This window comes from Streptomyces sp. NPDC002784, assembly GCF_053592135.1.
Map to the genome: position 1 here is coordinate 112480 of NZ_JBSFVD010000018.1, position 54921 is coordinate 167400.

At 70.2% G+C, this 54921-nt stretch carries 57 protein-coding genes and 3 pseudogenes (2 of these 60 cut by a window edge); 34 read left to right on the forward strand and 26 right to left on the reverse strand.

Annotated elements, in window-relative coordinates:
- The 8 genes from ACWD1Z_RS26990 to ACWD1Z_RS27025 all read right to left on the reverse strand — a co-directional run.
- Window positions 1-560, reverse strand: the 5' portion of a protein-coding gene (locus ACWD1Z_RS26990) for a YcaO-like family protein (RefSeq protein ID WP_451122178.1). It extends 820 nt beyond the left edge of the window; 560 of the gene's 1380 nt are visible here — the first part of the coding sequence; its start codon is at window positions 558-560; its stop codon lies off the left edge, out of view.
- A complete protein-coding gene (locus tag ACWD1Z_RS26995; RefSeq protein WP_451122179.1) occupies window positions 557-2038 on the reverse strand; it encodes a CocE/NonD family hydrolase in 1482 nt (493 codons plus the stop codon). Before ACWD1Z_RS26995 ends, ACWD1Z_RS26990 begins: the two co-directional genes overlap by 4 nt.
- Window positions 2035-2880, reverse strand: a complete 846-nt coding sequence (locus ACWD1Z_RS27000) for a hypothetical protein (RefSeq protein ID WP_451122180.1) — start codon at window positions 2878-2880, stop codon at window positions 2035-2037. Before ACWD1Z_RS27000 ends, ACWD1Z_RS26995 begins: the two co-directional genes overlap by 4 nt.
- A 90-nt stretch (window positions 2881-2970) precedes the next feature.
- On the reverse strand, window positions 2971-3084 hold the full coding sequence (gene amiA, locus ACWD1Z_RS27005; RefSeq protein ID WP_244889785.1) for a streptamidine family RiPP: 114 nt from the start codon (window positions 3082-3084) through the stop codon (window positions 2971-2973).
- A gap of 58 nt (window positions 3085-3142) precedes the next feature.
- Window positions 3143-3964: an ABC transporter ATP-binding protein gene (locus ACWD1Z_RS27010; protein ID WP_451122181.1), complete on the reverse strand. Its 822-nt coding sequence runs from the start codon at window positions 3962-3964 to the stop codon at window positions 3143-3145.
- 19 nt (window positions 3965-3983) lie between these two features.
- Window positions 3984-4991: a FecCD family ABC transporter permease gene (locus tag ACWD1Z_RS27015; RefSeq protein ID WP_451122182.1), complete on the reverse strand. Its 1008-nt coding sequence runs from the start codon at window positions 4989-4991 to the stop codon at window positions 3984-3986.
- Window positions 4988-6115, reverse strand: coding sequence for a FecCD family ABC transporter permease (locus ACWD1Z_RS27020; RefSeq protein ID WP_451122239.1), 1128 nt, complete (start codon window positions 6113-6115; stop codon window positions 4988-4990). The genes ACWD1Z_RS27015 and ACWD1Z_RS27020 overlap by 4 nt, the downstream gene beginning before the upstream one ends.
- Window positions 6116-6219: 104 nt before the next feature.
- The gene (locus ACWD1Z_RS27025) at window positions 6220-7197 is read right to left on the reverse strand and encodes an ABC transporter substrate-binding protein (protein ID WP_451122183.1); all 978 of its coding nucleotides are present in this window, start codon (window positions 7195-7197) and stop codon (window positions 6220-6222) included.
- A 46-nt stretch (window positions 7198-7243) separates the two neighbouring features.
- Here ACWD1Z_RS27025 and ACWD1Z_RS27030 point away from each other — a divergent pair, with 46 nt between their 5' ends.
- Window positions 7244-8488, forward strand: coding sequence for a hypothetical protein (locus ACWD1Z_RS27030; RefSeq protein WP_451122184.1), 1245 nt, complete (start codon window positions 7244-7246; stop codon window positions 8486-8488).
- 96 nt (window positions 8489-8584) lie between these two features.
- On the opposite strand, the gene ACWD1Z_RS27035 is transcribed toward ACWD1Z_RS27030, so the two are convergent.
- The gene (locus tag ACWD1Z_RS27035; RefSeq protein ID WP_451122185.1) at window positions 8585-9205 is read right to left on the reverse strand and encodes a sugar O-acetyltransferase; all 621 of its coding nucleotides are present in this window, start codon (window positions 9203-9205) and stop codon (window positions 8585-8587) included.
- Between the two features lie 259 nt (window positions 9206-9464).
- Here ACWD1Z_RS27035 and ACWD1Z_RS27040 point away from each other — a divergent pair, with 259 nt between their 5' ends.
- The 3 genes from ACWD1Z_RS27040 to ACWD1Z_RS27050 all read left to right on the forward strand — a co-directional run bounded on the left by ACWD1Z_RS27040 (window position 9465) and on the right by ACWD1Z_RS27050 (window position 11800).
- On the forward strand, window positions 9465-10130 hold the full coding sequence (locus ACWD1Z_RS27040) for a class I SAM-dependent methyltransferase (RefSeq protein ID WP_451122186.1): 666 nt from the start codon (window positions 9465-9467) through the stop codon (window positions 10128-10130).
- A gap of 132 nt (window positions 10131-10262) precedes the next feature.
- Complete coding sequence (locus ACWD1Z_RS27045) at window positions 10263-11261, forward strand: RNA polymerase subunit sigma-70 (RefSeq protein ID WP_451122187.1); 999 nt, start codon at window positions 10263-10265, stop codon at window positions 11259-11261.
- A 56-nt stretch (window positions 11262-11317) separates the two neighbouring features.
- Complete coding sequence (locus tag ACWD1Z_RS27050; protein ID WP_451122188.1) at window positions 11318-11800, forward strand: hypothetical protein; 483 nt, start codon at window positions 11318-11320, stop codon at window positions 11798-11800.
- Window positions 11801-11818: 18 nt separating this feature from the next.
- On the opposite strand, the gene ACWD1Z_RS27055 is transcribed toward ACWD1Z_RS27050, so the two are convergent.
- The gene (locus ACWD1Z_RS27055) at window positions 11819-13024 is read right to left on the reverse strand and encodes an MFS transporter (RefSeq protein ID WP_451122189.1); all 1206 of its coding nucleotides are present in this window, start codon (window positions 13022-13024) and stop codon (window positions 11819-11821) included.
- Between the two features lie 54 nt (window positions 13025-13078).
- On the opposite strand from ACWD1Z_RS27055, the gene ACWD1Z_RS27060 reads away from it, so the two are divergent.
- The gene (locus tag ACWD1Z_RS27060; RefSeq protein WP_451122190.1) at window positions 13079-13834 is read left to right on the forward strand and encodes an AraC family transcriptional regulator; all 756 of its coding nucleotides are present in this window, start codon (window positions 13079-13081) and stop codon (window positions 13832-13834) included.
- A gap of 15 nt (window positions 13835-13849) precedes the next feature.
- Here ACWD1Z_RS27060 and ACWD1Z_RS27065 read toward each other — a convergent pair whose 3' ends face one another.
- Window positions 13850-14218, reverse strand: coding sequence for a VOC family protein (locus ACWD1Z_RS27065; RefSeq protein ID WP_451122191.1), 369 nt, complete (start codon window positions 14216-14218; stop codon window positions 13850-13852).
- A 108-nt stretch (window positions 14219-14326) separates the two neighbouring features.
- Here ACWD1Z_RS27065 and ACWD1Z_RS27070 point away from each other — a divergent pair, with 108 nt between their 5' ends.
- A complete protein-coding gene (locus ACWD1Z_RS27070) occupies window positions 14327-14695 on the forward strand; it encodes a VOC family protein (RefSeq protein ID WP_451122192.1) in 369 nt (122 codons plus the stop codon).
- A gap of 91 nt (window positions 14696-14786) precedes the next feature.
- Window positions 14787-15134: a VOC family protein gene (locus tag ACWD1Z_RS27075; RefSeq protein ID WP_451122193.1), complete on the forward strand. Its 348-nt coding sequence runs from the start codon at window positions 14787-14789 to the stop codon at window positions 15132-15134.
- 54 nt (window positions 15135-15188) lie between these two features.
- On the opposite strand, the gene ACWD1Z_RS27080 is transcribed toward ACWD1Z_RS27075, so the two are convergent.
- Window positions 15189-15578, reverse strand: a complete 390-nt coding sequence (locus tag ACWD1Z_RS27080) for a luciferase domain-containing protein (RefSeq protein ID WP_451122194.1) — start codon at window positions 15576-15578, stop codon at window positions 15189-15191.
- Window positions 15579-15777: 199 nt separating this feature from the next.
- On the opposite strand from ACWD1Z_RS27080, the gene ACWD1Z_RS27085 reads away from it, so the two are divergent.
- Complete coding sequence (locus ACWD1Z_RS27085) at window positions 15778-16431, forward strand: hypothetical protein (protein WP_451122195.1); 654 nt, start codon at window positions 15778-15780, stop codon at window positions 16429-16431.
- Between the two features lie 62 nt (window positions 16432-16493).
- Window positions 16494-17219 carry a DUF1775 domain-containing protein gene (locus ACWD1Z_RS27090; RefSeq protein ID WP_451122196.1) on the forward strand — a complete coding sequence of 242 codons (726 nt, stop codon included), beginning with the start codon at window positions 16494-16496 and terminating at the stop codon, window positions 17217-17219.
- Between the two features lie 82 nt (window positions 17220-17301).
- Here the strand turns inward: ACWD1Z_RS27090 and ACWD1Z_RS27095 are convergent, their stop codons facing one another.
- Complete coding sequence (locus ACWD1Z_RS27095; protein ID WP_451122197.1) at window positions 17302-18723, reverse strand: sugar porter family MFS transporter; 1422 nt, start codon at window positions 18721-18723, stop codon at window positions 17302-17304.
- Window positions 18724-18869: 146 nt separating this feature from the next.
- Entirely contained in the window at window positions 18870-19973 is a 1104-nt protein-coding gene (locus ACWD1Z_RS27100; RefSeq protein WP_451122198.1) for a peptidoglycan-binding domain-containing protein, read from the reverse strand.
- Window positions 19974-20202: 229 nt separating this feature from the next.
- Between ACWD1Z_RS27100 and ACWD1Z_RS27105 the strand changes: the two genes are divergently transcribed.
- Window positions 20203-22983 carry a SpoIIE family protein phosphatase gene (locus tag ACWD1Z_RS27105; protein ID WP_451122199.1) on the forward strand — a complete coding sequence of 927 codons (2781 nt, stop codon included), beginning with the start codon at window positions 20203-20205 and terminating at the stop codon, window positions 22981-22983.
- A gap of 53 nt (window positions 22984-23036) precedes the next feature.
- Here the strand turns inward: ACWD1Z_RS27105 and ACWD1Z_RS27110 are convergent, their stop codons facing one another.
- A complete protein-coding gene (locus tag ACWD1Z_RS27110) occupies window positions 23037-23915 on the reverse strand; it encodes an ABC transporter substrate-binding protein (protein ID WP_451122200.1) in 879 nt (292 codons plus the stop codon).
- A 273-nt stretch (window positions 23916-24188) separates the two neighbouring features.
- On the opposite strand from ACWD1Z_RS27110, the pseudogene ACWD1Z_RS27115 reads away from it, so the two are divergent.
- The 3 genes and pseudogenes from ACWD1Z_RS27115 to ACWD1Z_RS27125 form a co-directional block, all read left to right on the forward strand.
- Window positions 24189-26302, forward strand: a pseudogene (locus ACWD1Z_RS27115) (beta-L-arabinofuranosidase domain-containing protein); the annotation flags it as partial.
- An 80-nt stretch (window positions 26303-26382) separates the two neighbouring features.
- Window positions 26383-26817 (forward strand): VOC family protein, encoded by a 435-nt coding sequence (locus ACWD1Z_RS27120; protein ID WP_451122201.1) that lies wholly within the window; start codon window positions 26383-26385, stop codon window positions 26815-26817.
- A complete protein-coding gene (locus ACWD1Z_RS27125) occupies window positions 26814-27722 on the forward strand; it encodes an aminoglycoside phosphotransferase family protein (protein WP_451122240.1) in 909 nt (302 codons plus the stop codon). Before ACWD1Z_RS27120 ends, ACWD1Z_RS27125 begins: the two co-directional genes overlap by 4 nt.
- A 24-nt stretch (window positions 27723-27746) precedes the next feature.
- Here the strand turns inward: ACWD1Z_RS27125 and ACWD1Z_RS27130 are convergent, their stop codons facing one another.
- Window positions 27747-28106 carry an STAS domain-containing protein gene (locus tag ACWD1Z_RS27130; RefSeq protein ID WP_451122202.1) on the reverse strand — a complete coding sequence of 120 codons (360 nt, stop codon included), beginning with the start codon at window positions 28104-28106 and terminating at the stop codon, window positions 27747-27749.
- Window positions 28107-28178: 72 nt separating this feature from the next.
- A complete protein-coding gene (locus ACWD1Z_RS27135) occupies window positions 28179-29069 on the reverse strand; it encodes an alpha/beta fold hydrolase (RefSeq protein WP_451122203.1) in 891 nt (296 codons plus the stop codon).
- A gap of 238 nt (window positions 29070-29307) precedes the next feature.
- Here ACWD1Z_RS27135 and ACWD1Z_RS27140 point away from each other — a divergent pair, with 238 nt between their 5' ends.
- Together ACWD1Z_RS27140 and ACWD1Z_RS27145 are read left to right on the forward strand one after the other, a co-directional pair.
- Window positions 29308-30123 carry a hypothetical protein gene (locus tag ACWD1Z_RS27140; protein WP_451122204.1) on the forward strand — a complete coding sequence of 272 codons (816 nt, stop codon included), beginning with the start codon at window positions 29308-29310 and terminating at the stop codon, window positions 30121-30123.
- 45 nt (window positions 30124-30168) lie between these two features.
- Complete coding sequence (locus ACWD1Z_RS27145; protein WP_451122205.1) at window positions 30169-30807, forward strand: class F sortase; 639 nt, start codon at window positions 30169-30171, stop codon at window positions 30805-30807.
- A 106-nt stretch (window positions 30808-30913) separates the two neighbouring features.
- Here the strand turns inward: ACWD1Z_RS27145 and ACWD1Z_RS27150 are convergent, their stop codons facing one another.
- Window positions 30914-31345, reverse strand: a complete 432-nt coding sequence (locus tag ACWD1Z_RS27150; protein ID WP_451122206.1) for an ATP-binding protein — start codon at window positions 31343-31345, stop codon at window positions 30914-30916.
- Window positions 31346-31568: 223 nt separating this feature from the next.
- On the opposite strand from ACWD1Z_RS27150, the gene ACWD1Z_RS27155 reads away from it, so the two are divergent.
- From ACWD1Z_RS27155 to ACWD1Z_RS27180, 6 genes and pseudogenes are all read left to right on the forward strand, one after another.
- Window positions 31569-32153, forward strand: a complete 585-nt coding sequence (locus tag ACWD1Z_RS27155; protein ID WP_451122207.1) for a sigma-70 family RNA polymerase sigma factor — start codon at window positions 31569-31571, stop codon at window positions 32151-32153.
- Window positions 32150-32893, forward strand: a complete 744-nt coding sequence (locus ACWD1Z_RS27160) for an anti-sigma factor (protein ID WP_451122208.1) — start codon at window positions 32150-32152, stop codon at window positions 32891-32893. The genes ACWD1Z_RS27155 and ACWD1Z_RS27160 overlap by 4 nt, the downstream gene beginning before the upstream one ends.
- Before the next feature lie 135 nt (window positions 32894-33028).
- A complete protein-coding gene (locus ACWD1Z_RS27165) occupies window positions 33029-33880 on the forward strand; it encodes a DUF4394 domain-containing protein (protein ID WP_451122209.1) in 852 nt (283 codons plus the stop codon).
- A 161-nt stretch (window positions 33881-34041) separates the two neighbouring features.
- Window positions 34042-35034, forward strand: a pseudogene (locus ACWD1Z_RS27170) (TerC family protein); the annotation flags it as partial.
- Between the two features lie 265 nt (window positions 35035-35299).
- Window positions 35300-35599 carry a type II toxin -antitoxin system TacA 1-like antitoxin gene (locus tag ACWD1Z_RS27175; RefSeq protein WP_451122210.1) on the forward strand — a complete coding sequence of 100 codons (300 nt, stop codon included), beginning with the start codon at window positions 35300-35302 and terminating at the stop codon, window positions 35597-35599.
- On the forward strand, window positions 35596-35985 hold the full coding sequence (locus ACWD1Z_RS27180) for a fic family toxin-antitoxin system, toxin component (protein ID WP_451122211.1): 390 nt from the start codon (window positions 35596-35598) through the stop codon (window positions 35983-35985). Before ACWD1Z_RS27175 ends, ACWD1Z_RS27180 begins: the two co-directional genes overlap by 4 nt.
- A 33-nt stretch (window positions 35986-36018) precedes the next feature.
- Here ACWD1Z_RS27180 and ACWD1Z_RS27185 read toward each other — a convergent pair whose 3' ends face one another.
- Window positions 36019-36567: a GNAT family N-acetyltransferase gene (locus ACWD1Z_RS27185; protein ID WP_451122212.1), complete on the reverse strand. Its 549-nt coding sequence runs from the start codon at window positions 36565-36567 to the stop codon at window positions 36019-36021.
- Between the two features lie 128 nt (window positions 36568-36695).
- On the opposite strand from ACWD1Z_RS27185, the gene ACWD1Z_RS27190 reads away from it, so the two are divergent.
- From ACWD1Z_RS27190 to ACWD1Z_RS27215, 6 genes are all read left to right on the forward strand, one after another.
- Window positions 36696-38204 (forward strand): DUF4246 domain-containing protein, encoded by a 1509-nt coding sequence (locus ACWD1Z_RS27190; RefSeq protein ID WP_451122213.1) that lies wholly within the window; start codon window positions 36696-36698, stop codon window positions 38202-38204.
- A gap of 144 nt (window positions 38205-38348) precedes the next feature.
- On the forward strand, window positions 38349-38786 hold the full coding sequence (locus ACWD1Z_RS27195; protein WP_451122214.1) for an NfeD family protein: 438 nt from the start codon (window positions 38349-38351) through the stop codon (window positions 38784-38786).
- A 33-nt stretch (window positions 38787-38819) separates the two neighbouring features.
- Window positions 38820-39932, forward strand: coding sequence for an SPFH domain-containing protein (locus ACWD1Z_RS27200; protein WP_451122215.1), 1113 nt, complete (start codon window positions 38820-38822; stop codon window positions 39930-39932).
- A gap of 126 nt (window positions 39933-40058) precedes the next feature.
- Entirely contained in the window at window positions 40059-41720 is a 1662-nt protein-coding gene (locus tag ACWD1Z_RS27205) for a RecQ family ATP-dependent DNA helicase (RefSeq protein WP_451122216.1), read from the forward strand.
- A gap of 66 nt (window positions 41721-41786) precedes the next feature.
- Window positions 41787-42278, forward strand: coding sequence for a DUF2243 domain-containing protein (locus ACWD1Z_RS27210; protein WP_451122217.1), 492 nt, complete (start codon window positions 41787-41789; stop codon window positions 42276-42278).
- The gene (locus ACWD1Z_RS27215) at window positions 42275-43204 is read left to right on the forward strand and encodes a cytochrome c oxidase assembly protein (protein ID WP_451122218.1); all 930 of its coding nucleotides are present in this window, start codon (window positions 42275-42277) and stop codon (window positions 43202-43204) included. Before ACWD1Z_RS27210 ends, ACWD1Z_RS27215 begins: the two co-directional genes overlap by 4 nt.
- A 122-nt stretch (window positions 43205-43326) precedes the next feature.
- Here the strand turns inward: ACWD1Z_RS27215 and ACWD1Z_RS27220 are convergent, their stop codons facing one another.
- The gene (locus tag ACWD1Z_RS27220; protein ID WP_451122219.1) at window positions 43327-43947 is read right to left on the reverse strand and encodes a TetR/AcrR family transcriptional regulator; all 621 of its coding nucleotides are present in this window, start codon (window positions 43945-43947) and stop codon (window positions 43327-43329) included.
- A gap of 51 nt (window positions 43948-43998) precedes the next feature.
- Here ACWD1Z_RS27220 and ACWD1Z_RS27225 point away from each other — a divergent pair, with 51 nt between their 5' ends.
- Window positions 43999-44550, forward strand: a complete 552-nt coding sequence (locus ACWD1Z_RS27225) for a GNAT family N-acetyltransferase (protein ID WP_451122220.1) — start codon at window positions 43999-44001, stop codon at window positions 44548-44550.
- A gap of 69 nt (window positions 44551-44619) precedes the next feature.
- Here the strand turns inward: ACWD1Z_RS27225 and ACWD1Z_RS27230 are convergent, their stop codons facing one another.
- Together ACWD1Z_RS27230 and ACWD1Z_RS27235 are read right to left on the reverse strand one after the other, a co-directional pair.
- The gene (locus ACWD1Z_RS27230; protein WP_451122221.1) at window positions 44620-45549 is read right to left on the reverse strand and encodes a GNAT family N-acetyltransferase; all 930 of its coding nucleotides are present in this window, start codon (window positions 45547-45549) and stop codon (window positions 44620-44622) included.
- A 155-nt stretch (window positions 45550-45704) separates the two neighbouring features.
- A pseudogene (locus ACWD1Z_RS27235) lies at window positions 45705-45989 on the reverse strand (hypothetical protein); the annotation flags it as partial.
- A gap of 283 nt (window positions 45990-46272) precedes the next feature.
- Between ACWD1Z_RS27235 and ACWD1Z_RS27240 the strand changes: the two are divergent.
- Genes ACWD1Z_RS27240 through ACWD1Z_RS27250 form a run of 3 tightly spaced genes read left to right on the forward strand, consistent with a single transcriptional unit; the run spans window position 46273 to window position 48703 of the window.
- A complete protein-coding gene (locus ACWD1Z_RS27240; RefSeq protein ID WP_451122222.1) occupies window positions 46273-47082 on the forward strand; it encodes an alpha/beta fold hydrolase in 810 nt (269 codons plus the stop codon).
- On the forward strand, window positions 47082-48347 hold the full coding sequence (locus tag ACWD1Z_RS27245) for a PP2C family protein-serine/threonine phosphatase (RefSeq protein WP_451122241.1): 1266 nt from the start codon (window positions 47082-47084) through the stop codon (window positions 48345-48347). The genes ACWD1Z_RS27240 and ACWD1Z_RS27245 overlap by 1 nt, the downstream gene beginning before the upstream one ends.
- On the forward strand, window positions 48344-48703 hold the full coding sequence (locus tag ACWD1Z_RS27250) for an STAS domain-containing protein (protein WP_451122223.1): 360 nt from the start codon (window positions 48344-48346) through the stop codon (window positions 48701-48703). The genes ACWD1Z_RS27245 and ACWD1Z_RS27250 overlap by 4 nt, the downstream gene beginning before the upstream one ends.
- Window positions 48704-48720: 17 nt before the next feature.
- On the opposite strand, the gene ACWD1Z_RS27255 is transcribed toward ACWD1Z_RS27250, so the two are convergent.
- From ACWD1Z_RS27255 to ACWD1Z_RS27265, 3 genes are all read right to left on the reverse strand, one after another.
- Window positions 48721-49212: an SRPBCC family protein gene (locus tag ACWD1Z_RS27255; protein WP_451122224.1), complete on the reverse strand. Its 492-nt coding sequence runs from the start codon at window positions 49210-49212 to the stop codon at window positions 48721-48723.
- Window positions 49209-49601, reverse strand: a complete 393-nt coding sequence (locus tag ACWD1Z_RS27260) for a metalloregulator ArsR/SmtB family transcription factor (RefSeq protein WP_451122225.1) — start codon at window positions 49599-49601, stop codon at window positions 49209-49211. The genes ACWD1Z_RS27255 and ACWD1Z_RS27260 overlap by 4 nt, the downstream gene beginning before the upstream one ends.
- Window positions 49602-49665: 64 nt before the next feature.
- Window positions 49666-50832 (reverse strand): serine hydrolase domain-containing protein, encoded by a 1167-nt coding sequence (locus ACWD1Z_RS27265; protein WP_451122226.1) that lies wholly within the window; start codon window positions 50830-50832, stop codon window positions 49666-49668.
- Window positions 50833-50953: 121 nt separating this feature from the next.
- On the opposite strand from ACWD1Z_RS27265, the gene ACWD1Z_RS27270 reads away from it, so the two are divergent.
- Entirely contained in the window at window positions 50954-51415 is a 462-nt protein-coding gene (locus ACWD1Z_RS27270) for a hypothetical protein (RefSeq protein ID WP_451122227.1), read from the forward strand.
- Window positions 51416-51652: 237 nt separating this feature from the next.
- Window positions 51653-52489 carry a class II glutamine amidotransferase gene (locus ACWD1Z_RS27275; protein ID WP_451122228.1) on the forward strand — a complete coding sequence of 279 codons (837 nt, stop codon included), beginning with the start codon at window positions 51653-51655 and terminating at the stop codon, window positions 52487-52489.
- A gap of 82 nt (window positions 52490-52571) precedes the next feature.
- Here the strand turns inward: ACWD1Z_RS27275 and ACWD1Z_RS27280 are convergent, their stop codons facing one another.
- Window positions 52572-54449, reverse strand: coding sequence for an RICIN domain-containing protein (locus ACWD1Z_RS27280; protein ID WP_451122229.1), 1878 nt, complete (start codon window positions 54447-54449; stop codon window positions 52572-52574).
- 198 nt (window positions 54450-54647) lie between these two features.
- Here ACWD1Z_RS27280 and ACWD1Z_RS27285 point away from each other — a divergent pair, with 198 nt between their 5' ends.
- On the forward strand, window positions 54648-54921 hold the start of the coding sequence (locus tag ACWD1Z_RS27285) for a TetR family transcriptional regulator (RefSeq protein ID WP_451122230.1). Its footprint extends 365 nt past the window's final position; the window shows 274 of its 639 coding nt (coding positions 1-274); the start codon lies at window positions 54648-54650; its stop codon lies off the right edge, out of view.

Sequence of the window (54921 nt, forward strand, 5' to 3'; positions counted from 1 at the left end):
CCGGTGGCTATTCCCGCGTAGTTGAGGTGGTGGGTGCGCGGCAGCGAACGCAGTTGGCCCTGGCGCCAGTTGAGGTGGGTGAGGGCGACGGGCGCCCACACCTCGGCGGTCCGTCCCCCGGGCAGCCGTTCGGTGCCACGCGTCCACAGGGCGGGCGTGTCGGCGGTGAGGCGGCGGTAGGGGAACTTCTCCCGTGTGTACTGCCAGTCGGCGTAGGCCGGCAGTTCGTCCGGCCCGTACAGCCGCACCCCCCGCTCGGCCAGGTCGGCGGCCGTGGCACGCACCGGGGCGTCCGGGTGGCCGGGCGGCGGCACCCGGTTGCCGCAGTATCTCTCGATCCCCTCGGCGATCGCGGCGATGCGAGCGGCCTCGGGGTCGCCGAAGGTGGTGCCGAGCGACACCCGGTCGGCGGGCCACAGGCCGAGCCGGCGGGCGTCGGCTATCTCGGCCGTCAGCGCGGTGTAGCGGGGCGGTGCGCCCTCGGGGTGCTCGACCGGCTTGACCGTGCGGACGATGCCGCAGACGGGGTCGACGAGAGCTTCCAGCGGCAGCGCCGTCATCGCAGGATCTCCTGTACGGGATCGGTGGGAGTGGGTCGGGATCCGAGGACGGGCAGCCGCAGTGCCACGCTCCCGGCGTCGACCTCACGCCGGGAGATGATCATTCGGGTGGCCGTGACCGGGTCGCCGCCGGTGTGGGGGTTACGGGCGTGGGCCGGGAAGTGGTGCCCGGCGATCTCCAGGCGAAGCCGGGCACCCGCGGGCAGTCGCCGGGCGAGACGGCCGAGCCCTACGCTGAACTCGGCCTGTCCGCCGGGTGGTTCCTCGCGGCGCACGATGCCGACGGCGAGCCGCTGAGCCACTCCTTCCGGTGTCAGGGCGATGAGCCGGAGGGCCCAGTCGGCGGACGGGGTGTCGGCGGTCGCCCGCAGACCGACCTCCACGCGTCCGACCACGTCCAGCGGACGGGGCAGTGGCGGGGTGACCAGCAGGCAGCGGTCGGGTGGGCCGTCCATGGGGACGGCCAAGTCGGCGGAGGACACGGGTCGTTCGGGGTCGGCTGTGAAGGAGGCGCCGTGCAGCAGTCGTAGGGCGTGCGTGCGCGGTTGTCCCTCTGTGTCGGCGGTCGTCCACAGGGTGCTGCCGCCCAGGCCGACCGCGCCTCGGCGCCCGGGGGTGAGGTCGCCGGCGAGGGCTCGGTGGGCCCAGCCCGTGTACAGCTCGCCGAGATTCACCCGGTGTGCCGGATCGGCGTCGGGTCCGGGTTCCGCGACGAGGCCGTGTCCCCAGGGCCCGAGCAGCAGCCGGGCCGACGGACCGCCCCAGCGCCGCCACAGCGCGACGGTGTCCTCGGCGAAGTGGTCGTGGTGACCGCCCACCGCGAGCAGGGGCATGCCGGCCTGCTCGGCCTGCGAGACCAGCCGGCCGTGCGCGTGGTGGCGCCACAGGCCCGGCCAGGAGGGCAGGCTCCGGCCGAGCCGTTCGTGCAGGCCGGTCAGCGGGAGATGGGCGAGCAGTCCGGGGTCCGCGGCGAGGGCTTTGTCCAGGGCGTCCTCGTCGGAGTCCGGGCGGTCACCGTGGGCCGCCCACCATCCGGCGCGGGTCAACAGCCGCTCCACGCCGGAGGGTTCGCGAGCCGTCTCGGCGGGACCCAGGGCGGGCACGGCCGCGATGACGGCGTCGGGGCGGGCGTCCGTGGGGGCGTCGAGGGCGAGAGTGAGGGCGCAGTGGGCGGCGTAGGAGGCCCCGGCGGCCACCAACCGCCCGTTGCTCCAGGGCTGTCGGCGGATCCAGCGGGCGGTCGCCGCTCCGTCGGCGGCCTCGTTGTCGTACGGGTGCCACTGACCCGGGGACGCGTGCCGGCCGCGCACGTCCTGGACCAGTGCGGCGAACCCGCGACGGGCCCAGCCGCGCAGTTCGGCCCGGTGCCGTCTGCGGTCGTAGGGCGTGCGGATGAGGACGGCGGGGAAGGGGCCGTCGCCGTCCGGGAGGTGGACGTCGGTGGCGAGCCCTTCGACGGGCACGGTGAGCGGCGTCATCCGGCCTGCTTCGGTATCGGGGCGACGGCGGGGACGGGCAGCACGGCGTGCTCGGTGACGGTCAGCGTGCGCAGGTCGACGCGCCGGAGCCTGCGCCGGGCGGGGAGGCCGTCCGTGTCGGCGGCGCCGGTGATCCACCGGCTGAGGTCGTCGGCGAGCAGAGCGGCCAGCAGGTGCGCGGCGGGGGCGGTGAGGTGAACGGGAGCGCCGGACGTACGCGGCCCGCTCCAGTAGGCGGCCAGTTCACGGTGCGCGGGCGTGGCGGCGAGGCGGCGGGCCCGGACGTGTGCCGAGGTGACGTCCCCGGCAGTGGCGGCGAGCGGCTCGACGTACGCCTGCCAGCCCTCGCGGTGGCAGCGCAGCCAGGCGATGCCGCGCTCGGGCAGCCGGTCGGCGCCCTCCCACAGCCCGTCGGGCACGGGCCCGTCGAGGCACCACACCACCGCGGCCGGACGGTCGGTTGACAGGTCGTCAAGTGGCGGTGGTGTACTGCTGCGTACGGTCGTTCGCGGCTCGGCGCCCAGGGTGCGCAGGAGCGCGGCGAGGGGTTCGGTCAGCACAGGGTCGCCCAGGAGCCGGATGTCCCGGCGATCGGCGGGCCATCGTGGGCGCTGCGGTTCGTGCGCGAGGTACCCGGCTTCCTCGAAGGCCCCCACGACGCGGTCGAGTTCGCCGTCCGGCTCGACCGCGGTCGCCGTACCGGAGAGGCGGGCCAGCAGGGCCTTCTCGTCCGCGTCCTTCGTCCTGATGCTGAGGAACTCCCCCTCGGCCGTGCGGACGGCGAGGCCCCGCCCAGGGACGGCGACGACCTCGACACCGGGTGCGAGCGAACTGCGGGACACGTCAGTCCTCCTGTGAAAAAGGGGCCTTGAAAGGGCGTGAGCCCGCCCGCAGGTGACGGGCGGGCTCACGGTCGAGGGCGCTGGACCCTCTTACTCCTCGGTGTCCTCGAAGGGGTTCTCGACGAGAGCGTTGGAGTGGGTGGCCGAGGCGTGAGCCAGCTGACCCGGGTCGGCGATGGGCGCGAAGACCTTCTCGTTGTCCATGAACTCTCCTTGTTCGTGAGGGAGATGCGGCGCTCTGGTGAGCGCCACACGGAGAACACTAGTGAATATGATTTTCATATTCTAGTGCTGGGAGCGGGTGATCTGGATAACACACGGGCCAGCCGCCCTCGGGGTCCCGGCCCACCCGTCCGGCCACCCGGAGGACGTCCGCGAGCAGCCCGGGCGTGACCACCTCCTTGGGCGTGCCGTCGGCCACCACACGCCCCTCGCGCAGCGCGACGATCCGCTCGGCGAACCGGGCGGCGTGGGCCAGGTCGTGCAGCACCATCACCACGGTGAGCCCGCGTTCCTCGCGCAGGCGGACCACGGTCTGCAGCACGTCCAGCTGGTGATGCAGGTCCAGGTAGGTGGTCGGCTCGTCCAGCAGCAGCACGCGGGTGTCCTGGGCGAGCGCCATCGCGAGCCGCACGCGCTGCCGCTCGCCGCCGGACAGCTCGTCGACCTCGCGGTCGCCCCAGTGCTCCACGCCGACGTCGCGCAGGGCGCGGCGGACGACCGGGTCGTCCCCCTCCCGCAGCATGCCGAGGGGCCCCCGCGCCGCGTACCGCCCCTGCCGTACGAGATGACGCACCGTCATGCCGGGGACGCCCGGGGACGACTGGTGCAGCAGCGCGACGCGGCGGGCCGTGGCCCGGCGGGACAGCCGGGCGAGGTCGTCCTCGCCGAGCAGCACACGCCCCTCTTCCGGCCGCAGCAGGCCGGCGACCAGCCGCAACAGGGTTGATTTCCCACAGCCGTTGAGACCGATGAGAGCGGTCAGCTCACCCGGCTCGACGGTCACGTCCACGCCTCGCAGCACGGGCTGCCCGGGGTAGCCGAAGCGGACCCCCTCGACGCGGATCCCCATGGACTCGGTCATGCTCTGTCCTCCGACGACATCAGAACGTACGGCTCGGCGCGCGGCGCACGACGACCAGCAGCAGCGCGGCCCCGACGCAGGCGGTCAGGGCCCCGACCGGCAGGGTGAGCCGGCCGGAGTCCAGCGCGGCCGCCAGCAGCCGCGAGGACAGCTGCGCCGCCGCGTCCGCCCCGCACACCACGGCCGCGCCCACCAGGGCGGCACCGGGCAGGGTCACCCGCAGGTCGGCGCCGAAGACGGCCAGGGCGAGGTGCGGTACGAGCAGCCCGACGAAGCCCAGCGCCCCCACGGCGGCCACGGCACCGGCCGTCAGCGCCACCGCGCACAGCAGGGCGAGGGTGCGGGCCCGCCTCGCGGACAGCCCGGCGGCGAGGGCGATGTCGTCCCCGCAGCGCAGCAGGGTCAGCGGCCCGGTCAGCAGCCAGGCCATCACTCCCCAGGTCAGCGCCCACGGCCAGAGCAGGTGCCAGTGCTGCCACACCCGGCCCTCCGTGGTGCCGACGAGCCACTGCACCACGCTGCCGAGTTCGCCCGGGGCGACCAGCAGCACCATGGCGGTGAGTCCGCCGAGCACCGCTGAGACCAGAACCCCGTGCACGGCCGTCTGCGCGGGGTCGCTGCGCCCCCGCCCGGCGAGCAGCCACAGCAGCGCGGCCCCGGCGCAGCCGCCCACACACGCGGCGACGACCACGGCCAGCGGTGATTCCCACCCGGCGAGCCCGAGGCTGCTCGCGAGGACGGCACCGAGCACGGCGCCCGGCGTCACCCCCGTCACCTCGGGCCCGGCCAGCGGGTTGCGCAGCGCGGACTGCAGCACCAGACCCGCCACGCCGAGGCACGCCCCCGCACCGAGGGCCACCAGGAGCCGGGGCAACCGGAGTTGGAGCAGGATGTGCCGTTCCGTCGCATCGCCGCCCCCGCCGAGGACGTCCCACACCCGGGCGGGGGACATGCCCCGCCCGGCCACCAGTTCCACCCCCGCGCAGACGACGATGAGCACCCCGAGTACCGCGAAACGCCGTCTCACCGGGCCTCCTCCGCTTCGATCGACTCGCCGCGGAAAGCGGAACGTCCGGAAGCGCTGTCGCTCCCGTGATCACCTCGGTGGACTCGGTCGCGGGCCCCCGGGACACGCTCGCGCTCCTTCTCCGCGGAGCCCTCGGGCGCCGGGCCTGAGCCAGTGCTGACCGCCGGTCGCCGCCGGGCAGCCGGTCTGCGGTTGCCCCACCGAAGCAGGGCGACCCCGGCGGGCACGCCGAGGAGGGCCGTCCAGGCACCGACCGGCGTCTCAACGGGCGCCAGCGCGAGACGGGCCGGGACGTCGGCGACGGCCACGACGACGGCGCCCCAGGCCGCCGACCAGGGCAGCCAACGCACCGCCGCCGCGGCGGGGTTGAACCATCGCGCCAGATGCGGGGCAAGGAACCCGACCCAGGCCACCGGCCCGCACACGGCCGTCACGGGCGCGATCAGCACGATGGCGATCGCCAGCGCGGCCAGCCGGGCCCGCTGGGCGCGCACCCCCAGCGCCTCGGCGTCCTCGTCACCCAGCCGCAGCACCGAGAGCACCGGTGCGCACAGCACGAGCGCCGGAGCGGCGACGAGCAGCCAGGGCCACAGCCCGGTCACGTCGTCCCAGGTACGGGCGGAGAGCGAACCGAGCAGGTAGCGGTAGATCAGCTGGAGATCGAGCTGGTCGGCCATCACCATCAGTACGAGCAGCGCGGCCTGCAGCGCTGCGGCGACCGCGGCGCCGGTCAGCAGTACGGCGGACGGGCTGCGCCCCAACCCGGCGGCGAGCAGCGTGAGTCCGCCGCCGAGCGCGGCGCCGCCGATGGCCAGCAGTGGCTGGAGGGCGGCGGGGAGGGACACCGCCAGCACCAGCGGTGCGGCCACCCCGAGCGCCGCCCCGGAGGACACGCCGAGCATCTCCGGGACGGCCAGGGGATTGCGCAACGCCTCCTGGAGCACGAGCCCCGCCGCCCCCAGACAGGCACCGGCGACCAGCGCCAGCACCAGGCGGGGCACGCGGAGTTCGGTGACGACGATCCCGGCGAGCGTGCCGTCCCCGTCCGCCAGCGCGCCGGGCAGCCGGTGCAACGGGACGTAGGGCGTGCCCAGGCTCAGCGCACAGGCCGACGCGGCGCACAACAGGGCGCACACGACAGGCAGTTGCCATCCTCCCGTGAGGCGCACGAACCGCCGTGCGCCCGATGCCGTGTCACCTGTCGCGGCGGGCATCGCGGTGGGCGCGCTCACCGCAGCGCGGCCGTGGCCTCATCGAGGATGATGCCCAGCGAACGGGTACCGCGTCCCTTGGCCCAGACCTCGGAGTTCACCTCGTGGACGTCTCCGTTCTTCACCGCGGGGATCTTGCTCCACAGCGGGTTGTCCGCCAGCTTCTCCGACAGCTTGCCGTCCGCCTCGCCGAAGCTCATCGTCTCGACGAACAGCACGTCGACGTCCGCCGCGAGGATCTCTTCAAGGCTGTAACTGCCTTCCACGCCACGTGACTTCCAGGGGTAGTCGGCGAGCTTCGGGAAGAGGCTGGCGCCGACGTCCGTCTCCGGGGTGGCGACGCCGAAGTTCTCGTCACTGCCGTAGATGATGAGCGCGGTCTTGTCGCTCCGGTTCTTCTCGGCCTCGGCGAGCTTGGTACGGAAGGCCTTTTCCGCCTTCTCGCCCTCGGCGGTGCGGCCGGTGAGCGCGGCGACATCACGCAGGTAGCCCACGCTGTCCTGCCATGTCTCGGGCTGCATGGGCCAGAACGTGGTGGCGCCCTTCAGCGCCGGGGCGAGTTTGCCGTGGGTGTCCTCCAGGCCGATCACCAGGTCGGGCTTGTGGGAGAGGACCGCCTCGACCTCGGGTGCGATGAACCCGCCCGGGATGACGTCGACTTCCTTCGCCTTCTGCTCCCCCAAGAACTTCGGGTGGGCGAGGAGCACGCTGTTGGTGGCCGCGGGGGCCATGCCCAGCTCGGTCAGGATGTCGTCGCAGAGCGCGAACAGGCAGACGATGCGCTCGGGCTCCTTCTCCAGGGAGACCTTGGCGCCGTTCGTGTCCGTCAACTGCCTTGTGGCCTTGATGGGTTCGACGGTGACGTCGGTCTTCTCGACGGCAGCGGCGGCCTTCTCGTCCGCCGGTTCGGCGGACGAGCCGCACGCGACCAGCACCGACCCCACTAGCGCTGCGGCGACACAGCTTCGGACGAATCTCGACGGTGAGCGCAGCATCGATGCCCTCGCTTCTTCTCAGGAACCCGGAACGCCCCGAAGATACATGATAATCGTTTTCATAATCACCCCGCTCTCCTGGAGGCCCCCCTTGACCACCGCCCCTCCCCTGCTGCTGGTCTCCGACCACATCGAGGGATCCGTCCACGTCCTGACCGTGCCGGACGGCACCCGGACGGGCCGCCTCACCGGCCGCCACCTCTCCGAACACGCCGGGTTCCTGGCCCTGCCGGGCGGCCGAGCGGCGTGCGTCGACGACCGCAGGGGCGAGCTGCTGGTGCTCGATCCGTACGGCGACGTACTGGTCGAAGCCGCCATCCCGGTCGCCGTTCCGGCCGAGCACCTCGCCTGCGACCCGTCCGGCCGGTGGGTGGCCGTGACGACGGGCCTGGGCGAGAACACCGAGCCGTGGTCGGACCTGCTGACGGTCGTCGACCTCACCACGGGAGACGCGACCCGGGTACGCACCCGCATCGACGAGCCGGGGGTGACCGTCCTAGGCCACGGTGATCCGCTGGTCGTTCTGCGGCACCGAGGGCCTGGCACGCTCGCGGTCCACCGGTTCGCCGACCTGCTCGCCGCACCCCCCGGCTGCCCCGCCGCCACGCCGCACGCACACCTTCCGCTGCCCGACGACGGACACGGCGACGCCCATGACCCGCACTCCGGCCACGTGTTCGCGGCCATGGCCGACGGAGTGCACCGGGCACGCCGCGCGGGCAACGCACTCGTCCCGGAGCGCACGATCCCCTGGAACTCCCCCGCCAGGGGCTGGTACTTGCGGCTCGACCCTCGGCGACGGGCCCTGTGGTCGACGCTGCGGGGCGGTCCCGCCGACCCGTTGCGGTGGCCTGAGTGGACCAACCAGGCCTGGCGCCACGACCTGGAGACGAACCGCACCACCCTGACCGAGCTCGGCCACGGCCTGGTCTTCCGGCTGGCCCTCGCCCGGAACCACACCGCCTTCACCCGCATCCACCCGGACGGCGACGAACTGATCCTCCTCGACGCCGACGACACCGCCCGCCACCTCCCCCTCCCCGCCATGGACGGCGCACCCCGCCGGGGCGGCACTCCGTGGGACGGCGTCCAGCGCCGGGCGGTGGCCGCCTCCCCGGGCGCGGACTGGGTCGCCGTCACCCGCGGCGGCCACGGCGAAGTCCACGTCTTCGACGCCCCGACGGGCAGCGAAGCGGCCCGGCTGAAGCTGGACACACCTCTGGATCACGGCGGCCACGCGCTGCTGCGCACGCAGGCCGATGGGGCGGACGGGGATCCTGTGGGCCGGTGACGACCTGGCCGGCGCCTATGGGGGGTCTGAGGGCGGACCAGGGTCAGCGCGCTGGGACGCCGCCCGCGGGCGTTCGGCCATCCCAACGAAGCACCCTCAGCTGCGAGTCCCCGAATGCCCCTCGGCGGTACGGGCGTTGAGGTCCTCGTCGGTGATGGGGCGGACGACCCGGCACGGCGCTCCGACGGCGACGCTCATCGGGGGAATGTCGCGGCTGACGACGCTGCCGGCGCCGATGACCGACCCGTAGCCAATGCGAACGCCGGGCAGGATCACGGCGTTGCTGCCGATCCACACCTTGTCCTCGATCACGATGGGTTCCGAGAATCGGCCGAAGTCAGTGCGCCGCAACGGATGTACGGGGTGTCCTGTGGTGGTCAGCGTCACGCTGGGGGCGATCATGACATCGTTGCCTATGCGGATGTCGACGTCGTCCACGAACGTGAGGTTCACGTTCCCGAAGAAGTCATCGCCGATGTACACGTTGCTGCCGAACCCAGCGTGGAACGGCGGCAGCAGCACGGTGCGTTCACCGACCGAGCCGAAGATCTCGACGAGCAGCGATCGGCGCTTCTGCGCCGCGCTCGGCGGCGTGTGGTTGTACTCGAAGATCTGCTCGGTGCGGCGCCGAGGGGCCTGGAAGGCCGCTTCCGACTCGGTGTAGAGCAGCCCTTGGGCGATCCGTGCCAGGACTTCTTCCTCACGAGCATGCGTCACGGCAAAACGCTCCCCTCGTCCAACGTCTCGGCCTCCATACGATCAGTCAGATCATGGCGGGGCGCCCCCACTCCTGTCCCAGGACCTCATGATCCCGTCGAGCCGGGAAGTCCTGGCGGTGCGGGCATGATGCCTCTGAGGTGGTTCCCGTCCGCATCGGCGGGGCCATCACAGCAGCGGAAGAGACGCGGATCGGCTACCCCTCTAGGGTGGCCTGGGACCGGTTGTCCGATACCGGCTTGATCTGGAGGTCGTCGGCATGCCGGAGTCGGAGCAGGAGCTGGCCGAGGTTCAGCGGGCGCACTGGCAGCAGACCTACGGCGAGCACCCTGGCATGTACGGCGAGGAGCCGTCCGACCCGGCGGTCCATGCCGCTGCCCTCTTCCATGCCCTGGGTGCCCGCGAGGTGCTGGAGCTGGGTGCCGGCCATGGCCGTGACGCGCTGTACTTCGCCCGCGAAGGGTTCTCCGTGACGGCCACCGACTTCAGCCCCGCGGGGTTGGAACAGCTGCGTGAGGCCGCCGTAGTCCAGGCGGTGGCCGGGCGGGTCACCACGGCGGTTCACGATGTCCGCGAGCCGCTGCCGCTCGCCGACGCCTCGGTGGACGCGATCTTCGCGCACATGCTGCTGTGCATGGCACTGTCCACCAAGGAGATCCACGCCCTGGTCAACGAGGTGCGTCGGGTGCTGCGACCGGGCGGTGCCTTCGTCTACACCGTCCGCCACACCGGAGACGCCCACTATCAGGTCGGCGCCGAGCACGGCGACGACATCTGGGAGCACGGCGGCTTCGCCGTCCACTTCTTCCCCCGCCATCTGGTCGACGACCTGGCCAAGGGCTGGAGCCTGGAGGACGTCAGCGGGTTCGAGGAAGGCAGCCTGCCCCGGAAGCTGTGGCGCGTCACCCAAACCCTCCCCCGGTGAACACCGACCGACCAGAGCCCCGCACCCGGACAGGAGACCTGCCCAGCCCTTTCGGCCGACCCTGGTGATGAGTTTTCCCGTCCGCATCCGTCACACCTACGACGGGATACACCGCGGCGGAAGGATGACGTGATGAGTACGGACACACGGCTCAAGGAGCTGGGCGTGAGCGAGCTGAGCGCGATCGACGAACCGTCGTTCTCCGAGCTGGCGCAGCGCCACCAGCGGGAGCTGCACGTGCACTGCTACCGGATGCTCGGATCCTTCGACGACGCCGAGGACACCGTGCAGGAGACCTTCCTGCGCGCCTGGCGGCGGCGGGAGACCTTCGAGGGGCGCTCGACGTTCCGGGCGTGGCTGTACCGGATCGCCACCAACGCCTGCCTGGACCTGCTCGCCAAGCGCCGCCCCGAGCCTGCGACGGGCGGCGAGGTCCGGTGGCTGCAGCCCTACCCCGACCGGCTGCTCGACGAGCTGCCCGCAGGCGACGCGGAGGAGCCGGAGAGCCGCGCCCTCGCGCGGGAGACGATCGAGCTGGCGTACCTGGTCGCCCTCCAGCACCTCGCACCGCGACCGCGGGCCGTGCTGATCCTGCGGGACGTCCTCGGCTGGCCCGCCAAAGACGCAGCGCAGCTCCTCGGGGACTCCGTCAACTCCGTGAACAGCGCACTGCAGCGGGCCCGCGCCGGCATGCGCGAGCACCTGCCCGCCGAGCGGCAGGACTGGACGGACAGCGAACAGGACCCCGCAACACGCGAGCTGGTACGCCGCTACACCGACGCCAGCGTCGCCACGGACATCGACACCCTCGCCACGCTGCTGCGCGACGACGTCCGCTGCTCCATGCCCCCCACACCGGGCCTGCACATCGGCCGCGACGCGGTGGTCACCGACTGGATCGACAGCGGCTTCCAGGACATGCAGGGCCTGCGCCCCGTCCCCACCTCCGTGAACCGGCAACCCGCCATCGCCTTCTACCACTGGCAGGAAGGCCAGGGCGCCTACTTGCCGCTGACCATCGACGTCCTGCGCATCACCAACGGAACGATCACCGAGATCACCACCTTCCACAGCGACCAGTTCCCCCGGCTCGCACTGCCCGAGCGACTGCCGGCATCCAGCACTCAGTAGTCCTCGTTGCACGCCGAAGTGCCGAGCGGCTCCTTCGACCAGTCCAGAATGGCCCCATGGCCGAAACAGAGCCCAAAGCCGCAGAGGCACGCTCGTTCCTGTCGTGCGCCGCCGAGGTGGCGCGGCTGCTGGGCTTGGGGAACGCGACCGATGTGCCAGAGGCCCGCCGCGCGCGGCATCTGGCCCATGCGGCACGCATACCACTGCTGGAACGCCCTGAACTGCCCGAAGAGTTCTTCGACCCGTTGCTGGCCGCAGCCGTCTACGACCCCGACCCCAGCTTCTGCCGCTGGTTCGTGGAACCAGCGGTTTACGCATATGGACGCCGCCGGGTCATGAGCGCGCTGCTCGACTGTCTGCGGACAGGCACGGACACGGAGCGGGCGGGCGCCGAGCGAGCGTGGTACTGCGCCCATGTGCCGCTCCGCGCGGACCGGTCCCCGGCTTACGCACCCGGCGGACATCGCGCTCCCGCCATGGACGAGTCCCACGATCTGGTGGACGAGTGGCGGAAAGCCCTGCAGCGATCATCCATGTGACGGGGCCTCCGCAACAGCTCATGTGGGTGGCTGCTGATCCGTGCACGTCAATGCGTCCTGCTCTGTTGGCGCTGCGGGCCGGGGCCTGAGGACGGCGGGTTCAGGCAAGGCGTGGAAGAAGAGCCAGCTGAGGGCGGGCATGGCGATCAATGGGGTCAGGGCTGTCTGCAGGGAGGTGGCGTCGGCCAGGCGTCCCACCAGTGGACTGATCAGGCCGCCGATGCTGACGGTCAGGCCGAGGGTGACGCCGCTCGCGGTGCCGATCCGCGAGGGCAGGTAGTCCTGGCCGAGGGTGACCTGGAGGGAAAAGGGGACGTACAGGCCGGCTGAGGTGAGGGCCACGAAGAGGAGCAGGGCCGGGCCGGGCACGTAGATCACTCCGGCGACGCCGACGATCGAGAGCAGATAGGACCAGCGGCAGACGCGGACGCGGTCGTAGCGGTTGGCCAGCACACCGCCCAGCACCGAGCCCACGGCACCGCCCAGGAACAGCAGGAACAGGGCGATGGTCCCTGCGGTGGTGCTGCCGTGCATGCGTTGGGGGGCGTAGAGCGATATGAACGTGCTCAGGCCGGTGAAGACGACGGAGCGGCAGACCACGGCGAGGGACAGCCTCACGAACGAGGCCACGTCATCGGCGCCCACGGCCGTCGGCGTCTCGGAGGTACGGCCTTGAGGCCGGCCGAGCATGTGGAGCACCGGCACGCACAGGGCGACACCGGCGAGTGCGGGCAGGACCAGGACCGGTGTCCAGCGCAGGGAGCCGTGCCCGACCACGACCGCCACCATGATCGGGGCGAGCGCGAAGCCGATGTTGCCGCCGAGGGAGAACCAGCTCATCGCGCTGTGGCTGCCCTGACTGGCAAGCCGGGCCACGCGGGCCGACTCGGGGTGATAGGCCGCGACACCGACGCCGGAGACCGCGACGAACGCCAGGGTGAGCCCGTAGGAATCGCCCAGGCCGCTCAGCGCGATGCCCGCGCCGCCCAGGAAGGTGCTGGCAGGCAGCAGCCACGGCATCGCCCACCGGTCGGTGAGTGCGCCGAACAACGGCTGGGCCACTGACGACAGCAAGGACGCGGCCAGGACGATGCCGGAGGCCACGGCATAGCTGTAGTCACGCTCGGCCACGAAGAACGGGATCAGCGCCGCGACGGCGCCCTGGTAGATGTCGACGCAGGCATGGCCCACGGCCAGCAGAGAGATCGAGGTTTTCCTTCGCATCCGTTCATGCTGGGAGCGGGGCCCGTTGTCACGCTTTCGATAGATTGCCAAGTGATGCAGGAAATCCGCCACACTCCCATCGCGCCCACCCGGACCCAGCGGTTGTCGTCCGGCGGCGAGATCGACGCCCACCGCCATGACGACCACCAGATCGCCTACGCCGGCCAGGGCACCATCGCCGTCACCACCGACGCCGGCTCCTGGGTCGCCCCCGCCACCCGTGCGCTCTGGATCCCCGCCGGCACCGTCCACCAGCACCAGGCCCACGGCGAACTCGATCTCCACCTTGTCGGCCTGCCCGCCACGGAGAACCCCCTCGGCATCGACGAGCCGGCCGTCCTCGCCGTCAGTCCCCTGCTGCGGGAACTGATCATCGCCTACACGCGCACCCCCGACGACGACAGCCCGCCGCGCTCGCGTCTACGCGCGGTCCTGCTCGACCAGCTCGCCACCTCCCCCGAGCAGCCCCTGCGCCTGCCCACCCCCACCGACCCGCTGCTGCGAACCCTGCACGACACCCTGCGCGCCGACCCCGCGGACAACCGCTCACTCGACGAACTCGGCCGAGACATCGGCGCCAGCGCCCGCACGCTCTCCCGCCGCCTCCACGACGACCTCGGCCTCTCGTACCGCCAGTGGCGCACCCAGATCAGGCTCCACCACGCACTGATCCTGCTGGCCGACAACACCCCCGTCACCACAGTCGCTCACCGTTGCGGCTGGTCATCCGCCAGCACCTTCATCGACGTCTTCCGCCGCACGTTCGGTCACACGCCCGGCTCCCGGCCCGGCACCTCTGCGAGGGCCTGACAGCGGTCGCAGCCCTCAGGTGCGCGGCTCGGTGCGTACGAAGAGGCAGAACGGGTGGCCCGCCGGGTCGCACAGGACTCGTACGTCCTCCTGCGGCTGGAAGTCCGTCACCGTGGCTCCCAGGGCAAGGGCGTGCTCGACGGCGGAGGACAGGTCGTTCACCTCGATGTCGAGATGCGTCATCATCTGCTGCTCGGACCGAGTGGAAGGCCAGCGCGGGCGGGTGAAGTGCGGCTCTGTCTGGAACGACAGCCCGACACCGCCACCGGGCGGAGCGATCTCGACCCACCCGGGTTCCTCCTTCTGCGTCGGCCACCCGAGCAGGTCCCGGTAGAACCGCGCCAACTCGTGGGCGTCCGGTGCGTCAAGAGTGGTCGCGGTCAACGTGAAACGCGGTTGTGGCTTCATGCCCATGCTGTTGCCCCGGCGCCGATGAGTTCACCGTCCCCGAACGGTCTACCCAGCGATACGACCGTTCCCGACAGGAGTGCCATGTCCGCCATCCAGCCAGTCATCCTGACCGCCGACCACGAAGCCCTGCTCGCCTTCTACACGCAACTGTTCGCCGCCGAGGAAACCTTCCGCATTCCTGAGAAAGGCCCGGTCTTCTACCTCGGTCTGCGCATCGGCGACAGCGACCTCGGGCTGGTGGCCAAGACGGACCCGGCGACCGGGGCGGCACCGCGGATCCTGCTCAGCATCACTGTCGACGACGTCGACGAGGCACTCGGCCGGGTCAAGGCCCTGGGCGGCACCGTCAGCAGTGGACCGAAGGACATGCCGTGGGGACAGCGCGTCGCCCACATCACGGACCCCGACGGCAACCCGGTCAACCTCACCCAGCCCACCCCGACCGTATGAGGGCGTATCCCGAAAGTGCGTGCGGCGACGGGCCGGCCGTAGTACTCCTGGAGAGTCCGGGATCCGTGTCTGTTCTCATCCGGAGTCGTCGATGGCCGTTCGCCGTGTCATGCCCATCATCCAGTCAGAGGCCGCGCAGGAGAGCCGGGAATTCTATGGCCTGCTGGGCTTCGAGGAAGTCATGAATCTCGGCTGGATCATGACGCTTGCCTCGCCGTCCAGCCCGACAGCGCAGGTCAGCGTTATGACCAGTGACAAAACCGCCCCAGTCACCCCCGATATGAGCGTCGAAGTAGACGACGTGGAGGCGGCTTACGCGGCCATGCGGGACAGCGGCGCGGAGATCGTTCACCCTCTGCAGGACGAGGAGTGGGGAGTACGGCGGTTCTTCGTCCGTGACCCCAACGGCCGCGTCGTCAACGTTGTGAGCCACCGCTGAGGCTTCCCGTACCCCGGGAACTGTGATGGTCGGGCCGTGGGGCAACGAGGGCCTTCACAAGCACGCGCGATGCGCCAGTGCCGTCTCACGCCGAGCGTTGCATCGAACCGGCGGTGCCTCGTCGCCGTCCGGCCACTCTTGGTGCGCCTGGAGGGCCGCGCTCATCAGGGTCATGAGCAAGTTGACGTCCACCTCGCACTCAAGGCGGACGGTCACCCACTGCGAGCCGGGCACCAACTGGATGGCGGTCGAGTACCTGAGGTGGCGCTCGAGGCGGCGGATCGCGGCGGCCGTGAGGTGCAGGTCGACGCTGCGGTCGGAGTGGAAATGCGCGATCTCGGCCCTGGCCGAGCACAACGCCCGGCCGGTGCCGCAGCTGGGCGGAGCCTCCAAGAGGTCCGGCCAGCTTGCCAGTTGTGTCATGGCATGCCAGGCCGCAGTCATACCCTCATCATGAGGCGATCACCTCACAGACACCAGGGTTTGAGACAGAAGTAATCAGGGTGTAGCGCGGAGAAATCCGGATTGAGTGACTCCGCAATGCTCCGAGACGCCCCGGGCCGGCGTGATTCCTCAGGACTGCGGTCTCTTTTCCAAGACCGGCGTGTCAACCACGCTGCCGGTGCTCCATGATGAGCGGGTCATGCCGCAACAGTCCGACCCGACCTCCCACGCACCTCTGCCCGTTGTCCGGGCGGTGGTGTTCGCGGTCGTCGGCACCGTGCTCGGGGTGAGCGCGCACCATCTGGTCGCCGAAGGGCCCGCGCCCTGGCGGCAGAGCGCGCCGGCGGCCCTGGTCCTCTTCGCTGTCGGTCTCGTCGGCACCCGCCGTCCTCGCTCTCTGGCTACGGTTGTGGTGACCTGCGGGGCGGCACAGATCGGCCTCCACTGGTGGCTGATGACCGCGCACCGAGCTACTGCGCCTCCGCCCACGGCCACCCTGCCTGGTCATCTGCACCACTCCCCCGGCGCCCATCCGGCATGGCCCCAGCGCCTGCACGACTCGCTCGCCATGACGGCCGTACACGCCGCGGCGGCCGTACTCGTCGCCGTGCTGTTGCACCGTGCGGACACCGTCTGCTGGTCGTTGGCGCGCGGCCTGACGACGGCCGTTGACTCGGCTCGGGCCCGGATGGCCGCGATCCGGACGCTGCTCTCCGACCGCCCGGAGCCGACAGTGCACACGGGGCTGTCAGCGCTGGCGTGGTGGGAGGCACCACCTCCCGGGGAGGCGGTGCTCGCCGGCGTGGTGATACGCAGGGGTCCTCCCCAGGCTGGGCCCGCTCTCGTCAACTGACCGTGCCAGGCGGTCCGTTCCGCGGAACGCCGCCTCGCGCTCCCCCCTGCCTGGAGACACCCATGTTCCGTATCACCCCGCCCCGCCTGTCCGTCGCTTTCGCCGCTGCCGGGGCCGCCGTTCTCCTCACCGCTGTGCCGGCCGCCGCCCACGTGGAGGTCGAGGCCGACAACGCGCAGGCACTCGCCGAGAACGTCGAGGTCACCTTCTTCGCCGAGTCGGAGTCCGCCACGGCCGGCATCAGCCAGCTGCGGGTGATCCTGCCTGAGGGCATCGCACCGGCCGACGTGACGTACAAGGAAGGCCCCAAGGGCTGGAAGTTCGCCGCGAACGACGACGGCTACACCGTCAAGGGCCCGGCTGTGAAGGTCGGCGAGGATGCCGAGCACTCCGTCGTCGTGCGGCAGCTGCCGGACGCCGAGGAACTGGCCTTCAAGACGCTGCAGAGTTACAGCGACGGCAAGGTGGACCGCTGGATCGAACTGGGCGAGTCCAGCGGCGACGGTCACGGCCATGGCAACGAGGCTCCGCTCCTCCGGCTCAAGGCCGCCGCGCCCGGCGCGCAGGTGGTCAGCCCTTCCCCCACCGAGCCGGAGAGCCCTTCCGCCTCCCCGACCCCGGCCGCCGAACAGCCGGCCGCCTCCCCGTCCCCGCAGGCCGCCGACGCCGAGAAGGATGACGACAGCGGACTGTCGGCCGGCGCGTGGACCGGCATCATCGCGGCGATCGTTGTGATTGCCGGGGCCGTGGTGTTCCTGGTACGCCGCCGAAGCAGCACCCAGCAGTAGCAGAGGGGCAGTTGCGCGCCGGTCCCGTGGAGGCCGAACCTCCACGGGACCGCGTACTCCCCGCTCCCCGGTGAGCGGGCGGTCAGCCCATCTCCTCCAGGGCCTTGCCCTTGGTCTCCTTGACGTACTTCAGGACGAACGGGATGGAGAGCGCGGCGAAGACCGTGTAGATCACGTAGGTCGCGGACAGATTCCAGTCGGCCAGCGACGGGAAACTCGCGGTGATGGCCCAGTTGGCGATCCACTGCGCTGCCGCGGCCACGCCCAGCGCGGCGGCGCGGATGCGGTTGGGGAACATCTCGCCCAGGAACACCCACACGACCACACCCCACGACAGGGCGAAGAAGAGGACGAACGTGTGGGCGGCGATCAGCGCCACCCACCCCTGCGTGGCCGGCAGCTTGCCGTCGACCAGGTCGAAGGAGAACGCCCACGCCTCCAGGCCGAGGCTGATGACCATGCCGACGGAACCGACCAGTGCCAGCGGCTTGCGACCGATGCGGTCCACGAAGATCATCGCGATGACGGTGCCGACGATGTTGATGATCGACGTCGTGAAGGAGTAGAAGAACGATTCCGTCGGATCCACGCCGACCGACTGCCACAGCGTCGCGGAGTAGTAGAACGCGACGTTGATGCCGACGAACTGCTGGAAGACCGACAGGCCGATACCGATCCAGACGATCGGCTTGAAGAAGAAGGACCCGCCGAGCAGGTCCTTGAAGGACGACTTGTCCTCGGACTTCATCGCGTGCTCGATCTCGGCGATCCGGGCGTCGAAGTCGGTGTCCTTGCCCTCGACCTCCGTAAGGATCTGCCGGGCGCGCTCACGCTTGCCGACCGAGATCAGGAAGCGGGGGGACTCGGGGATCGCGAAGGACAGCAGCCCGTACAGCACGGCCGGGACCACCATGACGCCGAGCATGACCTGCCAGGCCTCCAGGCCCATCAGCTCACCGCGCTGGTCGCCGCCGGCAGCGTTCAGCAGACCCCAGTTGACCAGCTGCGACATCGCGATACCGACGACGATCGCGGCCTGCTGGAAGGAGCCCAGACGTCCGCGGTAGGCGGGCGGGGCGACCTCGGCGATGTAGGCGGGGCCGATGACCGAGGCCATACCGATCGCGAAGCCGCCCACGATCCGCCAGAACGCCAGGTCGTAGAGCGAGAACGGCAGCGCCGAGCCGACCGCGCTGACGGTGAACAGCACCGCGGCGATCCGCATGCACCGGATACGGCCGATACGGTCCGCTATCCGGCCCGCGGTCGCCGCACCGATCGCACAGCCGATCAACGCGATCGCGATGACCTGCGCCAGAGCGGCCGAACCGATGTCGTAGCGGTCCCGGACGGCCTCGACGGCGCCGTTGATGACGGAACTGTCGTAACCGAAGAGGAAACCGCCCATCGCGGCCGCCGCCGCGATGAAGATGACGTGCCCGAGATGATCGGGATGAGCCGCAGCGGCTCCTGACTTGGGTGACTGCGACGCAGTACTGGTCACATGTACTCCTCGGGCCACTGGCAACGCTCCTGCGAGACCTTCATCCGATGTAGTCACGGCCGGTGATCATCGACAGGATGCCGTCTTCCCCGTCCCGGCACCGATATGTCAGCCCTTGCGCCCCTCGGCGAGCACGACCGCGAAGCTCATGGGCCGCCCGGGGGCAGCAGCTCGGGACGACCGGCCGGGCCGAACCGGCCGGCGACGAGATCGTCCATGGGAAGGCCGGCCAGCCGGATGCGCTCGTCGAAACCGATGTCGTCCCAGCGCTGGTACATCCCGTTCGGGAAGGTGATCCAACGCCACCGGTCCTCCGTGTTGAGGATGTCCCCGGTCGGCACCTCTTCGATGAACGCGCGATGGTACGGGTGGATGTTGTTGGTGAAGGGCGTGGGCAGCCCGGAGAACACGAAGGTTCGCAGCGCTTCGTAATGCGGCGGAATGATCGACTTCTGCTCGTTCTCCAGCAGGTCGCGATTTCCTTCGGCGACCAGACCGGTGGTGATTTTGCGCCAGGCCGCCCCGTAGGAGCGAGTGGGGAAACCGGGGACGAAGGTCGGCACCAGGGCGGCGTAGGTCGTGTACTCGTTGAACCGGTCGTGCAAGTGGCCGAGTTTGACGGCCTCGCTCGGATGGTCCATGAATGCCTCGTGCAGCCAGGCGAGGTCGAAGAAGATGTCCCGGCCGATGCGCACCATGATGGACTGCTCGATGACGCCGGGGTCGCTGTCCAGCCCGCCGACGACCGCGCCTCCGGCCATGCGCCCGAGGCCGGCCCAGAGGAGTTCCTTCGGTGCGGCGAGATACAGGTCGCGGTAGTAGCCGTACAGGTCGATGATCCGCGCCCGGTTCGCGGCCCACCCCGCCTCCGGCAGCCAATCGGCGTGCTCGGCATTGCGGGCCTTGGCCAGGGCACGGTTGCTGTAGAAGGAGCGTCGGTCCGAGTAGTGCAGCTGCTGGTCGTCGAGGCTCGGCAGGGGCTCGCTGTCGAGGCGGTTCATGGTCTCCGGGCCGACCTGACCGTCCCGCGACAGACCACGGGCCTCCTGGAAGGCGTGGACGGCGCCGAAGGTCTCGGAACCGAAGTCGCCGTCGGCACCGAACATCGGCAGGTCGAATCCCAGATCCAGAAGCGCCCATTGCACGCGACGCACTGCAAGCCCTTTTTCCTGCAATCCCATGACGTGGGTGTTCGCCGCGCATTGCTGCAGCACGGGATCGTCGGAAAATCGCGGGTTGCTCAGGCCCATGGTTGATTTCTCCACTTCACAGGCCGGTCGCCGGCGCCGGCTGTCCCGAGGATTCTTTCATCGCCTGCGCGCCCGCGCCCGGCGTGATCTACGGCGGTCGAGAGGTACGGGACGTCCGTCCGGGCGACGGCAGTACCCGCCTACCGACAGCTCCACCGCCGGCCGCGGCACCGGCCCAGCGGGCCCATCCTGAGCCGCGCCCGTCGGGCCGGTCACTGATACTGAGGAAATGGGCAAACTAGGGCGATATGTCCCAGCGAGCCGACGGGGCGACCGAGTGCCGCCGAAGGCCCGGCCGCCGGAAGCCGACCCGGAGGCCCGTCACCATTCGGCCGGCCGGCGGGTGCTGTCGGCACTGAAGCCGCGCAGCGTCGCCGGTCAGGTCTTCCTGCTGCAACTGGTGGTCGTCCTGCTGCTCATCACCACGGCCGTGGTGGCCCTCGTGATCCAGGACCGCAACCGGGCCATCCGCGAGGCCGGCGATCGGTCACTGGTTGCGGCCGAGGCGTTCGCGAACGCTCCGGGCACCGCGGAGGCCATGACGAGCGACGACCCGACGGCGGCACTCCAGCCCCATGCCGAAGCGGTGCGCAAGCAGACCGACGTCGACTACGTCGTGGCGCTGAGCCCCTACGGCTTCCGGTGGACCCACCCGGACCCGGACCAGATCGGCAAGCACGTCTCCACCTCCTACGACCAGGCGCTCGGGGGAGAGCCCCACCAGACCACGTTCGACAGCAGCCTGGGAAAGGCGGTCGACTCGACGGTGGCCGTCTTCGACGAGACGGGGACCGTGGTCGGCCTCGTCACCGTGGGGGTCACGGTGGACAAGGTGACCAGTGTGGTGCAGCACCAGGTGCCGGTGATCTTCGCCGCCGGCGGTGTCGCGCTGCTGCTGGCCGCGGGCGGGTCGGCGCTGGTCAGCGGACGCTTGCGGCGCCAGACCCGGGGCCTGGGGCCGGAGGAGATGACCCGCATGTACGAGCACCACGAGGCGGTGCTGCACGCGGTCCGCGAAGGCGTGATCATTCTGGACGGGGACGGTAGGCTGCTGCTGGTCAACGACGAGGCCCGCCGACTGCTCGCCCTGCCGCCGCGGGCCGAGGGCAGGCCGGTCACCGGACTAGGGCTGAGCCCGGCCCTGGCCGGACTGCTGGCCTCGGGCCGGCCCGCCACGGACCAGGTCTTCCTGGCCGGGGACGTCCTGCTCGCGGTCAACGTGCGACCGGTGGGCCCGAAGGCGGGCAGCGTGGCCACCCTGCGGGACACCACGGAGCTGCGCGCCCTCGCCGGCCGGGCGGACGTGGCCGGCGGACGCCTGCAGCTGCTCTACGAGGCCAGCACGCGGATCGGAACCACCCTGGACATGAAGCGCACCGCCGAGGAACTCGCCGAGGTGGCCGTCCCGCGCTTCGCCGACTTCGCCACGGTCGAGCTGGTGGAGTCCGTGCTGCTCGGTGACGAGCCCACGGGGGCGCGTCTGGAGATGCGCCGCATCGCGGCAGCGGGGATCCGGGAGGACGCGCCCCTGCACCCTGTCGGGACGCTGGTGCGCTACGTACCCGACAACCCCGTGGCCATCGGTATGACCACCGGCCGGCCGGTCCTGGTGGCACACCTCGCCAGGGCCGACGGATGGCGGGCCCAGGACCCCGAGCGGGCCCAGCACGTGATCGACTACGGCATCCACTCCATGCTCTCCGTGCCGCTCCGGGCCCGAGGCCAGTTGCTCGGGGTGGTGGAGTTCTGGCGAGCGGAGCAGGACCCCTTCGAGCCGGACGACCTGTCCCCCGCCGAGGAACTCGCCGCGCGTGCGGCCGTATGCATCGACAACGCGCGCCGCTACACCCGCGAGCACACCACGGCCGTCACCCTCCAGCGCAGCCTGCTGCCCGGCGCGCTCCCCGAACTGTCCGCCCTGGACGTCGGGCACCGGTACCTGCCCGCCCAAGCCGGGGTGGGCGGCGACTGGTACGACGTCATCCCGCTGCCGGGGGCCCGGGTGGCGCTGGTGGTCGGCGATGTCGTCGGACACGGCCTGCACGCCGCCGCGACGATGGGGCGGCTGAGGACCGCGGTGCACAACTTCGCCGCCCTGGACCTGCCTCCGGACGAGCTGCTGGGACATCTGGACGAGCTGGTCACCCGGATCGACCAGGACGCGGAAGCCCAGGGCAAGATCGACGCCGTCACTGGTGCCACCTGCCTGTACGCGGTCTACGAGCCGGTCTCCGGCCGGTGTGTGCTCGGCCGGGCCGGTCATCCGGGTCCGGCGCTGGTCTCGCCCGACGGCTCCGTGGCCTTCCCCGACATCCCCGTCGCCCCGCCGCTCGGGGTGGGAGGAGGTCTGCCGGTCGAGACGGCCGAACTGCGGCTGGCCGCCAACAGTCGACTGGTCCTGTACACCGACGGCCTGATCGAGGCCCGCGGCCGAGACATCGACGTCGGACTCGGAATGCTGAGGGAGGCGCTCGCCGGTACGGACGGCGCCACCCCGGACGACACCTGCCGGATGGTGCTCGACGCGATGCTGCGCACCAAGGCCAGTGACGACGTCGCCCTGCTCGTCGCCCGCACCCGGCTGCTCGACCCGGAGCAGGTCGCGGAGTGGGAGGTGCCCCACGACCCCGCGGCCGTCCCCCGGATCCGCGCCGAGGCCACCCGCAGGCTGGAGTCCTGGGGGCTCGGCGAGGCCGCCTTCACCACCGAGCTGATCCTCAGCGAACTGGTGACGAACGCCATCCGGTACGGGGCGAGCCCCATCGGTCTGCGGTTGCTGCGTGACCGCGACAGCCTGATCTGCGAGGTCGCCGACGGCACCAGCACCTCCCCGCACCTGCGCCGCGCACACGTCACCGACGAGGGGGGCCGCGGTCTGTTTCTCGTCGCTCAGCTGTCGCGCCGCTGGGGGACCCGGTACACCGACCGCGGCAAGATCATCTGGGCTGAGCAGTCCCTCGATGCCGCTGCCGCCGGAGACCTGGGCGTTCTGCTGATGGCGGACCTGTGAACCGGTCCAGATACCGGACGCCGCGGGCCCGGGATGCCGAACGCCCGGAGCGTTCAGGAGCCGTCGTCGACCGTGAGGTAGGGGATCTTGGCCGGGTCCTGGCCGAAAGCGGCCCCGAGGTAGACCGCCGACAGCTTGGCGAGTGTCCCGTCGTCGATCAGCTGCCTGATGATCCGGTCCAGTTCGTCCCTGTCCGGTGACCCCTTCGGGTACAGGGCGCCGTAACCCTGATCGGTCCGGTACTGGCCCACCAGGCTCACTCTGCTGTCCTGCTTCTGGGGATAGGCCAGCAGGATGGTCGTGTCGTGGACGACCGCGTCGACGCGGCCCTCCTCCAGCGCCGTGATCAGCGCCGGGTCGTTGGCGAAGGCGGTGACGGGCTTGGCCGGCTTGAGACGGTTCTCGACGAACTCCTCGCCCGTGGTGCCCTCGGCCACCCCGATCCGGACGTCACGGACGTTGTCTTCGTCGATCTTCTCCCCGTCCCTGATCAGCACTCCCAGGGTCGAGGAAAGGTAGGGCGGAGAGAAGTCGGCGAGCTTGCTCCGCTCCGGGGTGATCGTGATCTGTGCCAGGGCCAGGTCGAAGTCCTTGGTCCGGCCGGACACCACCTCCGGGAAGGGGGCGTTCTTCACGTTCACCCGGTCGAGTCCGGAACGGTGCGCGATATTGGCGGCCATGCAGTACTCGTAGCCGCTCCTGACGGATTCCGGTGTGGTGCCGTTCCACCAGCCGGGTGCGGGGAGGGTCGTCTTGACGGTCAGGGCACCCGCCGTCTCGGGTGACAGGCGAAACTCCCCGCGGGTGCCCGAGACGGGGCAGTCGCCGTAGCGGATGTCCGACACCTCCGGCCCGCCCTGGTCACAAGCCGCCGTCGCGACGATGAACGCCACGCTGACAGCCGGCGAGACGATCGCTGCCGCGGCGCGCATCTATGCACCTCCGGTAGGGGCAAACTCCTTGAGTCACCATAAATTACCCCGACCCATACGACCGCCGGAGCCGCCTGCGAGGCCCCCGGACGTCGGTCGGTCGGCCGTGCGTACGGCTCGCCGACGAGCAACGAGACCCTTCCGCGCCAATCCGGCATGCATGCGTCAGATCCCTGGACGGCCTTCTGGGCTGTGCTGTCATCTCTTTGGCTCCGCGTTTACAACGATATACAAGAGCCCCGTGACAGACCGGAGACCCCGTAGGGAGACCGCATGTCCGTCAGCAGACGCACACTCCTCGGCACCGGCGCCCTGACCCTCGGCGCAGCGGCACTCGGTCCGCTCGCCCCCTCGGCCTCGGCCGCACCGGCGAGCCCGGCCGCCGCTCCCGTGCCCGACGCCTTCCGCAAGCTGCCCGCCGGCAGCGTCACCGCGCGCGGCTGGCTCGCCGGTCAGCTCAGGCTCCAACTCGACGGTCTGTGCGGCCAGTACGAGAACCTGTCGCACTTCCTCGACTTCGCCACCACCGGCTGGGTGCACCCCGAGCGCGGAGCGTGGGAGGAGGTGCCGTACTGGCTGCGGGGTTACGTCCCCCTGGCGATCGCCACCGGTGACGCCCGGGCGCTGGAGCGTTCACGCGCCTGGGTCAGCGCGATCCTCAGCACCCAGCAGAGCGACGGCTTCTTCGGGCCACGGGCACTGCGCACCTCCCTCGACGGCGGGCCCGACTTCTGGCCGTTCCTGCCGCTGCTCCAAGCGCTGCGCACCTACGAGGAGTACACCCGCGACGAGCGGATCGTGCCGTTCCTCACCCGGTTCCTGCGGTTCATGAACGCCCAGGGACCCGGCGCCTTCAACACCAGTTGGGTCTCCTACCGCTGGGGCGACGGCCTCGACGTCACCGTGTGGCTGCACCGCCGCACCGGGGAGCCGTTCCTGCTCGATCTGGCCGCCAAGATGCACACCCTGGGCGCCGACTGGACCGGCGCACACGCCCTCCCGGCACAACGTCAACATCGCCCAGGGTTTCCGCGAGCCGGCCCAGTACGCGCAGGTCACCGGCGACCCGGAACTGACCCGGGCCACGTACCGGGCGTACGACCGGGTGATGGGCGTCTACGGGCAGTTCCCGGGTGGCGGGATGGCCGGTGACGAGAATTACCGGCCCGGTTTCACCGACCCCCGTCAGGGTTTCGAGACCTGCGGGACCGTCGAGTTCATGGCCAGCCACGAACTGCTCACCAGGATCACCGGCGACCCCGTGTGGGCCGACCGCTGCGAGGACCTGGCCTTCAACATGCTGCCCGCCTCCCTCGATCCCCAGGGCAAGGCGATCCACTACATCACCAGCGCGAACAGCATCGACCTCGACAACAGGCCGAAGACACGAGGGCAGTTCCAGAACGGCTTCGCCATGCAGGCCCTCCACCCCGGTGTCGACCAGTACCGCTGCTGCCCGCACAACTACGGCATGGGATGGCCGTACTTCACCGAGGAGCTGTGGGCTGGCCACGCCCTACGGCGGGCTGGCCGCGGCGATGTACGCCCCGAGCCGGGTCCGCACGCAGGTGGCCGGGGGGACCACGGTGACCGTCGCCGAGGACACCGGCTATCCCTTCACCGACACTGTCACCCTGACCCTCTCCACGCCGCGCGCCGTCCGCTTCCCGCTCCGGCTGCGCGTGCCCGGCTGGTGCGCCGGTCCCGAGGTGCGCGTCAACGGGCAGGCCGTGGCCGCGCCGGCCGGCCCTGCCTGGGCCACCGTGGAACGTACCTGGAGCAACGGCGACCGGGTCACCCTGCGCCTGCCCCAGCGCACCACCCTGCGCCACTGGCCCGCCCAGCAGGACTCCGTCAGCGTCCAGCACGGCCCCCTCACCTACGCACTGAAGATCGGTGAGCGATACGAGCGTTACGCGGGCACCGACACCTTCCCCGAGTACGAGGTGCACGCGACCTCCCCCTGGAACTACGGCCTCACCCCCTCCCCCCGCTTCAACCTGACCGGCGTCGCCGGGCCGGTCCCCGACAACCCCTTCACCCACGACACCGTCCCGGTCCGCATCACCGCCGAGGCCCGGCGCATCGCGGAGTGGATCGCGGACGACGAACACGTCGTCGCACCCCTCCAGCCCGGCCCGGCACGCAGCACCTCCCCGGTGGAGACCGTCACCCTCGTCCCGATGGGAGCCGCCCGCCTGCGCATCACCGCCTTCCCCACCGCCTCGCCCGACGGGCGGCCCTGGATACCGGAGCCGCCCTTCCGGCGCATCCAGAACAAGCACAGCGGCAAGGTGCTCGCCGTGGACGGCATGTCGACCGCCAACAGCGCCCAGGTCGTCCAGTTCGACGACAACGGCACCGCCGACCACCTGTGGCGGTTCCTCTGAGTGAGCCCCCGGCCCTCCCCCAGGGGTGCCCCGGAAATGAGCGGCAGCGTCGTGGCGGTACGCGGTACGGTGCGCCGGTGTCAGCGATCAGGAAGTTCCAAGTCACCTTCGACTGCGCCGAACCCGAGCGCGTCGCTCGCTTCTGGTGCGAAGTACTGGGGTACGTCGCACCGCCCCCGCCGGAGGGCTTCACCAGCTGGGACGATTACAACCGCACCCTGCCATCCGAGAAGCGGGGATCGTGGTTCGCCTGCAGTGATCCCTCCGGCGTGGGCCCGCGCCTGTACTTCCAGCGCGTCCCCGAAGGAAAGGCCGTCAAGAACCGGGTGCATCTCGACGTCCGGGTCGGCCCCGGGCTCGTGGGCGCCGAGCGCCTCGCCGCGCTGGAATCCGAGTGCGCCCGACTGGTCGCGCTCGGTGCGACCCACGTGCAAACGCTGTACGCCGATGAGGAGAACGAGTCGTGCATCCCGATGCTGGACATCGAGGGCAACGAGTTCTGCATCGACTGATGCTGCACAAGGATGAGATCCCGGTCGACGAGGACCTGGTCCGGTCGTTGCTGAAGGCACAGCGTCCGCAGTGGGCCGACCGGCCGCTGTCGCCCGCGGGCGCTGGTACGGACAACACGATGTACCGGCTGGGCGATGACCTGCTCGTGCGGCTTCCACGTACCGCGGACAAGGCAGGGTCCCTGGGGAAGGAGCAGGAGTGGCTTCCGCGTCTGGCGCCCTTCGTTCCCTGTCTGGTTCCCGAGCCCGTCCACGCCGGGACGCCGACCGATGCCTTCCCCCTGCCCTGGTCCGTCTATCGGTGGATCGACGGCCACGAAGTCGGCCCTGACACCGTCCGGGACTGGGGCGCTTTCGGAGCCGACCTGGCGGCGGTCGTCAGGGCGCTCCACCGCATCGACCTCATGGGGGCAACCCGCGCGGACGGCCTCAGCTGGTACCGCGGAGGCAGCCTGGGGCCATGCGACCAGTGGGTCCGCAAGAGCTTCGACGAGTGCCGTACCTTCGTGGGCTCCCAGCTCGACGTCGACACTCTGGAACGGCTGTGGCGAGCAGCGCTCGCGCTGCCCGAGCCCTCAGGACCTCACGTGTGGCTCCACGGCGACCTCAAGCCGACCAACCTCCTGGTGCGGGAAGGAAGGCTCCACGCCGTCATCGACTTCGGAGCACTGTCGGTCGGCTTTCCCGATGCCGAGCACTCCACGCTCTGGGACCTGCCCCCGCAGGCACGAGGGGCCTACCGGGACGCCTTGGACCTCGACGATGTGACCTGGACTCGCGCCCGTGCCTGGGCCATCGCGGTGGGCGTCAGTGGAATCTCCTACTACTGGCACACCTTCCCCGCCTTCGTCGCCGAATGCCGGGCACGCCTCCAGGCCGTCCTCACGGACGCCGCTGCGCGCTGAGGAAACGGATCCTCCGACGTGCGCTCAGTCACCGCAGGCGGCTTCCGCGTCGGTGACCGTGTCGTACACCCGCAGAAGCTGATCCGTCCCGGTCATCTGCAGGATCCGCCGCAGCGGCCCGGGCACGCCCGCCAGCACCACCGCCGCCCCGGTCGCATCCGCCTGCCTCCACGTTCCGAGCAGCACGTTCAGCCCGGCCGAGTCGCAGAACGAGACGCCGCACAGGTCGAGCACGATGCAGCGATCCCGGCGCGCGACCAGTTCCTTCAACTGGGAACGGAACACCGGGGCAGTCACGTAATCCATCTCGCCACTGACCCTCGCGACCAGGCAGCGACCGGCGGCGACAGCTTCGACCGAGGGATCGGCCACAATGTTCTCCAAACCGTCTCGTCAGGAGACACCAGGCGAAATCTCCACGGGAACCTACCGCCCCCCTGCCCCGCCCCGGATGTTCTACTCGGCCTTGCCAGGTTCCTGTTCCGAGCGGGGGTCGAAGAAGCCCGCCAGGGAGGACGCGAGTTCTTCCGGCGCCTCTTCGGCCACGTGGTGCCCGGAGTCGATGCCGTGGCCCCGGACGTCCGGTGCCCACTGCCGCCAGATCTTCAGCGGGTCTCCGTACAGGTCCTTGAGGTCGTCCCGGAGCGACCACAGGATCAGTGCCGGGCACCGGATGCGTACCCCCGCGGCGCGGTCCTCCTCCTCGTGCCGCCGGTCGACGGTGAGACCGGCCCGGTAGTCCTCCAGCATCGCCCGCACCACGTTCGGGTTTCTCGTCGCCGCGCGCCACTCGTCGTGGTTGTGCTGTCCCATGCTGTGCGGATCACCGCGGTACCAGCTGTCCGGATCGGCGCTGATGACCCGCTCGGGGATGCCGGGCTGGGCGAAGAAGAACCAGTGCCACCACTGCGTGGCGAACTCCGTCGTGATGCGGGACAGGTGCTCGCTGATGGGCAGGCAGTCGATCAGCGCCACCCGCGAGACCACGTCGGGATGATCGAGCGCGAGCCGCAGCGCGACCGCGCCTCCACGGTCGTGCCCGGCCAGCGCGAAACGGGAATGGCCGAGGGAGCGCATCACCTCGACCACATCACCGGCGACGGCCCTCTTGGAGTACCCGACGTGGTCCGCGGTGGGTGCCGGGCCGGTGGACCGGCCGTAGCCCCGGAGATCGGGACAGACGACGGTGAAACCGCGCCGGACGAGGAGCGGGGCGACACGATGCCAGGTCGCGGAGGTACGGGGGTGGCCGTGCAGCAGCACCACCGGCGGCCCTTCACCGCCGTGACGAACGACAATCGACGCTTCGTCGGTCTGTACCCGCTCGACCTCAAAACCCTCGAACAAGGCCCGATCCTCCGCCCTTGACACCGCCCACCGCAGCTGTCGGCCGGGGCAACCCCCTCGACAACCGCGCAACCGACTCAGCTTTCCCTAGTGCCCGCCGGCGAGCCATGGACACAGCGGGAGTCGTTCTCGCACCAATCCGGTCCCCGCGCCGGCATCGGATCACAGGCGTCAGTGAATGCCGAGACCGGTGCGGGTGCGGCAAGCGCCGAGCGCCGGGCAGGAGAGGGGTTCTCTCGTGATAACCCAGCACGCTGCACGTCTGGCCGCACTGGTGGCGGTTCCCGCCGCGCTCTCGCTGTCGGCGGTCGTTCCGGCCGCCGCCGACGACGGGCGCTCCGAAGGTTCCGGACCGCGCAGCTACCAGATCGACCTGCAGCAGCAGAACGACTCCGGCGCGCGCGGTACCGCCATGCTCACCGTCGAAGGCACCCGGCTCACAGTGAAGATCGAGGCGTCCGGGCTCGTGCCCGGGCAGCCGCACGCCCAGCACATCCATGGCTCCACCGACGGCCACGATTTCCACTGTCCCGACCGGAGCGCCGACAAGAACGGTGACGGCATCGTCACCACCACCGAGGGTCTGCCGGCCTACGGGGCCATCAACATCTCCCTGACCACCCAGGGGGACACCACGAAGGAGAGCGGACTGGCGGTGGACCGCATGCCCGTGGCCGACGAGGGCGGCGACCTGTCCTACGACAGGACCATCACCGTTTCTCAGGCGCTCGCCGACCACATCAAGGACCTGCACATCGTCCAGCACGGCATCGACCCGAACGGCAACGGCGAGTACGACTTCGGCAAGGGCAAGAGCGAGCTCGATCCCAAGCTCCCGCAGGAGGCCACCGCGCCCGCGAACTGCGGCATGGTCAAGGGCGCCGCGGTGGGTTCCATGCCGGTCGGCGGAGTCGAGACCGGTACCGTCACCACCCAGGGCGTGGAGGCGTCCGGGCTGCTGGCCGGCGGCGGCGCCGCCCTCATCGGCGGTGCGGGTGTGCTGGTCGCGGCTCGCCGCCGCACCGGTCCCCGCGCAGGCACCGCCGGCCGCTGACCGCGTGCCATGACAGGCCATCGAGCAGCCCCGCCGTCAGGGAGGATGGCGGGGCGGGTGCGGGTGCGTCCACTGCTGGTCGCGGCCGCTCCCGCGCTTCTTGTGACGGGTGCGCTGCTGGTCGCCGTGGGGGTCGGCGAGCAGCAGCCCGCCCCGCCCGTGCTCACGGCTCCTTCGAGCAGTACGCCGCCCGACCCGTCGCCCTCGGGCGCAGGGTCGGACGTACTGCCCGCGTCCGCCCCGGTACGCCTGACGATCCCCGGGATCGCGGTGTCCACGCCGCTGGAGCGTCTCGGGCTGGACGGCGACCGTGTCATGCAGACCCCGCGGGACCCGGACAAGGCGGGCTGGTACCGGCTGGGCCCGGCCCCCGGCTCCCGGGGACCGGCCGTGATCGCCGGGCACGTCACGTGGAACGGCGCCAGGTCCGTGTTCTTCAGGCTGGCGGAGCTGAAACCCGGCGCGCGTATCGAGGTGCTGCGCAAGGACGGCAGGACCGCGGTCTTCACCGTCACCAAAACCGCTCAGTACCCGAAGGACCGCTTCCCGAGCATCGACGTCTACCGCAACCTGGACCACGCGGGCCTGCGCTTGATCACGTGCGCCGGCGACTTTTCGCCCGAGGACCGACGCTACGCCGACAACGTCGTCGTCTACGCGCGCCTTGCGACTGCCGGGCCCTGACGGCACCGCGGCGCCCGGACAGGTGATCTCCTGACCGGGCGTCGCGGTGCCCGGTCAGGAGATCACCTGTCCGGCCGACGGGCCGCTCTTCCGGTGCGGGACGTCCTCACGCGCCGACCGGGTCGGGGTGTGAGGGGCAGTCGAGTTCCGCCCAGACGGTGTGGCCCGCGCGTCGCGGCTGGTCGCCCCAGGCGAGGGACAGCGCTTCCACCAGGCGCAGACCGCGGCCGTCCGTGGTCAGGTCGCCGGACGGATGCCGCCACTTCGCCCGGACCAGGTCCACGTTGATCGCCGGGCCGGAGTCGGTGACGCCGATCCGCAGGCATGTGCGGTCCTGCTGGGTGTCGAGTACGAGCGAGAGCGACACGGGTGGCCGGCCGTGCCGGAAGGCGTTGCCCAGCAGCTCGCTGACGACAAGGGCGGCGTCGTCAGCGAGTTCGCCGGTGCCCCACCGGTCCAGCTGCTCGCGGATGTCACGGCGTACGGAGCACAGTTGGCTCGTCCCAGCACCGGTGAGAACATCGCAGGAGTCATTCATTTCGGTTCACCCCTTTTGCTCTTACTGGTGATTCGTTGCGGGACCGGAAACGGATGGCTGAGAGGGCGGAGGGCGTGGTGCTCCGAGGACGCGGGCGGCGTGGGGCCACCCGGCGGCCGGTCCCCCCTGTACGTTGATCCCACCCCCCTTCCTTTCCGGCCGGGACGCCAGGAAGGTCGGACGGGGGCGCGGACGCACCCAGCTGTCGACAGGACGAAAATCCGTGAAAGAGCCGATCTTCCTTGGCGCGCACCCCGCTCAGCAGCCGGACCTGCAGGCGCTGATGCACGCGGTGGCCCATGGAGACGAGGACGCCTTCGCCGGCCTCTACGACGCCCTCGCCCCTGCCGTGCTGGGAGTGGTGCGCGCGGTGCTGCGCGACGTGGCGCAGTCCGAGGAGGTCGCCCAGGACGTCCTCGTGGAGGTGTGGCGCACCGCGCCCCGCTACCGGGCCGACCGGGGCTCGGTCACCAACTGGATCCTCACCCTCGCCCACCGGCGGGCCATCGACCGGGTCCGCTCCGCCGAGGCGTCGGCCGCCCGAGATCACCGGGCCGCGACGCTGGACCAGACACCCGAATACGACGAGGTGAGCGAAGAGGTCGAGCACCGGCTCGAACGGGAACAGGTGCGGCGGTGCCTGCGCACCCTGACGGATCTGCAGCGCCAGTCGGTGACACTGGCGTACTACCGGGGGCTCACCTACCGCGAGGTGGCCGAACAGCTGTCCGTGCCGCTGGGCACGATCAAGACCCGGCTGCGCGACGGTCTGATCCGGCTGCGTGACTGCCTGGGAGTGAGCACATGAGCGCCCATGCCGATCTGCACACCCTTACCGGTGCCTACGCCCTCCACGCACTGCCCGACGACGAACGCGCCCTGTTCGAGGAGCACCTGAGGGCATGCGCGGCCTGCCAGGACGAGGTGGCCGAGTTCACTGCCACCGCCACAAGACTCGGCGCCGCCTTCGCCGTCAGCCCTCAGCCCGCCACCAAGCAGCAGGTGCTCCAGCGCATCACCACGGTCCGCCAGGTCGCCCCCTCCTCCCGCCCCGAAACGCGGTTCACCGGCCTGCGCCGACGACTGCCCCGGCTCGCGCTGGCCGCCTGCCTGGCCGGGGCGACCGCGTTCGCCGGAATCGCCGCCTGGCAGCATGACCGCGCCGAAGAAGCCACCGCCCAGGCTCAGCAGGTCCACGGGCAGCTGGATCAGCTCGTCGCCGTGCTGGCCGCGCCGGACGCCGACACGCGCACGGCTCGCCTGGAGGACGGTTCGCGCGCCACGGTCGTCGTCTCCGACCGCCGTGACCAGGCAGTGCTGCTGGCGGACCTGCCGGCTCCACCGCCGGACAAGACCTACCAGGCGTGGTTTCAGGTGGACGGCAATATGCGGTCGGCAGGTCTGATGGACGCCTACCGCACCGGCCAGGCCCTGGTCCTGGAGGGCTCGGCAAACGCGGCTTCGGCCGTAGGCATCACCGTCGAACCGGCCGGTGGGTCTGCCCGCCCCACCTCCGACCCCATCGCCTTGCTCAGCCTGCCGACCTGACCGGGCGCGCCGGTCACCGCACGTGCTCCATACGAGTGGATCAGGAGGTCGGAGCCCATCCGCATCGCCGACGGCGACGAATCCCCTGCATAGCCTTCGACATTCCAAGTCGAGGCGTCCGAGAGGGAAGAAAACATGCGCAAACGCACCATCGTCACCGCCGGCGTCCTCCTTGCCGCCCTGGGTGCTGCCCCGGCCCTCGCGAGCCAGGAAGCCCCGGCCGCGCCCCGGCACGGAGGGCTGACGGCCGTCGGCCTGACCGGCGATCAGCGGCTGCTCGAGTTCGACGTCGACGCACCCGGCCGGGCATGGCCGCTGGGCAAGGTCTCCGGGCTGTCCAAGGACACCAAGCTCGTGGGCATCGACTTCCGCGTGCAGGACGGGAAGCTGTACGGCGTCGGCGACCGGGGCGGCATCTACACCCTGAACACCCGTGCCAAGGCGACAAAGGTCTCTCAGCTGACCGTTGCCCTGTCCGGCACCGCGTTCGGCGTGGACTTCAACCCGGCCGCGAACCGCCTGCGGGTGATCTCCGACACCGGGCAGAACCTGCGCCACAACATCGACGACGCCGCCGCTCCCCTGACGACCGTCGTCGACGGCACGCTCACCAATCCCACCACCCCGCCGTCCACCGCCCGGGGCGTCACCGGCGCCGCGTACACCAACAACGACCGCAGCGCGGCCACCGCGACGACCCTGTTCGATCTCGACACGATGGCCGACCGCATCTCCCTGCAGTCCCCCGCCAACGCCGGAACACTCGCGCCCGTCGGCAACCTCGGCGTGGACGCGGCTCTGGATGCCGGCTTCGACATCTACTTCAAGAAGTCCACCGGCACGAACCACGGCTTCGCGACCATCAAGACCGGCGGTACCTACCGCCTGCACGCGGTCAACGTGCTCACCGGCGCAGCCACCCACAAGGGCGCCTTCCCCAAGAAGTACCAGGTCACCGACCTGGCTCTGCCCATCGACCAGAAGTAGCCGCACCGCACGGCCGACAGAACACCAAGGTCCCGGGGCGTACCCGAGGGCCAAGAGCCTGACGGCTCCTGACCCTCGGCGTGCCCTCTGGGGCGCGATGCCGGACACTCCTGTATATGGGTCGGCACATTCCGCGCCGGCCGTGGTGAGGGTGCATCGGCGTGCTTGAGGTCCCGCTCTGGCTGTGGGGGGCGTTCGCCGCGACGGTGGTCGTGTCGCTGGCGGTGGACCTGCTGTCCCACCGCACCGCGCACGTCATCGGCTTCAAGGAGGCGGCCGCCTGGAGCGGCCTGTGGGTGGGCCTCGCCCTGATCTTCGGTGTGGTCGTCTTCCTCGTCCTGGGCACGACGGCGGGCACCGAGTACACGACGGCATGGCTGCTGGAGAAGAGCCTGTCGGTCGACAACCTCTTCGTGTTCGCCGTGATCTTCGCGTACTTCAAGGTGCCCCGCGCCTACCAGCACCGCGTGCTGTTCTTCGGCGTCATCGGCGCGCTCGTCTTCCGCGGGATCTTCCTCTCCCTCGGCGTGGCCGTGGTCAGCCGCTTCACCGCGGTGCTCTTCGTCTTCGCGGCGATCCTGTTCTACAGCACCTACAAGCTCGTCAAGGGCGACGAGGAGAGCTTCGACCCCGGCAAGAGCTTCGCCGTACGCCTGCTCCGCAAGATCATCCCGGTGCGGGACGAGTACGCCGGGGCGAAGTTCTTCGTCCGGGAGGCCGGCGTACGGATGGCGACCCCGCTGCTGGCGGTGGTCGCCGCGATCGAGGCCGCCGACCTGATCTTCGCTGTCGACAGCGTCCCGGCCGTCCTCGCGGTCAGCGATGACGCCTTCATCGTCTACACCAGCAACGCGTTCGCCATCCTGGGTCTGCGAGCCCTCTACTTCATGCTGGCGGGACTGCTGGACCGCTTCCACTACCTGAACAAGGGCCTGGCGATCATTCTCGGCTTCATCGGCGTGAAGCTCATCCTCCAGGCATCGCACAAAATGATCAGCCCCGGCATCCCGGAGATCCCCTCGCCGATCAGTCTGGCGTTCATCGTCGTCGTCCTGGCGGGGTCCGTGGCGCTCAGCCTGACGAGGCCCGCCCCTGGGGCGCCGGCCGCTCCGCCAGGTGAACAAGAGGATCGGGAAGAGGACGCAGCACTTCCCGACTCACCAGTACGGGCATATCGTAAAAATATGGTCAAAACGAAGCGCAAGTCCGAAGTGTACGTCTGCCCGAGCTGCAAGAAGGACGTGCCGACCGTGCCCCATCGGCACAAGAGCCTCGGCGTGTTCGTTCCCGTGTGGGGTCCGGGCGCCTGTCAGAACCGTGACTGTCCCGACTTCCGGCTGGACCCGCACCGCAAACACTCCTCGGCGCCGTAACTCACCTCCCTCGCCATCAGGTGGTACCGGAGGTACCATCGGTGCCATGTCCCAGCCCAAAGCCATGAACCTGCGTTTTCCCGATCCGGCCCAGCGCGCCGCGATCGAGGCCGCTGCACGGCAGGCGGGAGTCAGCTTGCAGGAGTACATCCTGTCCGCCGCCTACGACCGTGCTACGGCCGTGGAGGCCCGTTTCCTCGAGGCGTTCAAGGACTCGATGTCCCGCAGCGGCGACGCGTTCGCCGAGGCGGCCGGCTCAGCCGATCCGAGTGGGGAGCGGCGCGCTGCCGAGCAGGCTGCCCGACGTGAACTCGAAGGACAGCAGAAGCGGGGCAACGCCGCGTGACGCAGGACGAGCCGCTCCACCCGCTCGATGTGAGCTTCCTGCTGCACGCCGCCGAATTGCTGCCCGGAGATCCCCAGGTGGACGATCTCGGGCCGCTGTACGCGGCGGTTGCCCGGGTCAACGCCCGGGCTCTGGAACACGACGTATACGGGTCTGTGTATCTCAAAGCGGCCGCGCTGCTGCAGACGCTGGTGAGGCTGCCATGCCTGGAGCACTCCGACGAAGCGTTCGCCTGGCACTCCGCGGAGGCGTACCTCGCCTTGAACGGGTGTCACCTCACCTACCCGCCGAAGGAAGCGGTCGCCCTGGTCCGGGATGCCGCCTCCGGCGCGTTGGGCGTCGGACTGCTCGCCCGCCGGCTGCGCACATGGAGCGCCTCATCCTGACCTGAGGGCAACCCTGTAACACCTCTGGCAGCACTATGCGTTGGGGTCACGGAGGCCGACGGCGTCGTGCCGCCAGAACGGCTCCGCACAGACCAGCGTCCCCGTCATCCACGGCTCGTACGCCGGGAGCCTGATGGCCTGGAACGCGCCGTCCGGGATACGCAGGGAGGGCTTCCGGAACCCCAGGCCATCACCGGGCGCGAAGCCGAAACGCGCGTAGTAGCCCGGATCTCCCTCCAGGAAGACGAGGGGAACCGCCCGCTCGGCGAGGATCTCCAGCGCGCGCCGGACCAGGGCCGAGCCGATACCCCGCTTGTGCAGCTCAGGCAGCACGGCCAGCGGGCTCAGCACCTGTACTTCAACCAGCCGCCGAGGGGCATCGAGCAGACCGCGGGACACCATGACGTGGCCGACGACCTGCCCCTCCTGCTCGGCGACCAGGGAGAGACCGTCCGTGGGAGTGATGGTGTCCCGCAGGGTATCGACCAGGTCGGCCACCACGAGGCCATGGTCACCGAAGGCTTGCAGGTGAACGCCCCGCACGGCCCGCCTGTCGCCGGGAAGTTCTTCGCGAAGATCCATACCCGGAGGGTAGAGACCCTTCCGGCCTGCTCGCACGCAGTTTTGGTGCCGGAAGGACCACGGCGGCGGTGTCAGTGCGCTGAAGTATCCTTCCGGCCGCCGCACATCGACTGGGAGGACCAAGAGCCTTGACCGGCATGCCTGCTTTCCCGCTGCCCTTTCATGCTTCTCGTTCCATATCGTTCGCGACACCGCGAACGCTGCGGGAGTTGGAGATGATCCAGTGCAGCGCACACATCCGGGCGAAGCCTGGGTGGTTCGACAAGATGAACGACGCCGACATCGTCGCCAGATGGACGCAAGAAGCGGTCGCCCTGGGCCTCACCCAAGCTCAGGTGCGCTACGTGCTGGCCGAACTCGCGCACTACGCCGCACTTCGGGACGGACGAACCGGCATTGAGGTGTCCGCCGTCGACGGAGTGTGGCAGTCGGACACCTTGGTCGACGACGAGCTGAGATCGCGGCTGCGCGAGGCGGTTCGCGTTCTGGAAGAGGTTCCCGAGGCGGAGAAGGACTGGCATCCCGGATCCGGCGGCCAGGTGCTGGATCTGGTTCATCCCTCACTGTTCTGCCTGGTGCGCGGGGTGAGCGGGGAGCCCGAGCGAGCTTGGCAGAACCCGACGGACCGCTATTCGCGGTACGAGTTCTCGGAAAAGTTCCAGTGGCTGCCCACGGACGTCGACGTCAGTGACGACGGCGATGCCGTCTTCCGTTCGTACGTCAACAACGTCCACCCCGAGAAGCACCGCGAACTCGCCTCCGTCCTGCCGGACTTGTTCGCCCGCATGCGCCCGCTGTTCGAGAACGTGCTCACCGATCTGCGCCATCCGCGACCGTTGCGCATCGAGGCCGATCCTTACGGGTGGTACGACTCGAAGCCGGAGTACCCGAACAGACGGTCCTTCAGCGATGACGCGGCCTACCAGGAAGCCGTGCGCGCCTGGGGGGAGGCCCACGACGACTGGTGGGAGAACCGCCGCCCGGTCATCCCGGACGCCCCGGCCTTCACCGCTCCCGAGTCGCCCGATGAACCCGCCCGGGTCGACCTGCGCGGTCGCCGTGTCCAGGTCATCGTCAAGCTGGCCACGATTCATCTCACGCCGGACAAGCCCGAGTACGCCGGCGGTTCCTGGCATGTCGAGGGGATGATGAACGAGCGGATCGTCTCGACCGGCATCTTCTACTGGGACAGCGAGAACATCACCGAAAGCCGGCTGAGCTTCCGGGCCGCGCTCGACGACCCCTCGTACGAGCAGAACGACGACGACGGTCTGCGTGAGGTGTACGGCCTGAAGGACGAGGACGCGCTGAACCAGATGCTGGGATCGGCCTCGACTCCCGCGGGCCGCTGCCTGGCGTTCCCGAACATCCTGCAACACCGCGTCGGCTCATTCCGTCTCGCGGACCCCACCCGGCAGGGGTATCGCAAGATCCTCGCGTTCTTCCTGGTGGATCCGTCGGCAGAGATCGTCTCCACATCCGATGTGCCGCCGCAGCAGCCATGGGCCGAGACCTCGACCATGACCTTGGAAGAGGCCAAGGGCTACCGCGAGCAGCTCATGCAGGAGCGCAAGTACTTCATCGACGAACACAACGAGCAGCTCTACGAGCGGGAATTCTCCCTCTGCGAGCACTGAAGCTCCGCCCTCCTGAACGCGCGCCCTCTGGGGCGGCGAGGCAGGACCGGAGGCCGCGGATCGAATACTGCCGCCGCCATGCCTGTCCTGTCGGGCGTCCCAAGAGGTAGTTTGGAGGACAAAGCCCTTAAGGAGGGCGATCCGATGCCGTGGTTCGTTTGGCTGCTCGCCGCCGCGGGGCTGGGCGTCGCGGAGTTTTTCACACTGACATTGGTTTTCGGTTTGATGGCCGGGGCCGCGCTGGTCGCCGCCGTAGTGGCCGGGGTGGGCGTCGGCCTGCTCGGCCAGCTCGTGGCGCTCGGAGTGACAGCGGCCGCGGGTCTCATCATCGCCCGTCCCATCGCGATGCGGCATCTGGCCGAGCAGCCCCTCACCCGCGAGGGCAGCGACGCGCTGCTCGGCAGACGGGCCGAGGTCGTCCAGGAGGTCACGGCGACGCACGGCCTGATCAAACTCGCCGGTGAGGAGTGGTCCGCACGGGCCCTCGACGAGAGCCTGGTGATCCCGGTGGGAGCACTGGTGGAGGTGATGGAGATCGAGGGTGCCACGGCCGTCGTCTACCCCCGCGAGCTCCTTCCCTGAACGACTGAGCGCACGCACACCAACGGAGGCACTGTGGATCCAGTCGTCATTCCCATCCTCGTGGCGGCCATCGTGGTCATCTTCCTGGTCGCCTCCTCGGTGCGGATCGTCCCGCAGGCACGTCGCTACAACATCGAACGGTTCGGCCGCTATCGCCGTACGCTGCAACCCGGGCTGAACCTGGTCGTGCCGGTGGCGGACCGCATCAACACCAAACTGGATGTGCGCGAGCAGGTCTACTCCTCCGATCCCCGACCGGTGATCACCGAGGACAACCTCGTGGTGAACATCGACACCGTGCTCTACTACCAGATCACGGACCCGCGGGCGGCGGCCTACGAGGTCGCCGACTACCTGCAGGCGATCGACCAGCTCACCGTGACCACGCTGCGCAACGTCATCGGCAGCATGGACCTGGAGGAGACACTCACCTCGCGTGAGGAGATCAACTCCCGGCTCCGCGCCGTCCTCGACGATGCCACGGGCAAGTGGGGCATCCGCGTCAACCGCGTCGAGATCAAGGCCATCGATCCACCGCACACCATCAAGGAAGCGATGGAGAAGCAGATGCGGGCCGAGCGTGACAAGCGCGCGGCCATCCTGCACGCCGAAGGCGAACGGCAGGCCAAGATCCTCACTGCCGAAGGCACGAGGCAGAAGGACATCCTCGAGGCGCAGGGCGCGCAGCAGGCCATGATCCTGCGGGCCGACGGCGAGGCGAAGGCCGTGGAGCTCGTCTTCCAGGCCGTCCACCGCAACAACGCCGATCCCAAGATCCTGGCCTACAAGTACCTCGAGACGCTTCCCCACCTGGCGAGCAGCGACAACAACACGTTCTGGGTGATCCCCGGTGAGCTGACCGAGGCCGTCCGGACCGTCACCAGCGCATTCGGGAACCAGGCGACGGCGGGCACTCCGCCGCCCCCTGCCCAGCCCGCGGAACAGGCGGCCGCCGACACCGACGGCACGTCCCAGCCCGGCCGGAGTCCGGAACTCGAGGCGGGATCCGCGATCTTGCTAGACGCTGCCGCAGCCGCCGACGAGGCGGGAAAACAGGCTGTCGCCGCGGTGAATGACGCCAAGGCCGAGGCCGAGGCCGCGAAGGCGCCCCAGATGCCGCACCGGGGGGAGCCTTCCAGCAGTTAAAGGCCCCGCGGCCCAGGTCCCGGGCGCACCGCATCCCCCTGCCCTCCTCCCCACCGCATCGCGGCGGGCCACGGAGGGTACCCGGGCCGGATCCGCTGGAGTACCGGGCCTGAAGGGGACGCCGCGATGGGCATGCACGATCGGATCGCCGAGCTGCGCCGCGCAGCCCGGGAACGGTTCGGGTGGAGCGACCTGGCCGCCGAGCAGACGGAGGCGATGCAGGCCCTGCTCGACGGCCGCGACGTCCTGGTCGTCATGCCCACCGGTTCCGGCAAATCAGCGATCTATCAGGTGCCGACCCTCCTGCTCGGCGGCCCCGCTGTCGTGGTGTCGCCGCTGATCGCCCTCCAGCGCGACCAGGTCGCCGGACTGCAGGAGAGCGCGGCACCGGACGCCGTGGCCGTGAATTCCGCACAGCCCCAGTCGGCCACGGACGAGGCCTGGCGGGCCCTCCGGGACGGCGATGCCGCATACCTGTTCCTCTCCCCCGAGCAGCTCGCGAAGGACGGGGTGGTCGAGCAGCTGCGGGACCTTGACCCTTCACTGTTCGTCGTCGACGAAGCGCACTGCGTATCCGCCTGGGGACACGACTTCCGTCCCGACTACCTGAACCTCGGCGAGGTCGCCGAACGGCTGGGCCGCCCGCCGGTGCTCGCCCTGACGGCAACGGCCGCCGCCCCGGTCAGAGCGGACATCATCGAGCACCTGCACATGCGCGACGCCCACGCCGTCACGACCGGGACCGACCGGCCCACCATCCACCTGGCCGTGCGCACCTTCACCGACGACCCCGCCAAACGCGAGGCCGTCGCACGCTGGACCGCCGGCGAGCGCGGCCCCGGCATCCTGTACACCGCCACCCGCAAGGACGCCGAGACGTACGCGGAGCGACTCCGGCAGGACGGCGTGGACGCCGAGGCCTACCACGCGGGCCTGAGGGCAGCCGACCGCCGCCGGATCCACGACGGCTTCATGGCCGGCGCGCCCGCCGTGGTGGTGGCCACCTCCGCGTTCGGGATGGGCATCGACAAGCCGGACGTACGGTTCGTCGCCCACGCGTCCGTCCCGGAGTCGCTGGACTCCTACTACCAGGAGATCGGGCGCGCCGGCCGGGACGGGGAGCCGGCCCGGGCGGTGCTGTTCTACCGCCCCGAGGACCTGGGACTGCAGAGGTTCCTCACGGCCCGGGCCCTGGACGACGAGGCACTGCGCCTGGTCATGGCCACGCTGCTCGGTCAGGACGTCCCGCAGAGCCGCAGCCGGACGGCGCAGCTGTGCGGCCTGTCGCGCCGCAAGACCAGCGATCTGCTGAACCTGCTGGAAGAGGCGGGAGCGGTCACCGTCGAGGGCAGGCGCCGCACGGTCCGGGCGCTGCCCGGCCACACGGCGGACGAGGCGGCCGAAAGGGCGGCGCAGGTGTTCGAGCGGCGGCGGCGCATCGACCGCTCACGCATCGAGATGATGCGCGGCTACGCGGAGGCACCGGCCTGCCGCCGGCAGTACCTTCTGGGCTATTTCGGCGAGCAGCTGGACGCCCCGTGCGGGCGGTGCGACGGGTGCGACCGTGAGGACGAGCGCCCCGCCACCCGATCCCGACAGGACGCCGCTCCCCCGCCCGGGCACGATGGGCCCTATGAGCCGAACGGGCGGGTGTGCCACGCGGAGTGGGGCGCGGGCACGGTGATGCGCACGGAGGACGACCGCCTCGTCGTGCTGTTCGAGCAGGTCGGCTACAAGACGCTGTCCCTGACCGCGGTACAGGAGGGCGACTTGCTGACCAGCGCGTGAGGCGTACGGCGACGGTGGCGAGCGGCAGCTGAATCACCGCAGGCGGTGAGCAGGAAAGGAAGAGCCATGAGGGACTCCGTCGGGTCCGACACCGCACCGGGCACCGGCCTCGCGGCCCGCAGGTCCATGGCCGTCTGCGCGCTGATCGGGGCGGCGGTCATGGCCTCGGTCGACGAGATCGTCTTCCATCAGATCCTGGGCTGGCACCACTTCTACGATCGCTCCACCTCCGGCGTCGGCCTGCTGTCCGACGGACTGCTGCACACCGCCGAACTGCTCGCCCTGGTGGCCGGGTTCTTCCTCTACGCCGATCTGCGCCGCCGCAGGGCCCTGGCGTCGGCCCACGCGTGGGCGGGGTTCTTCCTCGGCCTGGGGATCTTCCAGCTGTTCGACGGAGTCGTGGACCACAAGCTGCTGCGCCTGCATCAGATCCGCTACGGCGTCGACGTCACGCCGTACGACTGGGCGTGGAACATCACCGGGCTGGTCCTGCTGCTCATCGGCGTGCTCCTGGCCCTTCGCGCGGGCCGCCGGAGCGGTGCCGGCCCGGCATCGTGACCTTCGCGCACGTCCACCCCGACCCGGTGCCGGCCGAGTCGCTCCCCGCCGTGGCCGCGCTGCTGGTGGCCCTGGCGTACCTGCTGGCCGCGGGGCGGCTGCGGCGTCGCGGGGATGCCTGGCCCCGGTGGCGGGATGTGTCGTTCACCGCCGCGGGCGTCGGTACGGCCTGGGCGGCATGGGGAGCTCTGCCGGGCGGACCGTTCACCGGGCACATGATCCAGCACCTCCTCATCGGCATGGCCGCCCCGCTGCTGTTCGTCGTCGCCCGCCCCTTCACCCTCGCTCTGCGAGCCCTCGGTCCCGGCCGCGCACGACGCGCTCTGCTGCTTCTCACGCGTTCTCGTTGTATCGGCTGGCTCGTCTTCCCTCCGCTGGCAGCCCTGCTCGACGTGGGCGGCATGTGGCTGCTCCTCCGCACCGAGCTGTTCGCGGCCATGCGGCACGAGCCCTTGCTGCACGGCGTGGTGCACGCGCACATGCTGGCGGCGGGGCTCGTGTTCACCTTCGCCGTGTGCCAGCTCGATCCGGTGCGCCGACGGTGGAGTGTCGCCGTACGCGCTACCACCTTGCTCGCCGCCGGCGCCGCGCACGCGGTGCTCGCCAAGACGCTGTACGCGCTGCCGCCGCCCGGCACCGACTTCACCCCTGCCGACCTGCACAGCGGAGCCCAGTGGATGTACTACGGCGGCGACTTGGTGGACGCGGCCTTGGCCGTGGTGCTGGGGGTGGGCTGGTACACGGCCGGCGGACGGGCCCGCGCCCGTCGCATCCGCCAGGAGTCCGAACCGACCGGCTCCCGGCAGCTGACCGGGATGGCCGGGGCGCTCCTGGCCCCGCCCCACCCGCACCCTGGCACCGAGCCGGCGGCGAAGGACCTGACAGCCCCTGCGAGACATCACCGCCCGTTCACGCCAAGCAGTTGAGCCCGTGGGCATTGGTAGAAGAGTTCCGGGTCACCTTCGTCCAGGCCGTGAAGCAGACCGGCCGGGCTCCAGCGGGCACGCTGCAGCAGCAGTTGCGTGTTGACCCGATAAGCGGTGGGCAGTCAGGATCGCGGGGAGCGCCTGTCACTGGACTGATCACAGGCCGTCAGCGAGGCCAGGTAGGCATCGAGGAGCTGGACCTGCCGCTGCGGCGGGAACCCCGCCGGGGCGAACAGTGCCTGCACCACCAGGCCCAGCACGAAGGACTGGGCGCCGGCCGCGATGTCCGCGGGGTCGCCCGGTGGCAGTTCGCCCAGCTCTTGGGCCGCGATGACGCGCTCGGTGAGCCTGTCGCGGCTTGCGGCGTACCGGCGGGCGTGGTCGGCGCTCAGGTCGGGGTCGGCGAGCGCGGCATCCCAGGACGACACCCAGATCCGGTTGCTGTCGGTGGCCTCGGGAGTCAGCGGCAGGATGTCCAGCAGCGCATCCCTGAAGGCGGCGTATCCCCTGCCCGAGTCCCGGCGGGGACGGGCGAGCGTGCGCTGTTCGAGCAGGTCGAGGGCGTACTCCACCAGGGCGCGCTTGGTGGGGAAGTAGTGCGTGAGCAGACCGGTGGTCGCGCCTAGTTCGGCGGCGACGGTGCGCAGGGTCAGGCCGGCGAAGCCGCGGGCGGCCATGACCTGCCAGACCGCCTCGGAGACATCGCGTCGGCGTGCCTCGTGATCTCCCTTGGTGCGTGGCATGCCACCACGGTACATTTCCACAACACCTGTTATGCAAATGGGGAGGTCCTCATGCTCTCGCTGCCGCTGCGCGACGACGCCCGCCTCGGCCCGCTGGAGGTCTGGCACGCCGAAGAGTTCGCCGCCCACCTCGACCGCGCGCGTGAGCACATCCGGCCCTGGGTCGGGCCGTCCTTCGTCACGGACGACGTGGCCGGGGCGCGCGCCACACTGCGGCGGTACGCGGAACGCCAAGCGGACGACGGCGCCCGCCTGTACGGCATCCGGCGGGACGGAGTCCTGGTCGGCGGCGTGATGTTCACCGCCTTCGACGCCGCGGCCGGTTCGTGCGAGGTCGGCTGCCGGCTGGAACCGGCCGCGGAGGGCCAGGGGCTGGTCACCCCGGCGTGCCGGGCATTGCTGGACTGGGCGTTCACCTCCCGGGGACTGCACCGGGCCGAGTGGCACTGCCGGGCCGACAACGAACGCAGCTCGGCGGTGGCCAAGCGGCTCGGCATGACGCTCGAAGGAGTGCGCCGCGAGGCATGGCCCTACGAGGGCACGCGCTACGACAAGCAGCTCTGGGCGGTCCTTGCCACCGAATGGCGAGCCCTGAGCCAGTGACCGGGGCCCGCCCGCCTAGGAGTCGCCCGTTACGGAACAAGGGGCGACTCCGAGCGGGCAGGCTCGCCTTCACCCGGCGCTGGGAGCAGGTTCGTCGTCCCAGGCCATGGAGCACATCCGCCAGCCGGCGGGGGTCCGCAGGTACTGGGTGGTTTTGTGGCCGCGGCCCTCGAAGCGTTCTCCGTGCCGGAACCCGGACTTGCCGTACACACTGAACCGGTGGGCGACCGATCCGAACATCTCGGTCCGCTCGGAGATCTCCCACTCCGAGAACTCCGTCAGCGTGCCGTCGGTGAGCATCTTCTGTCGCGGCTCGATGAACGCGTCGAGGTCCATGACGCAGGGCTCGCCCCCGACGTTCGAGATGATCCTCCCCTCCGGCACGAACAGGTGCCGGATGACTTCCAGATCGGGCTGCCTGCCGTCGGTATTGGTGAAGGAACTCATGAACAGGCCCATCAGACGGTCGAGTTCGGCCTGGACGCAGGCCCTCGGCACGTTCTGGCCGTGCACCGGCGGCCACTCATGGGACAGCACCGACCAGACTTCACTGTCCTGCCGTACGCCGCGGGCGGTCCCGCGCTCACGGAGTACGCCGTCCCTGGTCATGCCCAGCCGGCGGGCGACGGCGATGCTGCGCACGTCGTCCGCGGTGACCCACCATTCGACGCGGCTCATCCCCCGTTCGGCGAATGCCCAGTCGATCAGCGCCCGGCCCGCCCGCGTCTCAAGGTCGTGGTCCCGCGCGGCCTGCTCCGGCCGGCAGCTGATCTCACACACTCCGGTGAGGGTGTCGAGGCAGGCGAAGACGGCAGCGCCGACGAGGACACCTTCTCGCCATATCCCGTACAACCGCCCTGCGCCGGAGGCCAGTTGGTCGGCGTATCGCCGGCGGTAGGTCTCCGCGGGGTCGGGATCGGTGTGTGCGGTGAGTTCCGGTGCCTGCCAGGGCTCCAGGGGCCGGAGTTCAGCGTCGTCACCGAGCGCAAGAGTGAACATGGGCGGTCGGCCCTCCAAGTCCTCGTGGCGCGTCGGCGAGGGGCGCCCGCACGCATATACATAACAGCTGTTGGGTGATTCAGGCTAGCAGTCGGCCTGGGCCGCGGTCGTCGACCGGAAGGTGACCGCTGGGGGGATCGGGCAGCTGCGCTACCTCACCGGCGTGGGCGGGGACGGCGGTCTGCTGCCGTCCAGAGCTCGATCGCGTCGGGGTGGCGGTCACGCCGTATTCGGCCGCAGCGGGCGTCGCGGTCGAAGGTGCCCAGGATCTCGCAGGGCCCGCCCTCGGCGCCGAGGGTGATGCGAAAGCGCCGGTGGCCGGGCAGGAGGCTGGCGGCGTCGGACAGCACCACCAGCCATTCGCGGACGAGGAGGGCGCGCACCCTCGAGGGATTGTCGGGCGGCGGGTCGGCCATCCGCTGACGCATCACGCTCACCCCGATACTCACGGTCACCCGCAGGAACAGCACGCACCCCGGCTGACGGCCCCGCGGGAAGCTGCGCCTCCCCACCACGACCGGCGACCCCGGTCCTCGCTGACCGTCGTCCGGGCCGGCCTCAGCGCCTTCCGTGACAGCCCTCCCTGGGCCTGCCGACCAAGTGAGCCTCGCCGACCATCCCGGCGCCGCCGTCACCCCCCGCCCGGCGGCGCGAGCCGGAGGCCGCCGACCCGCCTGTGCCGCTGCAATCCTCGAAGCCATGTGGTCTGCGAGGATGTCCCGTATGGACGTTCGGATCAGGAACCATGTGACGGTGACCGGGCGGACCGGCGCGCCGGTGGTGGTGCTGGCGCACGGTTTCGGGTGTGACCAGAACATGTGGCGTCTGGTGGCACCGGCACTGGAGCGCGATTTCACCGTAGTCCTCTTCGATCATGTGGGCTCCGGAAACTCGCACCTGGCGGCCTGGAGCCCGGACCGCCACGGGTCGATGGACGGATACGCCGACGATGTGCTGGAGGTATGCCGGGATCTCGCGCTGGGTCCGGTCACGTTCGTGGGTCATTCGGTGAGCGCCATGATGGGCGTGCTGGCAGCCGCTCGCGAGCCGGAGGCGTTCGCCGGGCTGGTGCTCCTCGCCCCGTCCCCCTGCTTCATCGACGACCCGGCCACGGGCTACCGGGGCGGCTTCAGCTCCGCCGACATCGACGAGCTGCTCGAATCGCTGGACGCGAACTATCTCGGCTGGTCGGGCACGATGGCCCCAGTGATCATGGGCAACCCGGAGCGACCCGAACTGGGTGAGGAGCTGACCAACAGCTTCTGCCGTACGGACCCGGAGATCGCGCGGGTCTTCGCCCGGGTGACGTTCCTGTCCGACAACCGCTCCGACCTCGCGGCGGTGCGGGTGCCCACGCTGATCGCCCAGTGCTCCCGTGACGCGATCGCCCCGCCCGAGGTGGGCGCGTTCGTCCACGCCCAGATTCCGGGCAGCCAACTGATCACGCTGAACGCCACGGGGCACTGCCCCCAGCTCGCCGCCCCGGAAGAGACCGCCGAGGCGATCGCCGCGTTCGTGAAGGCCACCCGATGATGTGCGCCACCGGCGAGGGTGCCGACAACAACGATCCGGACGACGACCCGAGCGCGGCGGACGAGGCGGCCCGGTTCTCGGCCCTGCTGGAGGACAGCGCCGAGGACCTGTATGAACACGCCCCCTGCGGCTATCTGTCAACGCTGCTGGACGGCCGGATCGCCAAGGTCAACACCACGCTGCTGGACTGGCTCGGCTACGAGCGAGGCGAGCTGGTGGGCCGTCGGGCCTTCTCCGATCTCCTGACCGTCGGCGGCCGGCTCTACCACGAGACCCATTTCGCCCCGCTGCTGCGGATGCAGGGCGAGGTCAGTGGTGTCGCGCTGGAACTGAAGGCGGCCGACGGCTCCCGGCTGCCCGTCATGGTCACCTCGACGGTCAAGACCGGCAGTGACGGACAGCCCCTGCTGATCCGCACCACCCTCTTCGACGCCCGCGACCGCCGCGCCTACGAGGCGGAACTGCTGCGCGCCCGTCAGGAAGCCGAACGCGAACGCAACCGTCTGCTGCAGCTGAACAACACCCTCCAGCAGACCCTGCTGCCCCCCGTGCTGGCGAACGTGCCTGGTCTGGACGTCGCCGCGCACTACCACATCGCCTCCGTCGACGAGGTCGGCGGCGACTTCTACGACCTGTTCCCCCTCGCCGCCGGCACCTGGGGCATGTTCCTGGGCGATGTGTGCGGCAAGGGCGCCGCCGCGGCCGTCATCACCTCCCTGGCCCGCTACACCCTGCGCGCGGCCGCCGTGTACGACCCGGATCCGGCCGCCGTCCTCGGCAACCTCAACACGGTCCTCAACCACGAGTACTCCGGCACCGACCCCCGCTTCTGCACGGTCATCTTCAGCCTGCTCACCCCCGACCTCCACCAGGGCGGCTTCAGGATCGTCCTGGCCAGCGGCGGGCACCCTCCGGCCCTGCTGATGCGTGCCGACGGCACCGCCGACTTCCTGCCCACCCCCGAGGGGCAGCTCATCGGCGTCCTGCCGGACGCCCACGTCGCCACCACCACCGTCCACCTCGCCCCCGGTGACACCTTGCTCCTGTACACCGACGGCCTCACCGAAGCCCACACCGGCGCGGGCGACGAGGACCGGTACGGAGACGACGCTCTCCTCGCCTTCGGCCGCGACCTCGCCCCCACGACGGCGTCGGACACCATCGGAGCAGTGCGCGGGCTGCTCACCACCTTCGGCACCGGCGTGGAAGACGACACCGCCGTCCTCGCGGTCCACGTGCCCCGAACCACCAGTGAGCAGCCATGACCGAGCACCTGACCCTGCGCACCGGCACCACCGCCACCGGAGCGGTCCTGGAACTCTCCGGGGAGCTGGACCACCACACCGCAGCCGAGGTGCGGGCCGCCCTCGCAGAGCTGGAACTGCGTGCGGGGCAGCAGCTGGTCCTCGATCTGGCGGGGGTCACGTGCTGCGACTCCAGCGGCATCACCGTCCTGATCGCCGCCCGCAACCACGCCTTGGCCGCCGACGCGACGATCGCGTTGGCCGCGGTTCCCGAGCGCGTCTGCCGGATCTTCCGCCTCGTGGGCCTGGAACAGGTCTTCCCTGTCCATCCCAGCGCCCAGGCCGCCGAAGACGCCTGGCACCCCGGCTCGAGCTGACCGACCACCTGCCAGGCTCAGACCAGGGACTCGAAGTACGCCTTCTGCGCGGGGTAGTAGTCCGCGAAGTCGGGCCGCGGCTCGTCCTTGCGTGCAGCGGTGAGCATGTCCAGGTAGTACTCCCAGCCCGGGCCGGTGTCGCCGAGGTGCTCGGTGGAAGCGAGGTGATGGATCAGCCGGAGTTCGGTGATGCCGGCAGCTTCGGCCAGCAGCAGCTCCATCGACCAGGTTCCGGCCTCGTCCTCCATCAAGATCGCGAGGCGGTGCGGTGGTTCGCACGCTTCGATCCGCAAGGGGCACCAAGGCACCGACTTCTCGAACACCATCTGCACCTCGATGGTGCGGCCGGGCCCCGCCTCGCCGCGCCACGGGCCGAACCAGCGGGCAGTGCGCTCCGGCTCGGTGACACTCGCCCACACGTCGTCGATGGAGGCACGGTAGGTGCGGGTGAGGATCAGATCGTGCCCCGTCGGCGTGGAGATGAGCTGTCCGGTGGGCTCAAGGGTCATGCCGTGTCCTCCTTGGAGTGGTGCAAGGGGTGCGGAACACTGGCGGGCTCCGCGCGATTGCGCTCCCGCCGAGTGCGGTGTACTTCGGTCTCCAATGCCCCCAAACGCTGCGTCCAGTCGACCTTCGCGGCGTCGAACCGGGCCAGCCAGGCGGCGAGGCCTTCCATCCGGGAGCGGACGAGCGAGTAACGCCGATGGCGCCCGATCTGCTGGTCCACGACCAGCCCGCTCTCCCGCAGCACGCGCAGGTGGCGGCTGACCGCGGGCCGGCTGATGGCGAACCGGGCAGCGATGTCGCCTGCCGTCAGCGGAGAGCGGCGCAACATCATCAGGATCTCCCGGCGCACCGGATCGGCGATGGCGTCGGCCACCTCGCTCAACTCGTCCACCCGAAAAGCGTAACCCATCGGTTACGCGTTTACGAGGGGCTGCCGGCGACGAGGCCGAGGGCCCTCAGGGCTCTTCCGCGCGGACACGGTCCGCGACACCCAGCGTCAGCGCCTCCGCCTGCTCCTCCAGGTTCCATCTCCCCTCGCGATAGGCGTGGTTGCTGATCCAGAACACGAGGACGCCGTCGCGCAGGGAACGGCTCACAAGTCCCAGGGACCAGTCGTTACCGCCGTCGTGCCAGGCGACGGGTCCGTCCGGGGTGTCGCCTAGGGTCCACCCGTATCCGTACGAGCTGTCCGACCCCGGCTCCTGAACGCGGGGTTGGAAGAGCTTGTCCCTGGCGTGCGCCGGCAGGACGTCATCCCCCAGGAGCGCCCGGTGCCAACGGAACATGTCCTCGGCGGTGGAGAGCATGCCGCCGTTGCCGCGCAGGTTCCAGTACGGTCCGTCGGCGGCCCAGGGATGGTCGAAGGGCCTGCCCTGACTGCGCCCCTTGCTGTCGTACTCCACCGCGACCAGGTGCCGCGGCCGGCGCGGCAGCACGTATCCCGTCTGTTCCATCCCGGCCGGGCCGAACAGGTGCCGGGCCAGGAAGCGTTCGTACGTCTCCCCCGACGCCTCCTCGACGATCACCGCGAGCAGGCTGTAGCCGGTGTTGGAATAGTGGTACTCCTTGCCCGGCGCGGACTGCAGCTTTGACGACAGGGCTCCGCGTATCAACTCCGCACGGGACACGGGGTCGTAGTCATCACCGAGCCCTTCGACGAGACCCGACGTGTGCGTGAGGAGGTGCTCGACCGTGATGCCGCGCTTGTCGGCGGGCATCGGGCGCTCGTGCCCGAGGAACCGGCTGATCGGATCGCTCACCTGGAGCCGGCCCATCGCCTCCAGCTTCACGATCGCGGCCGCGGTGAACTGCTTCGTCATCGACATGACGTCGTACACCGTCCCGCAGCTCGCAGGCGTGCCGGCGGCCCGGTCGGCCGACCCGAATCCACCGCAGTACGCGAGCCGGTCACCGTGGGCGGCGATCACGGTGCCACCCGGTCCGGCGGGCAGTGTACGGCGGAGGAAGTCGGCGACCGACTCACCGTGACGGGGCTGGGAAGCCGGAGTGCCCAGCGCCGACGGCCCGTCACCGGACTCTCCGGAGCACCCCCCGAGCAAGAGCAGAGCAGCGACGGCAGTCGCGATCGGCCTACGGCGGCGGCGAGACAGAGTCGTACCCACATGACCTCCAACGTCGTTGATCCGCCCCGACGTTCGCCGCCCAATGCCCCGTTCCTCAAGCCATGATGGTGTTCGAGCTTGTGCGAGTTCATGTACGTCCAGGTCAAACAGGGGGATCACGATGACCACAGCACCACCCGCACCGGTCGACACCGACGCGGCCGCCTTCGTGGCGGCACTCGGCCGCCTCAAAGCGTGGTCGGGCCTCAGCTACCGCCAGATGGAACGCCGTGCCGCGCAGGCGGGGCACTCACTGCCCTACTCCACGGCGGCGACCATGCTCGGCAGGGACCGGCTGCCGCGTGCGGAGTTGGTCACCGCGTTCGTGGCGGCATGCGGGCTGCGGGCCGATCAGGCGGAGGCGTGGCTTGATGCGCGGATGACCATCGCGTACGGCGGACAGCCCGTCGCCGTGACCACACCGGCCGCGCGGAACAGGGGCCCTCGGCGGCCTCGTTGGGCGCTCGCCGGGGTCCTGGCGCTCGCCGCCGCACTCCTCGGCGGGACCCTGGCGGCCGGTGCCCACACGGACGACGTGGAGGTCGACGACACGCGGACATCGCTTCAACTGCCGCGTTCCTGACCAGCAGCCGTACGCGGTGTCCAGGTCTCGCAAGGACTGCTGCAGCCCCGCCGCGCGGGCCTCCTCACGGACGCGCGACGCGTCGTTGAAGACGACCCGCAGGTTCGCCCGTATGGCGGTGTGCCGTGAGGGGGGCGAAAATGGGGCTGAGCGGATAAGAGGCTGACGATCAGCGGAGACGGCGGCGCCTGCAAGACGGGACACGGTGAGCTGCCCTGAGAACGCAGGTGATCACTCATGTGCCGATGGCTCGCCTACTCGGGAACGCCCCTGCTTCTCGACACCATCCTCTACCGGCCGGTCCACTCGCTGATCGACCAGAGCCTCCACTCCAAACTGGGCGTCGAGACGACGAACGGCGACGGTGCGGGCATCGGATGGTACACGCAGGAAGACATCGACACGCCCGCCTTGTACCGGGACATCGGCCCCGCCTGGAACAACCGCAACCTGAGGGAGATCGCGACGCATGTCCGCTCCCCGCTGTTCTTCGCCCATATACGGGCCTCCACCGGCAGCGCGGTGCAGCAGACGAACTGCCATCCCTTCCGGCACGGCCGCTGGATGTGGATGCACAACGGTGCCATCGCGGACTTCCCGCTCATGCGCCGTGATCTGTCGCTGCTCGTCGCCCCCGCGCTGTACTCCGCCATCGAGGGAACGACGGACTCGGAGCTGATGTTCTACCTGGCGCTCACCTTCGGTCTGGACGAGGACCCGCCGACCGCGGTGGCCCGGATGGCGGGAGTGGTGGAGCGCATCGGCCGGGAGCACGGCGTGGAGTTCCCGCTGCAGATGACGATCGCCGTGACCGACGGCGATCGCGTGTGGGCCTTCCGCTACTCGAGCCGGCGCGCTTCCCGGTCGTTGTTCTACAGCACCCGCGTGGACGCGCTCCGCAAGCTGCACCCGGATATGGCGTTCCTGCAGGACGTGTCCGACGAGACCCGCCTCATCGTGTCCGAACCCCTCGGTGACCTGCCGGGTGCCTGGAACGAGGTGCCCGAGAGCACCTACGGCGTCGTACGCGGCGGAGCCGGCGAGATGCACCCCTTCGCTCCGGAACCGGCGTGAGGAGGTGTGGGCCAGGACGGCGCGGGCGGGGCCCGGGAGTTGGTACCGGGCCCCGCTGTTGCTCTGCGCTGACGGGAGGGGGTCAGCTGGTCAGGGCGAACTTCTGGGCGCTGGAGCTGTCGCAGGGCTGTTGGGACAGGCGGGCGCCGTTCGCGGTGGAACCGTTGTCGACGGCGAGGCACTTGCCGCTGTGGCGGGCGACGAAGCGGTACTGACCGCTGGTGCCGGTGGTTTCGGGGCGCCACTGCTGGTTGGTGCTGCCGAAGGACGTCCACAGGTGGACCTTGGTGCCGTTGGCTGTGGCTCCGGGGCCGCCGTCGACGTCCCAGACGCGGTTGTTGAACTGGTTGACGACCTGGTAGTAGCCGTCACTGGTGGGGCGTAGCTGCCACTTCTGGTTGGTGCCGGTGCCGCATGCCCACTGCTGCAGGGCGGTGCCGTCACCGGTGCCCCAGTCGGCTGCGTCGAGGCAGGCGTTGCTGCCCGCGTTGACGACGCGGTACCAGGCGGCGGGGTCGATGGGCCCGTTGGGGTCGGGGCCGGTGGTGCCGCCGGCCCAGGTGAGGGTGGCGATGGCCCCGGCCGGGAGGGTGTAGGCGAGGGTCCTGCCGCCTTCGGTCAGCGAGAACCGCTGGGAGGTGGTGGCGGTGTTGACGACGAAGGCGGCGAAGGAGTTGTCGGGGTTCTGGAAGGTGACGTTCTGCACGCCGCCGGAACCCTGGCTGGTGGAACCGACGCGGGTGGCGCCGGGTTTGATGAACTTGGTGACGTGGCCGAGGACGTAGTACTCGGCGTTGCGGGTCACGTTGCCGTTGGCGATCTCGACGACGCCGTTGCAGCGGTTGGCGCAGTGGCCCTGGTGGGGGCCGCCGTTCTGGTCGAGGGCGAGGTTCCAGTTGATGACGGTCTCGCCGCCGTGGCGCATGTTCTGCACGACGAGGTTCTCGGAGTGCCAGCGCAGGGTGTCGGCGAAGGTGGTCGCGGGGTTCGTGCTGTCGGTGCCGGAGCACTCGGTGAAGAAGACCCGCTTTCCGGCGTTGACGACTTGCTGCTGGGCCGAGGGGGCGCCGCCGTAGCAGTGGAAGGCCGCGCCGATGACGCGCTGGATGCCCTGCGTGGAGTTGAAGACCTCCAGGGGGTAGTTCGGGTGATCCCAGTTGTGGTCGTAGGCGAGGATGCTGGTCGGGAGCCCGTTGGCGGTCAGGGTCTGGTCGAGGACCTTCACGAACGCGGCCTGCTCGCCCGACGTCATCGACATCGACGGGTAACTGGTCGCGAACTCGGGCTCGTTCTGGACGGTGAGGTCGCGGAGGGTGATGCCCTGCTGGCCGTACGCCTTGATCGCCTTGACCAGGTAGTCGGCGTACGCCTGGTAGTGGTCGGCCTTGAGGCTGCCGCCGTTGAGGGAGTTGCCGGTCTTCATCCAGGCCGGGGGCGACCACGGGGAGCCCATGAAGCGGATGGCCGGGTTGTGGGCGGTGGCCTGCTTGAGGACGGGGATGATCTCCTGCTGGTCGCGGCCGATGGAGAACGAGCCCTTGGTGTCCTCATAGGTGTAGAAGCCGCCGGAGTTGAAGTCGGTGCTGCCCAGCGGCTGGCGCAGGTAGTTCAGCCCGATGCCCTCGGTGGTGGAGAACAACGACTTCATCAGGTCGGCGCGCTTGTCGGCGGGCAGGCCCTGGATGAGGTGGGCGGAGGCTTCGGTGACCGAGGCGCCGGCGCCGGTGAACTTCTGGCCCTTGGCTGCGGCGTCGACCCGGATGTCGATGGGCTGGGCGGGGCTGTTAAAGGGGACGGTCTCGGCGGCGAGCTTCCTGGATCCGTCGGCCGTGGTGACCCAGACCTGAGCGGTGGGGTCGGCGGCCCGGGCGGTGCCGCCGGCTGCGGCGAGGCCGGAGACGGCGAGTATCAGGGCGGCGCCTGCGGCGCGGGCTCTGGTGGCTGTTCGGACGGACGACACGTGCGGCTCTCCTTCGGTGTGGGGTGACCTGAGACGGGGAGGTGGTGCACCGGCCTGAGCCGGAATTGCGGCGCGTCGTCGTGCTGACGGCCACATGAAAGCACACCTGCTAAGTACTTAGTAAGTGGCCCACGTCACAGTATCTGCGGGCCTTTCGAAAGTTGATCACGGTGAGCGCGACGGCCCTATGCTGGAACGGTGAGTAACCAGTCGGTAAGCGGAACGAACCGGAAAACACAGCCGCGCACCCCCCGCAGCGCGGAGGCCAAGCAGCGCCAGCAGGACATCCTGCGGATCGCGATGGACACATTCGCCGCCCGCGGATACAACAACGCCTCGCTGCAGGAGATCGCCGACCGGGCCGGACTCACACAGGCCGGTGTCCTGCACTACTTCCGCACCAAGGCCCAGTTGCTGACCAGCGTGCTGGAGCTGCGCGACGCGAGCGACATCGAGCAGCTCGGCACCGAGC

Excerpts from the sequence above, each read along its gene's own strand:
- ACWD1Z_RS27070 (WP_451122192.1), top strand. The coding sequence starts at position 14,327 with ATGTCCGCCATCCAGCCAGTCATCCTGACCGCCGACCACGAAGCCCTG.
- ACWD1Z_RS27175 (WP_451122210.1), top strand. The coding sequence starts at position 35,300 with ATGTCCCAGCCCAAAGCCATGAACCTGCGTTTTCCCGATCCGGCCCAG.
- ACWD1Z_RS27245 (WP_451122241.1), top strand. The coding sequence starts at position 47,082 with ATGTGCGCCACCGGCGAGGGTGCCGACAACAACGATCCGGACGACGAC.
- ACWD1Z_RS26995 (WP_451122179.1), bottom strand. The coding sequence starts at position 2,038 with ATGACGCCGCTCACCGTGCCCGTCGAAGGGCTCGCCACCGACGTCCAC.
- ACWD1Z_RS27050 (WP_451122188.1), top strand. The coding sequence starts at position 11,318 with ATGGCCGAAACAGAGCCCAAAGCCGCAGAGGCACGCTCGTTCCTGTCG.
- ACWD1Z_RS27230 (WP_451122221.1), bottom strand. The coding sequence starts at position 45,549 with ATGTTCACTCTTGCGCTCGGTGACGACGCTGAACTCCGGCCCCTGGAG.
- ACWD1Z_RS27195 (WP_451122214.1), top strand. The coding sequence starts at position 38,349 with ATGCCGTGGTTCGTTTGGCTGCTCGCCGCCGCGGGGCTGGGCGTCGCG.
- ACWD1Z_RS27075 (WP_451122193.1), top strand. The coding sequence starts at position 14,787 with ATGGCCGTTCGCCGTGTCATGCCCATCATCCAGTCAGAGGCCGCGCAG.
- ACWD1Z_RS27105 (WP_451122199.1), top strand. The coding sequence starts at position 20,203 with ATGGGCAAACTAGGGCGATATGTCCCAGCGAGCCGACGGGGCGACCGA.
- ACWD1Z_RS27045 (WP_451122187.1), top strand. The coding sequence starts at position 10,263 with ATGAGTACGGACACACGGCTCAAGGAGCTGGGCGTGAGCGAGCTGAGC.
- amiA (WP_244889785.1), bottom strand. The coding sequence starts at position 3,084 with ATGGACAACGAGAAGGTCTTCGCGCCCATCGCCGACCCGGGTCAGCTG.
- ACWD1Z_RS27160 (WP_451122208.1), top strand. The coding sequence starts at position 32,150 with ATGAGCGCCCATGCCGATCTGCACACCCTTACCGGTGCCTACGCCCTC.
- ACWD1Z_RS27010 (WP_451122181.1), bottom strand. The coding sequence starts at position 3,964 with ATGACCGAGTCCATGGGGATCCGCGTCGAGGGGGTCCGCTTCGGCTAC.
- ACWD1Z_RS27100 (WP_451122198.1), bottom strand. The coding sequence starts at position 19,973 with ATGGGCCTGAGCAACCCGCGATTTTCCGACGATCCCGTGCTGCAGCAA.
- ACWD1Z_RS27040 (WP_451122186.1), top strand. The coding sequence starts at position 9,465 with ATGCCGGAGTCGGAGCAGGAGCTGGCCGAGGTTCAGCGGGCGCACTGG.
- ACWD1Z_RS27250 (WP_451122223.1), top strand. The coding sequence starts at position 48,344 with ATGACCGAGCACCTGACCCTGCGCACCGGCACCACCGCCACCGGAGCG.
- ACWD1Z_RS27270 (WP_451122227.1), top strand. The coding sequence starts at position 50,954 with ATGACCACAGCACCACCCGCACCGGTCGACACCGACGCGGCCGCCTTC.
- ACWD1Z_RS27080 (WP_451122194.1), bottom strand. The coding sequence starts at position 15,578 with ATGACTGCGGCCTGGCATGCCATGACACAACTGGCAAGCTGGCCGGAC.
- ACWD1Z_RS27220 (WP_451122219.1), bottom strand. The coding sequence starts at position 43,947 with ATGCCACGCACCAAGGGAGATCACGAGGCACGCCGACGCGATGTCTCC.
- ACWD1Z_RS27165 (WP_451122209.1), top strand. The coding sequence starts at position 33,029 with ATGCGCAAACGCACCATCGTCACCGCCGGCGTCCTCCTTGCCGCCCTG.
- ACWD1Z_RS27205 (WP_451122216.1), top strand. The coding sequence starts at position 40,059 with ATGGGCATGCACGATCGGATCGCCGAGCTGCGCCGCGCAGCCCGGGAA.
- ACWD1Z_RS27240 (WP_451122222.1), top strand. The coding sequence starts at position 46,273 with ATGGACGTTCGGATCAGGAACCATGTGACGGTGACCGGGCGGACCGGC.
- ACWD1Z_RS27185 (WP_451122212.1), bottom strand. The coding sequence starts at position 36,567 with ATGGATCTTCGCGAAGAACTTCCCGGCGACAGGCGGGCCGTGCGGGGC.
- ACWD1Z_RS27085 (WP_451122195.1), top strand. The coding sequence starts at position 15,778 with ATGCCGCAACAGTCCGACCCGACCTCCCACGCACCTCTGCCCGTTGTC.
- ACWD1Z_RS27275 (WP_451122228.1), top strand. The coding sequence starts at position 51,653 with ATGTGCCGATGGCTCGCCTACTCGGGAACGCCCCTGCTTCTCGACACC.
- ACWD1Z_RS27055 (WP_451122189.1), bottom strand. The coding sequence starts at position 13,024 with ATGCGAAGGAAAACCTCGATCTCTCTGCTGGCCGTGGGCCATGCCTGC.
- ACWD1Z_RS27110 (WP_451122200.1), bottom strand. The coding sequence starts at position 23,915 with ATGCGCGCCGCGGCAGCGATCGTCTCGCCGGCTGTCAGCGTGGCGTTC.
- ACWD1Z_RS27060 (WP_451122190.1), top strand. The coding sequence starts at position 13,079 with ATGCAGGAAATCCGCCACACTCCCATCGCGCCCACCCGGACCCAGCGG.
- ACWD1Z_RS27225 (WP_451122220.1), top strand. The coding sequence starts at position 43,999 with ATGCTCTCGCTGCCGCTGCGCGACGACGCCCGCCTCGGCCCGCTGGAG.
- ACWD1Z_RS27255 (WP_451122224.1), bottom strand. The coding sequence starts at position 49,212 with ATGACCCTTGAGCCCACCGGACAGCTCATCTCCACGCCGACGGGGCAC.
- ACWD1Z_RS27030 (WP_451122184.1), top strand. The coding sequence starts at position 7,244 with ATGATAATCGTTTTCATAATCACCCCGCTCTCCTGGAGGCCCCCCTTG.
- ACWD1Z_RS27025 (WP_451122183.1), bottom strand. The coding sequence starts at position 7,197 with ATGCTGCGCTCACCGTCGAGATTCGTCCGAAGCTGTGTCGCCGCAGCG.
- ACWD1Z_RS27090 (WP_451122196.1), top strand. The coding sequence starts at position 16,494 with ATGTTCCGTATCACCCCGCCCCGCCTGTCCGTCGCTTTCGCCGCTGCC.
- ACWD1Z_RS27145 (WP_451122205.1), top strand. The coding sequence starts at position 30,169 with ATGGCGGGGCGGGTGCGGGTGCGTCCACTGCTGGTCGCGGCCGCTCCC.
- ACWD1Z_RS27150 (WP_451122206.1), bottom strand. The coding sequence starts at position 31,345 with ATGAATGACTCCTGCGATGTTCTCACCGGTGCTGGGACGAGCCAACTG.
- ACWD1Z_RS27210 (WP_451122217.1), top strand. The coding sequence starts at position 41,787 with ATGAGGGACTCCGTCGGGTCCGACACCGCACCGGGCACCGGCCTCGCG.